General features: G+C 50.7%; 55 protein-coding genes and 1 pseudogene (2 of these 56 running past the window's edge). 29 read left to right on the top strand and 27 right to left on the bottom strand.

The window, feature by feature from the left end; all coding sequences use genetic code 11:
* Positions 1–128, bottom strand: the start of a protein-coding gene (locus ACLJRH_RS03630) for a transporter substrate-binding domain-containing protein (protein ID WP_001527895.1). It extends 634 nt beyond the left edge of the window; 128 of the gene's 762 nt are visible here — the first part of the coding sequence; it begins with the start codon at positions 126–128; its stop codon lies off the left edge, out of view.
* Between the two features lie 949 nt (positions 129–1,077).
* Between ACLJRH_RS03630 and ACLJRH_RS03635 the strand changes: the two genes are divergently transcribed.
* Complete coding sequence (locus ACLJRH_RS03635) at positions 1,078–1,422, top strand: DUF1294 domain-containing protein (protein WP_000281190.1); 345 nt, start codon at positions 1,078–1,080, stop codon at positions 1,420–1,422.
* A gap of 120 nt (positions 1,423–1,542) precedes the next feature.
* Here the strand turns inward: ACLJRH_RS03635 and sseJ are convergent, their stop codons facing one another.
* Positions 1,543–2,769, bottom strand: coding sequence for an SPI-2 type III secretion system effector SseJ (gene sseJ / locus ACLJRH_RS03640; RefSeq protein WP_001131418.1), 1,227 nt, complete (start codon positions 2,767–2,769; stop codon positions 1,543–1,545).
* A gap of 425 nt (positions 2,770–3,194) precedes the next feature.
* Between sseJ and ACLJRH_RS03645 the strand changes: the two genes are divergently transcribed.
* Positions 3,195–3,911 (top strand): hypothetical protein, encoded by a 717-nt coding sequence (locus ACLJRH_RS03645; RefSeq protein WP_001527697.1) that lies wholly within the window; start codon positions 3,195–3,197, stop codon positions 3,909–3,911.
* 128 nt (positions 3,912–4,039) lie between these two features.
* On the opposite strand, the gene ACLJRH_RS03650 is transcribed toward ACLJRH_RS03645, so the two are convergent.
* Entirely contained in the window at positions 4,040–4,441 is a 402-nt protein-coding gene (locus tag ACLJRH_RS03650; RefSeq protein WP_077909911.1) for an effector protein, read from the bottom strand.
* Between the two features lie 522 nt (positions 4,442–4,963).
* Between ACLJRH_RS03650 and ACLJRH_RS03655 the strand changes: the two genes are divergently transcribed.
* From ACLJRH_RS03655 to ACLJRH_RS03665, 3 genes are all read left to right on the top strand, one after another.
* Positions 4,964–5,239: a metal/formaldehyde-sensitive transcriptional repressor gene (locus ACLJRH_RS03655; protein ID WP_001120770.1), complete on the top strand. Its 276-nt coding sequence runs from the start codon at positions 4,964–4,966 to the stop codon at positions 5,237–5,239.
* A gap of 31 nt (positions 5,240–5,270) precedes the next feature.
* On the top strand, positions 5,271–6,389 hold the full coding sequence (locus ACLJRH_RS03660) for an S-(hydroxymethyl)glutathione dehydrogenase/class III alcohol dehydrogenase (protein WP_000842142.1): 1,119 nt from the start codon (positions 5,271–5,273) through the stop codon (positions 6,387–6,389).
* A 168-nt stretch (positions 6,390–6,557) separates the two neighbouring features.
* Positions 6,558–8,183, top strand: coding sequence for a methyl-accepting chemotaxis protein (locus ACLJRH_RS03665; protein ID WP_000528480.1), 1,626 nt, complete (start codon positions 6,558–6,560; stop codon positions 8,181–8,183).
* Between the two features lie 60 nt (positions 8,184–8,243).
* Here the strand turns inward: ACLJRH_RS03665 and ACLJRH_RS03670 are convergent, their stop codons facing one another.
* The gene (locus ACLJRH_RS03670; RefSeq protein ID WP_000414259.1) at positions 8,244–9,167 is read right to left on the bottom strand and encodes a LysR substrate-binding domain-containing protein; all 924 of its coding nucleotides are present in this window, start codon (positions 9,165–9,167) and stop codon (positions 8,244–8,246) included.
* Between the two features lie 292 nt (positions 9,168–9,459).
* Here ACLJRH_RS03670 and ACLJRH_RS03675 point away from each other — a divergent pair, with 292 nt between their 5' ends.
* The 5 genes from ACLJRH_RS03675 to ACLJRH_RS03695 all read left to right on the top strand — a co-directional run bounded on the left by ACLJRH_RS03675 (position 9,460) and on the right by ACLJRH_RS03695 (position 16,220).
* On the top strand, positions 9,460–10,803 hold the full coding sequence (locus ACLJRH_RS03675; protein ID WP_000024087.1) for a VOC family protein: 1,344 nt from the start codon (positions 9,460–9,462) through the stop codon (positions 10,801–10,803).
* Positions 10,804–10,851: 48 nt separating this feature from the next.
* On the top strand, positions 10,852–12,360 hold the full coding sequence (locus ACLJRH_RS03680; RefSeq protein ID WP_410958003.1) for a carboxylesterase/lipase family protein: 1,509 nt from the start codon (positions 10,852–10,854) through the stop codon (positions 12,358–12,360).
* A 219-nt stretch (positions 12,361–12,579) separates the two neighbouring features.
* Positions 12,580–14,235 carry a glucan biosynthesis protein D gene (locus ACLJRH_RS03685; protein ID WP_023136772.1) on the top strand — a complete coding sequence of 552 codons (1,656 nt, stop codon included), beginning with the start codon at positions 12,580–12,582 and terminating at the stop codon, positions 14,233–14,235.
* A 195-nt stretch (positions 14,236–14,430) separates the two neighbouring features.
* Positions 14,431–15,006, top strand: coding sequence for a YceI family protein (locus ACLJRH_RS03690; protein ID WP_023136773.1), 576 nt, complete (start codon positions 14,431–14,433; stop codon positions 15,004–15,006).
* A gap of 11 nt (positions 15,007–15,017) precedes the next feature.
* On the top strand, positions 15,018–16,220 hold the full coding sequence (locus tag ACLJRH_RS03695; RefSeq protein ID WP_023223286.1) for a lactate oxidase: 1,203 nt from the start codon (positions 15,018–15,020) through the stop codon (positions 16,218–16,220).
* Between the two features lie 46 nt (positions 16,221–16,266).
* On the opposite strand, the gene aac(6') is transcribed toward ACLJRH_RS03695, so the two are convergent.
* The 8 genes from aac(6') to ACLJRH_RS03735 all read right to left on the bottom strand — a co-directional run bounded on the left by aac(6') (position 16,267) and on the right by ACLJRH_RS03735 (position 22,264).
* Positions 16,267–16,704: a cryptic aminoglycoside N-acetyltransferase AAC(6')-Iy/Iaa gene (gene aac(6') / locus ACLJRH_RS03700; RefSeq protein WP_000354847.1), complete on the bottom strand. Its 438-nt coding sequence runs from the start codon at positions 16,702–16,704 to the stop codon at positions 16,267–16,269.
* The gene (locus ACLJRH_RS03705) at positions 16,704–17,495 is read right to left on the bottom strand and encodes a DeoR/GlpR family DNA-binding transcription regulator (protein WP_023136776.1); all 792 of its coding nucleotides are present in this window, start codon (positions 17,493–17,495) and stop codon (positions 16,704–16,706) included. The genes aac(6') and ACLJRH_RS03705 overlap by 1 nt, the downstream gene beginning before the upstream one ends.
* A gap of 15 nt (positions 17,496–17,510) precedes the next feature.
* The gene (locus ACLJRH_RS03710) at positions 17,511–18,143 is read right to left on the bottom strand and encodes a ribulose-phosphate 3 epimerase family protein (RefSeq protein ID WP_000600602.1); all 633 of its coding nucleotides are present in this window, start codon (positions 18,141–18,143) and stop codon (positions 17,511–17,513) included.
* An 11-nt stretch (positions 18,144–18,154) separates the two neighbouring features.
* A complete protein-coding gene (gene sgcA, locus ACLJRH_RS03715; RefSeq protein ID WP_000606454.1) occupies positions 18,155–18,592 on the bottom strand; it encodes an SgcA family PTS sugar transporter subunit IIA in 438 nt (145 codons plus the stop codon).
* A 131-nt stretch (positions 18,593–18,723) separates the two neighbouring features.
* Positions 18,724–19,530, bottom strand: a complete 807-nt coding sequence (sgcQ, locus tag ACLJRH_RS03720) for a BtpA family protein SgcQ (RefSeq protein ID WP_000118619.1) — start codon at positions 19,528–19,530, stop codon at positions 18,724–18,726.
* A 13-nt stretch (positions 19,531–19,543) separates the two neighbouring features.
* Positions 19,544–20,857 (bottom strand): PTS sugar transporter subunit IIC SgcC, encoded by a 1,314-nt coding sequence (sgcC, locus tag ACLJRH_RS03725; protein WP_023136778.1) that lies wholly within the window; start codon positions 20,855–20,857, stop codon positions 19,544–19,546.
* 10 nt (positions 20,858–20,867) lie between these two features.
* The gene (gene sgcB / locus ACLJRH_RS03730; protein WP_000976132.1) at positions 20,868–21,149 is read right to left on the bottom strand and encodes a PTS sugar transporter subunit IIB SgcB; all 282 of its coding nucleotides are present in this window, start codon (positions 21,147–21,149) and stop codon (positions 20,868–20,870) included.
* Positions 21,146–22,264 (bottom strand): M42 family metallopeptidase, encoded by a 1,119-nt coding sequence (locus ACLJRH_RS03735; protein ID WP_000144624.1) that lies wholly within the window; start codon positions 22,262–22,264, stop codon positions 21,146–21,148. The genes sgcB and ACLJRH_RS03735 overlap by 4 nt, the downstream gene beginning before the upstream one ends.
* Positions 22,265–22,480: 216 nt before the next feature.
* On the opposite strand from ACLJRH_RS03735, the gene rimL reads away from it, so the two are divergent.
* Positions 22,481–23,020 (top strand): 50S ribosomal protein L7/L12-serine acetyltransferase, encoded by a 540-nt coding sequence (gene rimL / locus ACLJRH_RS03740; RefSeq protein ID WP_023136779.1) that lies wholly within the window; start codon positions 22,481–22,483, stop codon positions 23,018–23,020.
* Here rimL and ydcK read toward each other — a convergent pair.
* Positions 23,017–23,997 carry a YdcK family protein gene (gene ydcK, locus ACLJRH_RS03745; protein WP_023136780.1) on the bottom strand — a complete coding sequence of 327 codons (981 nt, stop codon included), beginning with the start codon at positions 23,995–23,997 and terminating at the stop codon, positions 23,017–23,019. The genes rimL and ydcK overlap by 4 nt on opposite strands.
* 106 nt (positions 23,998–24,103) lie before the next feature.
* Here ydcK and tehA point away from each other — a divergent pair, with 106 nt between their 5' ends.
* From tehA to ACLJRH_RS03760, 3 genes are all read left to right on the top strand, one after another.
* Positions 24,104–25,117 carry a dicarboxylate transporter/tellurite-resistance protein TehA gene (gene tehA, locus ACLJRH_RS03750; protein WP_001243996.1) on the top strand — a complete coding sequence of 338 codons (1,014 nt, stop codon included), beginning with the start codon at positions 24,104–24,106 and terminating at the stop codon, positions 25,115–25,117.
* The gene (tehB, locus tag ACLJRH_RS03755; RefSeq protein ID WP_000218275.1) at positions 25,104–25,700 is read left to right on the top strand and encodes a tellurite resistance methyltransferase TehB; all 597 of its coding nucleotides are present in this window, start codon (positions 25,104–25,106) and stop codon (positions 25,698–25,700) included. Before tehA ends, tehB begins: the two co-directional genes overlap by 14 nt.
* Positions 25,701–25,855: 155 nt before the next feature.
* Positions 25,856–26,524: a DUF3313 domain-containing protein gene (locus tag ACLJRH_RS03760; RefSeq protein WP_001259021.1), complete on the top strand. Its 669-nt coding sequence runs from the start codon at positions 25,856–25,858 to the stop codon at positions 26,522–26,524.
* 53 nt (positions 26,525–26,577) lie between these two features.
* Here the strand turns inward: ACLJRH_RS03760 and ACLJRH_RS03765 are convergent, their stop codons facing one another.
* Positions 26,578–27,756, bottom strand: coding sequence for a benzoate/H(+) symporter BenE family transporter (locus ACLJRH_RS03765; protein ID WP_001238500.1), 1,179 nt, complete (start codon positions 27,754–27,756; stop codon positions 26,578–26,580).
* Between the two features lie 91 nt (positions 27,757–27,847).
* Here ACLJRH_RS03765 and ACLJRH_RS03770 point away from each other — a divergent pair, with 91 nt between their 5' ends.
* Both ACLJRH_RS03770 and ACLJRH_RS03775 read left to right on the top strand, forming a co-directional pair.
* Entirely contained in the window at positions 27,848–28,384 is a 537-nt protein-coding gene (locus ACLJRH_RS03770) for a helix-turn-helix domain-containing protein (protein ID WP_000369550.1), read from the top strand.
* Between the two features lie 78 nt (positions 28,385–28,462).
* Positions 28,463–30,427, top strand: coding sequence for a peptidase U32 family protein (locus tag ACLJRH_RS03775; protein WP_023136782.1), 1,965 nt, complete (start codon positions 28,463–28,465; stop codon positions 30,425–30,427).
* Here ACLJRH_RS03775 and ACLJRH_RS03780 read toward each other — a convergent pair whose 3' ends face one another.
* Positions 30,428–30,658: a YncJ family protein gene (locus ACLJRH_RS03780; protein ID WP_001537894.1), complete on the bottom strand. Its 231-nt coding sequence runs from the start codon at positions 30,656–30,658 to the stop codon at positions 30,428–30,430.
* Between the two features lie 273 nt (positions 30,659–30,931).
* Positions 30,932–31,882 (bottom strand): SPI-2 type III secretion system effector SifB, encoded by a 951-nt coding sequence (sifB, locus tag ACLJRH_RS03785; protein ID WP_001122934.1) that lies wholly within the window; start codon positions 31,880–31,882, stop codon positions 30,932–30,934.
* Positions 31,883–32,396: 514 nt separating this feature from the next.
* Between sifB and ACLJRH_RS03790 the strand changes: the two genes are divergently transcribed.
* The 5 genes and pseudogenes from ACLJRH_RS03790 to patD all read left to right on the top strand — a co-directional run bounded on the left by ACLJRH_RS03790 (position 32,397) and on the right by patD (position 37,209).
* Positions 32,397–32,795, top strand: a complete 399-nt coding sequence (locus tag ACLJRH_RS03790) for a hypothetical protein (RefSeq protein WP_000747901.1) — start codon at positions 32,397–32,399, stop codon at positions 32,793–32,795.
* Between the two features lie 32 nt (positions 32,796–32,827).
* Positions 32,828–33,059, top strand: a pseudogene (locus tag ACLJRH_RS03795) (hypothetical protein).
* 259 nt (positions 33,060–33,318) lie between these two features.
* Complete coding sequence (locus ACLJRH_RS03800; protein ID WP_000237722.1) at positions 33,319–34,089, top strand: M15 family metallopeptidase; 771 nt, start codon at positions 33,319–33,321, stop codon at positions 34,087–34,089.
* Between the two features lie 135 nt (positions 34,090–34,224).
* Positions 34,225–35,649, top strand: a complete 1,425-nt coding sequence (gene ycdR / locus ACLJRH_RS03805; protein WP_000760688.1) for a GntR family transcriptional regulator YdcR — start codon at positions 34,225–34,227, stop codon at positions 35,647–35,649.
* A gap of 114 nt (positions 35,650–35,763) precedes the next feature.
* Complete coding sequence (gene patD, locus ACLJRH_RS03810; RefSeq protein WP_000158091.1) at positions 35,764–37,209, top strand: aminobutyraldehyde dehydrogenase; 1,446 nt, start codon at positions 35,764–35,766, stop codon at positions 37,207–37,209.
* Between the two features lie 104 nt (positions 37,210–37,313).
* On the opposite strand, the gene yncL is transcribed toward patD, so the two are convergent.
* A complete protein-coding gene (yncL, locus tag ACLJRH_RS03815; protein ID WP_001103198.1) occupies positions 37,314–37,409 on the bottom strand; it encodes a stress response membrane protein YncL in 96 nt (31 codons plus the stop codon).
* 198 nt (positions 37,410–37,607) lie between these two features.
* Between yncL and ACLJRH_RS03820 the strand changes: the two genes are divergently transcribed.
* On the top strand, positions 37,608–37,781 hold the full coding sequence (locus ACLJRH_RS03820; protein WP_000171943.1) for a GhoT/OrtT family toxin: 174 nt from the start codon (positions 37,608–37,610) through the stop codon (positions 37,779–37,781).
* Positions 37,782–37,825: 44 nt separating this feature from the next.
* On the opposite strand, the gene srfC is transcribed toward ACLJRH_RS03820, so the two are convergent.
* From srfC to srfA, 3 genes are read right to left on the bottom strand one after another with little or no spacing between them, the layout of a single operon-like run.
* Positions 37,826–39,970: a virulence-associated effector SrfC gene (gene srfC / locus ACLJRH_RS03825; RefSeq protein WP_023136785.1), complete on the bottom strand. Its 2,145-nt coding sequence runs from the start codon at positions 39,968–39,970 to the stop codon at positions 37,826–37,828.
* Entirely contained in the window at positions 39,967–42,948 is a 2,982-nt protein-coding gene (locus tag ACLJRH_RS03830; protein ID WP_023223287.1) for a virulence factor SrfB, read from the bottom strand. The genes srfC and ACLJRH_RS03830 overlap by 4 nt, the downstream gene beginning before the upstream one ends.
* Before the next feature lie 4 nt (positions 42,949–42,952).
* Positions 42,953–44,272: a virulence-associated effector SrfA gene (gene srfA, locus ACLJRH_RS03835; protein WP_023223288.1), complete on the bottom strand. Its 1,320-nt coding sequence runs from the start codon at positions 44,270–44,272 to the stop codon at positions 42,953–42,955.
* Between the two features lie 223 nt (positions 44,273–44,495).
* Here srfA and ACLJRH_RS03840 point away from each other — a divergent pair, with 223 nt between their 5' ends.
* Entirely contained in the window at positions 44,496–44,729 is a 234-nt protein-coding gene (locus ACLJRH_RS03840) for a YdcY family protein (protein WP_000018720.1), read from the top strand.
* 4 nt (positions 44,730–44,733) lie between these two features.
* Here the strand turns inward: ACLJRH_RS03840 and ACLJRH_RS03845 are convergent, their stop codons facing one another.
* Positions 44,734–45,183 (bottom strand): DMT family transporter, encoded by a 450-nt coding sequence (locus ACLJRH_RS03845; RefSeq protein WP_001656066.1) that lies wholly within the window; start codon positions 45,181–45,183, stop codon positions 44,734–44,736.
* Positions 45,183–45,698, bottom strand: coding sequence for an L-methionine sulfoximine/L-methionine sulfone acetyltransferase (gene mddA, locus ACLJRH_RS03850; RefSeq protein WP_000155373.1), 516 nt, complete (start codon positions 45,696–45,698; stop codon positions 45,183–45,185). The genes ACLJRH_RS03845 and mddA overlap by 1 nt, the downstream gene beginning before the upstream one ends.
* A gap of 211 nt (positions 45,699–45,909) precedes the next feature.
* Here mddA and ACLJRH_RS03855 point away from each other — a divergent pair, with 211 nt between their 5' ends.
* Both ACLJRH_RS03855 and mcbR read left to right on the top strand, forming a co-directional pair.
* Entirely contained in the window at positions 45,910–46,947 is a 1,038-nt protein-coding gene (locus tag ACLJRH_RS03855; RefSeq protein WP_001517827.1) for an NADP-dependent oxidoreductase, read from the top strand.
* A 333-nt stretch (positions 46,948–47,280) separates the two neighbouring features.
* Positions 47,281–47,946, top strand: coding sequence for a colanic acid/biofilm transcriptional regulator McbR (gene mcbR / locus ACLJRH_RS03860; RefSeq protein ID WP_001119592.1), 666 nt, complete (start codon positions 47,281–47,283; stop codon positions 47,944–47,946).
* A gap of 55 nt (positions 47,947–48,001) precedes the next feature.
* On the opposite strand, the gene pqqU is transcribed toward mcbR, so the two are convergent.
* The gene (gene pqqU, locus ACLJRH_RS03865) at positions 48,002–50,122 is read right to left on the bottom strand and encodes a TonB-dependent receptor PqqU (RefSeq protein ID WP_023136786.1); all 2,121 of its coding nucleotides are present in this window, start codon (positions 50,120–50,122) and stop codon (positions 48,002–48,004) included.
* Positions 50,123–50,385: 263 nt separating this feature from the next.
* Between pqqU and ACLJRH_RS03870 the strand changes: the two genes are divergently transcribed.
* Together ACLJRH_RS03870 and ACLJRH_RS03875 are read left to right on the top strand one after the other, a co-directional pair.
* Positions 50,386–51,447 (top strand): YncE family protein, encoded by a 1,062-nt coding sequence (locus tag ACLJRH_RS03870; protein ID WP_080187406.1) that lies wholly within the window; start codon positions 50,386–50,388, stop codon positions 51,445–51,447.
* Between the two features lie 144 nt (positions 51,448–51,591).
* Positions 51,592–51,813, top strand: coding sequence for a YgdI/YgdR family lipoprotein (locus ACLJRH_RS03875; protein WP_000825228.1), 222 nt, complete (start codon positions 51,592–51,594; stop codon positions 51,811–51,813).
* Between the two features lie 76 nt (positions 51,814–51,889).
* Here ACLJRH_RS03875 and ansP read toward each other — a convergent pair whose 3' ends face one another.
* Entirely contained in the window at positions 51,890–53,383 is a 1,494-nt protein-coding gene (gene ansP / locus ACLJRH_RS03880; RefSeq protein WP_000857112.1) for an L-asparagine permease, read from the bottom strand.
* 512 nt (positions 53,384–53,895) lie between these two features.
* Here ansP and steA point away from each other — a divergent pair.
* Together steA and nhoA are read left to right on the top strand one after the other, a co-directional pair.
* Positions 53,896–54,528 carry a type III secretion system effector SteA gene (gene steA / locus ACLJRH_RS03885; RefSeq protein WP_023136788.1) on the top strand — a complete coding sequence of 211 codons (633 nt, stop codon included), beginning with the start codon at positions 53,896–53,898 and terminating at the stop codon, positions 54,526–54,528.
* Between the two features lie 282 nt (positions 54,529–54,810).
* Positions 54,811–55,656: an N-hydroxyarylamine O-acetyltransferase gene (gene nhoA, locus ACLJRH_RS03890; protein ID WP_023223289.1), complete on the top strand. Its 846-nt coding sequence runs from the start codon at positions 54,811–54,813 to the stop codon at positions 55,654–55,656.
* Positions 55,657–55,691: 35 nt separating this feature from the next.
* Here the strand turns inward: nhoA and ACLJRH_RS03895 are convergent, their stop codons facing one another.
* The 3 genes from ACLJRH_RS03895 to narW form a co-directional block, all read right to left on the bottom strand.
* The gene (locus ACLJRH_RS03895) at positions 55,692–56,585 is read right to left on the bottom strand and encodes a PhzF family isomerase (protein ID WP_023137401.1); all 894 of its coding nucleotides are present in this window, start codon (positions 56,583–56,585) and stop codon (positions 55,692–55,694) included.
* Positions 56,586–56,691: 106 nt separating this feature from the next.
* Positions 56,692–57,372, bottom strand: coding sequence for a respiratory nitrate reductase subunit gamma (narI, locus tag ACLJRH_RS03900; protein ID WP_000617106.1), 681 nt, complete (start codon positions 57,370–57,372; stop codon positions 56,692–56,694).
* Positions 57,369–57,461, bottom strand: the end of a protein-coding gene (gene narW, locus ACLJRH_RS03905; RefSeq protein WP_001197700.1) for a nitrate reductase molybdenum cofactor assembly chaperone. The gene runs 603 nt beyond the window's last position; 93 of the gene's 696 nt are visible here — the last part of the coding sequence; its start codon lies off the right edge, out of view; it ends in the stop codon at positions 57,369–57,371. The genes narI and narW overlap by 4 nt, the downstream gene beginning before the upstream one ends.

Genomic DNA, 57,461 nt, shown 5'->3' on the forward strand with positions numbered 1-57,461 from the left:
AACATAGGGGGAGAGGCCGGTGATACTGCGACATTGAGTGTTTTCCCTTCAACGATGCTATCAGCAAAAGCTGAAGACGACATTATTCCCAACACTATCATCGATAAGCCAATTTTTTTGAATAACATGCTATCTATTTCCTGTAGTAAGGTAATGTGTATTATAAATTAAGCATTAGGGCGTGAACCTGACATTTGCAGGCGTAAAGTACTTAACGTTATGTATTCCATCGCTGTTAACTAATTTAATCAGGAGGTTTGACAGGAATCATCAAAGGGAATGGATTGAATATACCATGAGATATCAACTGGATATGAGTGCAGCGACCCCATGAAAGGTGAAAATGTAAAAATACCATAGACATTAGTATACTGGACATAGTTTATGCTCCATTTACGCATACATATTTACATGATAAGCAGATAATTGCTTCAGTGACGGTGTATTTAATGTCTCTAAGTATCATCTTGCCACTCTATCCAGGGCCAATATAAAGACTTATCTTTGCTTGTCAAATACATTTTCTGAGCTAATTTGATTTGCGTGCTATCTATATTTGCAAGCATATAAATTATTTATCCTATGAACAAACGACAACAAATCAGGAGTTCTGACGATGTTGTTATGTTTATCAAAACGTTAACTTGTTTTAATCGACAATAATCTTAATTCAGAAATATCTTAATATATGCGGTTGTCGAGATAAAATTCTCAAATTAACATCGTACATCTTATGTAATAAATATAAATACGATAAATAAATCCAAAACTGAGACTGCCAACCGGATAACAAACAGCAATAAAGAGGGCTCTTCATTAAGTTATCCTGGCAATGGTTAAGGTGGTAACATTTTTGGTGGCTTTACCCATTTTAATCGTGTTCACAACACGTTAATTACCTTATGATTACCATGGTAATTAAAAATGAATCCTCGATGACTCGATGACTCGATGACTCGATGACTCGATGACTCGATGACTCGTTGGCTGAATGAAAAGAAAATTCTACATCACATAGGCGCATGTATCGCGTATAATGGGCTCCGATGTCCCTAATCATTGCTATGACATAATAATATGTATCTTAACCGCTTTTGTTATTTACTCCTGATCTCCGCTGCGGTCGGAAGCATTTTTACATCGCATCCCGTCGCGATGTGGTTCCTGCTCGCCAACGTGCTAACGCTGGCGATCTACGGTATAGACAAAACGGCGGCACGTAAAACCTGGCGCAGAGTGCCGGAATCCACTTTGTTGGTGTTTGGGGTTGTCGGTGGGTGGCCTGGTGCGATTGTTGGTCAACAACTCTTCCGTCATAAAACGCAAAAGCAGCCATTCAAAACATACTTTATCGTCAGTGTGATAGTGAGTATTGTAGTTACGGTGGCGATCTATCGACTCTATCCATTTTTGTCCTACTGAACATAGAGTATGGATCACTTATTGACCAACCGGCAGCAAAGACAACCTCATATTTTCATGCCACCGGCACTATGATATTGAGCGGTGTTTTGCTCAAGGCGTACCGCAGCCGATGGAACATTATTCAGTGGAATAATGATGAGCTATAAAACTTTCTAACATTGTGGCAAAACAATGATGGACTTCCTGGGTTGGATGGACAAAGTCATTGAAGACGTATTGCGGACATATATCCAGCTGAGGGTCTTTAGCCCCGGGAACATGTACATAGCCGTGGTGAGTATAAGGGTTTTCCGTATCATAACCAATATTACTGGCCACCTCCATTATCATCTTAAATGCATCGGCAGTCTCGAAATAGCATATTTTGTGCTGGGGATATTTTTCTTTTAATTCTTCAACATTAGTTTTTAGCAGGGCATTGTGAGCGGTGCTTTCATCCTTAAGTTTTCTTTTTTCATCAGAATGTTTGCCATAGGGCGTCAAAGACAAATCGGGAATCCCCATGACTAAAACATTATTAACTCCACCGGAAATTATTTTTTCAATATCATCAATTTGTTGCTCAACGACCATCATTACATTATCTTTGTGTAGTGTCATATAGTCATTAGCCCCCAATAAAAATATCGCCAGGTCCTGGTGAGAAGGGGTGTAAGATGCGACTTGTCTGTCCGTATTTGATACAAAGTCACCGAGGCAATTAAAGCAGGAATACCTTGCCGATGTACTTCCCCCTTCAGCAAAATTAAGCATCTCTTTACCTAAGAAGTGTGGAGATGATAAAAACTCAGTCCAGGTAAATCCATTAGTAAACCTTCCGCCAAAGTATTGACCATAGGAGGGTAAGATATGATGTGTTTTTTCAAACATACGCCCCATGGAGTCAGATAAACTGTCGCCAAAAAATACCAGTCTGGTAATATCACCTAAAGAAATATTTTTTGGCTTGGGATGTAATCTATTGATTTCTTTGGCAAGACCAAAAGCTTCCGGATGACATTCAACCTCAATAGATAAAATATTTTCACCATTATCATCTTTAATAATCAACTTATCGGCGTGTTCCTGTGATTCTATAATAAACTGTTCTTTACATCCCTGAGACGCTAAGGCTCGAAGTTTGATGTAGGCTCCGCGAACCTGTACCGGTGTTAGATTCAGTTCCTGATAGTGGTAAAGTTTAAAGATACATTCGAGCGCCTCTGCATGGTAAGTGGTGAAGAAATATGCTTTGATTTTCTCCCATAAACTTAATTCCGGAGGGCGTGCGCTTTCTTTTATCACATTAAATCTTTCAGCACTGATAGATGATGTGAAATAACCCTGTCCAACACTCAATGGCATAGTGTCCTCCTTACTAATTAATCACGCTTTAGCAAAACATTAATTAACAAATATTAGCAAGAAAAGTAATCAGGTAAATGGTGTATATAGAATTGCGCTTCTTTAACAGTTTGTCGCCGCCAAAAAAACACATGCAATATTTATTATTTTTCAACGAAGTAAATATATCATCAACAACGTGAGGTTAATGCCGGGTACATATTATCTGACTGCTATCATTATTGACTGTGCGTCTGGTTAAGGCAAACCTCTAAAAAAAGTAGCCACTCCTGATTTTAGTGTGCTGGCGTGGGTATGAGCTGGCTTGATACTCAGGAAAATTAGGTAAGCTTATCATCAAGCTATTATTTCCAAGGGGGTGGTGTTTTATATAACGTGTTGATTTCTATTTTCATGTTAAATATTTCTTAAGTGAGTTAACTATAATGAGTGATGATTCAATTATTAAAAACTCTTCAATGCTTTTGGCCTATTTAGGTGGTCTGGGATGGGGGAGCGCCTATTTTTATGGCTGGGGCGTCTCCGCGTACTATGGTTTCCCGTGGTGGTATGTAGGCGTCGGCCCTGACAACATTGCCCGAAGTCTATTCCATGCGATTAGCCTGATGGCTATATTCATAATAGCGTGGGGAGTGGGTATTCTATTATTTTTTTTAGTAAAGCAAAAAGCACGTATTCACGACCTTAGCTTCTTACGCCTTTTTTTGGCAGCGGTTTTGTTCTTTATTCCAATTGTTATCGAGTTTTCTCTCTTAACAGAATCGTTTTTGTGGGAGCTTTTTTTTATCATTTTACTGGTGGCTTTATGCCTATCGGTGGGGATGCGTTTTTATAGTAAATTGATGCCAGTGATTTGTTTTACGCAACTCAGTTGGGTGCGAAGACATTGTTTCACTATAGTTATGATTGGTTTTATTATATATTTTTTTATATTTTCTTTTTTTGTTGGGATCTATAAGCCACAATTAAAGAAAGAATACGAAATGATATTGTATGATGGAGGCTGGTACTACGTCCTGGCCAGGTATCATGATAGTTTTATTTTGTCGAAATCCTTTACTAAAAATAACAATAGATTTATTATTTTTAGACCAGAAGATGGACACTCTTATGAAATTACCCTGGTAAAAGTCAGACTTTAATAAAATACTGGCTGGCAAGAGCGTGAAATGACGCCAGAGCTTCCCATGGCAGAGATTAGAGAAAGAACTGAGCGCCCATATCTGTAGGCTGTGGAATAGCAATGCCGGGAAGGGCATGGCATGACACTTTATCTGACATTACCATCTGAGTGGCAGTTTAGCAGATGTTTCAGGCCAAACCCAAGTTGAATTGGACCGCTCAGAAGCCGATTACCTACATAACAAATCCTGGCCGCAAGCTTATGCTGTGGGCGGAATATACGACCGCTATTATCCAGATTGGCTGTTAACTTATTTATTTTCCCAAAGTAGCCTATAACAGGGCTCCCTGAGGCATTGGCTAGCATCTGTGCATTGGAAAAACAGCTTCCATTTGCACTATAGCAACTTATAAATTTTATTTCCTCATGAGAGTTGCTAATATGGCGGATTGATTTTGAAAGTGATGATGACTGACTTGCACCGGAACCGTACCGATTTTCATGTTGAACAACAAAAGGAGCACCATGTTTACAAATCGAAATAGGCATGGATTATTACCTGAGATTGATTTCAAATTAACAATAATGATGACGCTTTTGGGTATTAAAAATCTTTCAAATAACGCTCATTTGATTTTTTGTCCACATTGACTAAGCCTGGAAAGACACAGGGTTGAGATATTTTCGCTACCCGTCGGCGGTGTATCGCAGTTGTGATGTTACGTTCTTACAAGACTGACATCTGCATATCATAACCTTTATTCATTACCACCTGGTGAGTAAATAAAAACTATTAAGCAAATATTTACTTCTGAGTAATGGGACTGGATTTACCGGCATTACCTCTGTGCCCCAGTCGGGCAGAACATTGCAGCTTAGAAAGAAAGCTTTGGTGTTTATTGTCTGTGGCCTGAAAAAGTTCCCATGAGCTGAATATGCTGAATGTGAACTGATTCTTGATGGTCTATGCCGGAAATCTATAAGCTATTGATTTTTATATTGTGTGTCATTTTACAATTACATAAACATAAAATTCTGATAGTATACCCCCCTATAGTATATGGAGGTCGAATGCCGCATTCACCTGAAGATAAAAAACGTATCCTTACCCGCGTTCGTCGCATACGCGGGCAGGTTGAAGCGCTGGAGAGGGCGCTTGAGTCTGGCGAACCTTGTCTGGCTATTCTGCAACAAATTGCCGCCGTGCGCGGCGCTTCTAATGGCCTGATGAGTGAAATGGTTGAGATCCATCTGAAAGATGAGCTGGTCAGCGGGGAAACTACGCCAGATCAGCGCGCGGTTCGGATGGCGGAAATCGGCCATCTTCTTCGCGCTTATCTAAAATAACAATTTCCCTCACCGTAACAGGAAGAGATATATGAAATCACGTGCAGCAGTTGCTTTTGGTCCCGGTCAGCCGCTAAAAATTGTCGAGATTGACGTTGCGCCGCCGAAAAAAGGCGAAGTTCTGGTCAAAATCACCCATACCGGCGTTTGCCATACCGATGCTTTTACCCTTTCCGGCGATGATCCGGAAGGCGTATTCCCGGCAGTACTGGGTCACGAAGGCGGCGGCGTGGTAGTTGAGGTCGGCGAGGGGGTCACCAGCCTGAAACCCGGCGACCATGTTATTCCACTGTACACGGCGGAATGCGGCGAGTGTAAGTTCTGTAAGTCCGGTAAAACTAACCTTTGTCAGGCCGTACGCGCCACTCAGGGAAAAGGGCTGATGCCGGATGGCACTACCCGCTTTTCTTATAACGGCGAACCCGTTTATCACTATATGGGAACCAGCACGTTCAGCGAATATACCGTTTGCGCGGAAATTTCTCTGGCGAAAGTGAACCCGCAGGCGCCGCTGGATAAAGTGTGTCTGTTGGGCTGCGGCGTGACGACTGGTATTGGCGCCGTCCATAACACCGCTAAAGTGAAAGCGGGCGACACCGTTGCCGTTTTTGGTTTAGGCGGTATTGGGCTGGCGGTTATTCAGGGCGCGGTTCAGGCTAAAGCCGGGCGTATTTTAGCTGTCGACACGAATCCGGAAAAATTTACGCTGGCGGGCGAAATGGGGGCCACGGACTTTATTAATCCGAATGATTACGACAAACCGATCCAGGACGTTATTGTTGAGCTTACTGATGGCGGCGTAGATTTCAGTTTTGAATGTATCGGCAACGTTAACGTGATGCGAGCGGCGCTGGAATGTTGTCATAAAGGCTGGGGCGAAAGCATTATTATTGGCGTAGCGGGGGCAGGGCAGGAAATCAAAACCCGTCCCTTCCAGCTAGTGACTGGTCGCGTCTGGCGTGGCTCCGCTTTTGGCGGCGTGAAAGGGCGCACGCAGCTGCCAGGGATGGTCGAGGATGCGATGAACGGTAAAATCCGTTTAGATCCTTTTATTACTCACCGCCTGCCGCTGGAGCAGATTAACGATGCCTTTGAACTGATGCATCAGGGTAAATCCATCCGTACTGTTATCCACTTTAGCGATAACTGATTCATCCGCCAGCGGATTTTCCGCTGGCGCTTTTCTGAATTTTCTGGAATGAATGTTGTGAAAATGTGACGAAGGCGATGCTTTTCGCGATAAGCAAACGTCACGAAGTGCCGATGACTATCTAACGGGCGTGTTTTACGCATAAAACTTACAAGAGAGTCGACGGTCATGGGCAACACATTCTCGATGCAAGCCTCGCATAAACTGGGCTTCCTGCATCATATTCGGCTGGTTCCGCTGTTTTCCTCCATTCTCGGTGGCATCCTTCTTCTTTTTGCTTTGAGCGCCGGGCTGGCAGGCTATTTTCTGTTACAGGCCGATCGCGATCAGCGTGATGTCACGGACGAGATTCAGGTACGGATGGGATTATCCAACAGCGCTAACCACTTACGTACCGCACGTATCAATATGATCCACGCTGGCGCGGCGAGCCGGATTGCTGAAATGGATGAAATGAAAGCCAATATTGCCGCTGCGGAAACGCGGATCAAGCAGTCTCAGGACGGCTTTAACGCTTATATGTCCAGAGCGGTGAAAACACCCGCCGATGACGCGCTAGATAACGAGTTAAACGCCCGTTACACCGCCTATATCAACGGCCTGCAACCGATGCTGAAATTTGCCAAAAATGGCATGTTCGAAGCGATCATTAATCATGAAAACGAGCAGGCAAAACAACTGGATGCCGCATATAACCATGTCCTGTTGAAAGCGATTGAACTGCGCACCGAGCGGGCAAGACTACTTAGCGAACAGGCTTACCAACGTACCCGGCTCGGTATGATGTTTATGATTGGCGCATTTACGCTGGCGCTGGTATTGACGTTAATGACCTTCATGGTGCTGCGTCGCACGGTGATACAACCCTTGCAGCAGTCTGCGTCACGTATCGAACGCATTGCGGCGGGCGATCTAACCATGGCTGACGAGCCCACAGGACGCAGTGAAATTGGTCGTCTGAGTCATCATCTTCAGCAAATGCAGCATGCGTTGCAACAAACGGTAGGGGCGGTGCGTCAGGGGGCGGAGGAAATTTATCGAGGCACCAGCGAAATTACCGCCGGTAATACGGATTTATCTTCTCGTACTGAACAGCAGGCTGCCGCCATTGAACAAACCGCGGCCAGTATGGAACAGTTGACGGCAACCGTTAAGCAGAATGCGGATAATGCGCATCACGCCAGCAAACTGGCGGAAGATGCTTCCGGTAAAGCCAGTCGCGGAGGCCAGATGGTTTCCGGGGTCGTACAAACGATGGGGAATATTTCCACCAGCTCGAAAAAAATCTCGGAAATTACCGCCGTCATTAACAGTATCGCTTTCCAGACCAACATACTGGCGCTGAACGCGGCGGTCGAGGCGGCACGTGCCGGGGAACAAGGACGCGGTTTTGCGGTGGTCGCCAGTGAGGTTCGTACCCTCGCCAGTCGCAGCGCGCAGGCGGCAAAAGAGATTGAAGGCTTGATCGGCGCATCGGTCAGCCTGATTGAACAAGGATCTGAAGAGGTTATCGCTGCGGGGAGCACCATGAATGAGATTGTGGATGCCGTCAAACGCGTCACCGATATTATGCTCGATATCGCGGCAGCCTCTGATGAGCAAAGTCGCGGTATTGTTCAGGTCAGTCAGGCGATTTCTGAGATGGACAAGGTTACGCAACAAAACGCGTCGCTGGTCGAAGAGGCGTCCGCGGCGGCGGCTTCGCTTGAAGAACAGGCCGCCCGCTTGACGCAAGCCGTTGATGCGTTTCATTTACAGGATACTGGCGCGACGATGCGATCATCCTTCCTTTAATGAGCGTCGCGCCAGCGGGCTATTTTAGCCGCGGGCGCGTTTAATGCCCGACAGCCGCTATCACAGCGGCATCGATTTACGGATCGCCGCAATCAGCATTTGCGCCCCGGTTGAGAGCGGGATATCAACTCGCGTAAGAATACCTATCGGTTCGCCTGCGCTCTGGGTCGGCACGGGTAATGAGACCAGCGTTGCCTGGCGAAGATCTTCTTTAACCGCGCCAGAGGGGACGAACCAGACGTAATCGTAATCTACGGTAAGTTGTCGTGATAACGATGCGGATAGCGTTTCGATACATCCGGCAGGCATTTTACACCCCTGGCTTTGCAACAGGGCTTCCGCATTCTGGCGCGGTACCGTGCCTTTTGGCGAGACGACTACCGGCCATTCCATAACCCGACTGAGCGTGATCGTCTCCTGTAACAGGGGATGACCGGGGCGTACCACTAATTTAAGCGATTCTAAAAACAGCAGTTCGTAATTTAAACCGCCCATTAATTCCGGGTCTGACATGCGGCCAATACCCAGATCGATCTCGCCTGACTTGAGACCCGCAAGCAACATCGTATTGTTCATGGTCGCGACCTGTAACGAGGTCGATTTTTGCTGTTGATGGAACCGCCCAATAGCCGCCGGGAGTATACCCAGCGCAGCGGTGGGGAGCGCGCCAACACGCACCACATCGGCGCTGGCGTCCTCTTTGCGATTCAGCGCCTGCCCGGCGGTATTCAATGCATCTAATACTTTTACCGCATGAGTCAAAAATTGTTCGCCAGGAACCGTTAATTGCGCGCCCAGTCGCCCGCGTTCGAACAGACGGGTTCCGGTGAGTTGTTCCAGTTCGTTCAGCGTTTTAGAAAGCGCTGGCTGGCTCAGGTTAAGGGTTTCAGCCGCGCGCCCCAGCGTTCCCTGTTGCGCAACGGCGACAAATGTATGAAGGTGGCGCAACCGAATGCGCTGACTAAACAGACCATTTTTTTCCATAAGCGATGTTAAAAACAGAGCCGTGCGGGTGACAAGTAAAGTTGTTTGTTTTTGATAACCTGATAGCAAAATATTATTAACATTTTATCATTTCAAGTTACAACTGTTTTATTTTACTGATGATTCAACTGCCGTTAAGCGTGTTAAGCCGCGATCTGGTCGGGGATACGCCAGCTCATGTCAATCCGTTCTGCATAATGAATTCAGACCGGATCACACTTTATAAATTCTTCTCCCCGGAATGGATGAGGTTTTCTACACTCCAGGTAACATTCACTGGAGGCATGACATTATGGCGAACACCATCACGGCAGATGAGATTCGGGAACACTTTTCGCAGGCAATGTCGGCAATGTACCAGCAGGAAGTTCCGCAGTACGGTACGTTACTGGAACTTGTGGCTGACGTGAATCTGGCGGTGCTGGAAAATAATCCCAAACTGCATGAGCAGTTGGCTAATGCCGATGAACTGGCGCGATTGAACGTGGAACGACATGGCGCCATTCGTGTTGGCACCGCAGAAGAACTTTCTACCTTGCGTCGGATATTCGCCATCATGGGGATGTACCCAGTAAGTTATTACGATCTCTCTCAGGCGGGCGTGCCTGTGCACTCCACGGCATTTCGTCCCATTGACGAGGCTTCGCTCTCGCGTAATCCCTTTCGCATGTTCACTTCGCTATTACGCCTGGAGCTCATTGAAAACGCGGCATTACGCCAGCGGGCGGCGGAAATCTTATCGCAGCGGGATATTTTTACATCGCGCTGCCGACAATTGCTGGATGAGTACGACGAGCAGGGCGGTTTTAGCGCTGCTCAGGCCGAAGAGTTCGTCCGTGAAACGCTGGAGACTTTTCGCTGGCATCGTCAGGCTACCGTTGATGAAGAAACGTACCTCAGCCTGCATCGTGAGCATCGTTTAATTGCCGACGTGGTCTGTTTCCCGGGATGTCACATTAACCATCTGACGCCGCGTACTCTGGATATCGACCGGGTACAGGCCATGATGCCGGAGTGCGGCATTACGCCTAAAATTCTTATCGAAGGTCCGCCTCGCCGCGAAGTGCCTATTCTGTTGCGGCAAACCAGTTTCAAAGCCCTGGAAGAGCAGGTGCTCTTCGTTGATGAAAAGCAGGGTACGCACACGGCGCGCTTCGGCGAAATTGAGCAACGTGGCGTCGCGCTGACGCCAAAAGGTCGTCGATTATATGACGAACTGTTGCACAAGGCGGGAACGGGTAAGGATAACTTCACGCATCAACTCCATTTGCGGGAGGTCTTTAACGCCTTTCCGGATAGCGAATTTCTGCTTCGCCAGCAGGGGCTTGCCTGGTTCCGCTATCGCTTAACGCCATCCGGCGAGGCGCATCGTCAGGCGATCCATCCTGGCGACGATCCGCAGCCGCTTATTGAGCGCGGTTGGGTAATCGCGCAGCCGATTACCTATGAAGATTTTCTTCCGGTCAGCGCAGCCGGCATTTTTCAGTCGAATTTGGGAGATGAAACGCTGGCAAGAAGCCACGGCAATGCCAGCCGCGACGCCTTTGAACAGGCGCTGGGATGTGCAGTACGGGATGAATTTTCGTTATATCAGGAAGCGGAAGAACGCAGTAAACGCCGTTGCGGTCTGCTTTAAAAGCGGTAAGCTTCACAGGCTGTGAGGATACTGTAAAAGGAAGGCGTTATGTTGAATCCCTCCATCCCACTGGTGGAGACGCGTCACGGTAAAATCGTGGGCGTCGTACAGGAAGAAATCCATATCTGGCGCGGTATACCTTATGCCGCGCCGCCAACAGGGGAGCTACGCTGGCGTGCGCCGCAGCCTGTTACAGCCTGGCAGGATGTGCGCCAGGCGGATTGTTTCTCCTGCGCCAGTTGGCAGGATATTACCTGGTGTCGCGAACTCGGCGGCGGCGATCCGGGAAATTTTTCCGAAGACTGCCTCTATCTGAACGTCTGGGCTCCCGCCGTGCGTCATGAACCGTTGCCGGTCATGGTCTGGCTACACGGCGGCGGTTACACCATTGGCGCGGGGAGTTTGCCGCCCTATGACGGTCAAGCGCTGGCGAAGCGCGGCGCGATCGTGGTGACGGTCAATTATCGGCTTGGCCATCTGGGCTTTTTCGCGCATCCGGCGCTGGAAGGCGAAGGGGCGGAGTGTATTCATAATTTCGCTTTACTCGATCAAATCGCTGCGCTGCGTTGGGTGCAGGACAATATTGCCGCGTTTGGCGGCGATACGCAGAATGTGACGTTATTTGGCGAATCCGCCGGCGCCCGCAGCGTGCTGTCGTTGATGGCTTCGCCGTTGGCGAAGGGGCTTTTTCATAAAGCGATTATTCAGAGTGGTTATACGCTGCCGGATACGCCCCGCGAGGAGGCGCTAAAAAAAGGCGTTGTGCTGGCGGAACATCTTGGTTTAGCCAATGCCACTGCCGAACAGCTACGCGCTTTACCGGCAGAGACGTTTTGGCCGCTGGACGCGCCTTTTAAAATTGCGCCGACACCGATTTCCGGCGACGTCGTGCTGCCGCATCCGATGCTGGAGACCTTCTTTGCGGCGAAACAGCATCCGATACCGGTGATGATCGGCTCGAATAGAGATGAAGCCAGCGTATTGGCAGTTTTTGGCGTCGATATTGCCGGTCAAATTCAAAAAATGCGCCGTGAGCGGCGTGTTGGTCTGGGGTTAATCCGGCTGCTTTATCCTGGAGTGAAAGGCGACGAAGCGCTAGGGCGGCAGGTCTGTCGGGATATGGTATTTACCACGTTGGGTTATGTCGTCATGCAAGCGCAGCAGCGGATCGGCGAACCGTGCTGGCGTTACTGGTTTGATTATGTCGCCGAAGCGGAGCATCACACTTACGCGAATGGCGCCTGTCATGGCAATGAAATACCGTATGTATTCGATACGTTAACGCGGGCTGAGCCCACATGCCATTATGTGAATGAGAATGACCTGGCCTTTGCCTCGCAGGTGGCGGATTACTGGGTGAATTTCGCTCGTCATGCCAGCCGCACGCGCGACGTGCTGCACGGCCCGGTTCGCTGGCCCGCCAGCATTCGGGGGCGAGATCGTCTGTTGCGGATTGGGCTGAACAAACTTGCCGGTTTTAAAGTGGAAAACCGCTTTATGCGTGCGCGTCTGGCGCTGTTTAAACGAGTCATGAAACATCACGTTAGTCTGGAATAAACTTTTCATAACCTGAAGAATGCTGCGTGAGGTTTACATCCGATTAGGTCGGTTCTTATCGACATAAAATATTTACGCTTTTGCACAGTTTCCAGGCGACCAACAATTGGATTATTAATGAATTTTGTCTAGAGTGAGCGGCCAGAAACGGGCACATTCTTGCTGCTGAAAAAACCAGCGCGGGACCATTCACAAGACCAGAAGGACTCATTTTCAGGTATGAATCGTAGACGATTTATTAAAGGTTCAATGGCAATGGCCGCCGTGTGCGGTTCCAGCGGTATTGCTTCCCTCTTTTCTCAGGCGGCGTTTGCCGCGGAATCCGATATTGCGGATGGTAAAATTGTCCGTTTTGATTTTGCTGGTCTGCAATCAATGGCCCAGGCGTTAGCGAAAAAGCCCTGGGGCGGCGCGCCGGGACCCTTGCCGGATACGCTCGCCAATCTGACGCCGCAGGCCTATAACAGCATTCAGTATGACGCGGCGCATTCACTCTGGAACGGTGTTGCCAACCGGCAGCTCGATATTCAGTTTTTCCACGTAGGGATGGGCTTTCGTCGTCGCGTACGCATGTTTTCCGTTGATACGACGACGCATCTTGCTCGCGAGATCCATTTTCGTCCGGAACTGTTTAAATACAACGATGCCGGCGTCGACACGACGCAACTGGAAGGGCAGAGCGATCTCGGTTTCGCCGGTTTCCGTGTCTTTAAAGCACCGGAACTGGCGCGGCGCGATGTCGTCTCCTTCCTGGGCGCCAGTTACTTCCGGGCGGTAGATGATACTTATCAGTATGGCCTGTCGGCTCGCGGGCTGGCGATAGATACCTATACTGACGGTCAGGAAGAGTTCCCTGACTTCACCGCATTCTGGTTTGACACCGCGAAGCCGGGCGATACTACGTTTACCGTTTACGCTCTGCTGGACAGCGCCAGCGTGACGGGCGCGTATAAATTTGTGATTCATTGCGAAAAATCGCAGGTGATCATGGATGTAGAAAACCATCTCTACGCCCGTAAAGATATTAAGCAACTTGGCATTGCGCCGATGACCAGTATGTTTAGCTGTGGGAATAATGAACGCCGGGTATGCGACACCATTCATCCGCAAATTCACGATTCCGATCGGCTGGCGATGTGGCGGGGTAACGGCGAGTGGATTTGCCGCCCGCTGAATAATCCGCAGAAATTGCAGTTCAATGCATATATGGACGATAACCCGAAAGGGTTCGGCCTGCTGCAACTCGATCGCGATTTCTCGCATTATCAGGATGTGATGGGCTGGTACAACAAACGTCCGAGCCTGTGGGTGGAGCCGCGTAGTAAGTGGGGGAAAGGCGCGGTTAGCCTGATGGAGATCCCAACCACTGGCGAAACTCTGGATAATGTGGTCTGTTTCTGGCAGCCGGAAAAAGCGATCAAAGCCGGGGATGCGCTGGCGTTCCATTATCGTTTGTACTGGAGCGCGCAGCCGCCGGTACAATCGCCGCTTGCACGGGTCATGGCGACCCGTACAGGGATGGGCGGATTTCCCGAAGGTTGGGCACCGGGCGAACATTACCCGGATAAATGGGCGCGCCGTTTTGCTATTGATTTTGTCGGCGGCGATCTGAAAGCGGCCGCGCCAAAAGGCATTGAGCCGGTAATTACGCTCTCCAGTGGCGAGGCGAAGCAGATTGAGATCCTCTACGTAGAGCCTTTCGACGGTTATCGTATCCAGTTTGACTGGTATCCGACCTCGGATTCTACGGCACCGGTGGATATGCGTATGTTCCTGCGCTGCCAGGGGGAGGCTATCAGCGAAACATGGCTGTATCAGTATTTCCCGCCCGCGCCGGATAAGCGTCGTTATGTCGACGATCGTATCATGCGTTAGTCAGTTTGCCTTCTGTACCGCCACAAGGGCGGTACAGGTTGCGGAAATTGCCCTGGCATAAACCCATTCGTGAGCCGCTGTTTTTGTGACACGGCCTTTCCATCGTTCTATTTTTGCAACAGTCCTTCCTGTTTATCCCTCTCGATCCTGCGGACAGGGAACATTAAGATAGCTTCACCTTATTTAAGATATAAAGTGAATATAATGAAAAAGAGTTTTCTTGGTGCTCTCCTGTCTCTGGGTTTATTAAGTGCTGCTCATGCAGATGTATATAAATTTGATAATATGCATACTAATGCGGTATTTAATATCGATCATTTCCAGACCTCAACCAATCATGGCGGGTTTTATGCTATTAGCGGCGAACTGAAATATCAGCCGGAAAAGCAAGTCGCAGAGATGCGCGTGACGATTCCCGTGAGTGCCTTAAATACCGGGGTGGATGCGTTTGATAACCATATCCGCAGTAGCGATATTCTGGATGCGGAAAAATATCCAGAAATAGTATTTAAATCGACAAAATGGCATTTTGAAGATAATAAACCGGTTTCTATTGACGGTTTGCTAACAATGAAGGGAGTAACTAAGCCCGTCACCTTAACCACCACCAAGTTTGGCTGTTATATGAGCCCGATATTCAAGGCGCAGGTTTGCGGTGGTGATTTTGTCACGCAAATAGATCGCACCCAGTGGGGTGTAGATTATCTGGTCGATATGGGGATGACGAAAGTTGTCGATATAAAAATCCAGGCAGAAGCGGTTAAGCAATAAAGGGAATGATGATGAAAACTCATCACCTCATTCGGGTAGTGGCCTCGCTGGCGATGTTGGCAACGTCAGGCCTGGCTTATGCTGAAGAGTACAAAGCCAGCACGGACGAAAAAGCAATAAAAATGACGAACGTAGCCTCTCTGGAAGCGCGCGTTCAAGCCAGAATGGAGAAAGGGGCATTTGGTTATATTCGCGGTGGAGCCGAAGATGAGAATAACCTTCGCAGCAACACCGAAAGCTTTGACAAAAAATATATTATGCCGCGCGTATTACAGGGCATTGAGTTAAAAGAGATCGATTTATCAACGCAGCTACTGGGTATTCCGCTTAAAACGCCTATAATCCAGGCACCGATGGCAGCGCAGGGCCTGGCCCACGCCTCCGGAGAGTTGGCGACGGCGAAAGGCATGGCGCAGGTCGGTTCGATTTTCTCGTTGAGTACTTATGGCAACAAGACCATCGAAGAGGTGGCTAACGTTTCCGGGAAAAATCCGTTCTTCTTCCAGCTTTATATGAGTAAGAATAATCAATTTAACGAATTTATTCTTGCACAAGCGGTAAAGCATGGCGCTAAAGCGATTATTCTGACCGTAGATTCGCCTGTCGGTGGCTATCGGGAAGAAGATATTAAAAATAACTTCCAGTTCCCGTTGGGCTTTGCAAACCTGGAAATGTTCGCCAGAAAAAATGACGATGGTTCAAAAACCGGCAAAGGGGCAGGGATAAGTGAAATTTACGCGCAGGCTAAACAAGCCTTTACGCCGGAGGATATTGCCTATGTACATCGTATTTCCGGTCTGCCGGTTATCGTAAAAGGCATTCAGTCGCCGGAGGATGCTGAAATTGCTATCCAGGCCGGGGCCGCAGGAATATGGGTTTCTAATCATGGTGGTCGTCAATTAGACAGCGGGCCGTCCTCATTCGATATGCTTCCTGCGATTGCAAAAGTTGTCAACAAGCGAGTGCCTGTTATTTTTGACAGCGGAGTACGCAGTGGTTCGCACGTATTCAAAGCGTTAGCCAGCGGAGCGGATATTGTGGCGGTTGGCCGGCCTGTATTATACGGTCTTAATCTTGGCGGCGCTCAGGGTGTGGCATCAGTGATTGAACAGCTAAACAAAGAGCTGACAATTAACATGATGTTGGGTGGCGCCAGGAATATTGAACAAGTGAAAACGACACGCTTGTTAACTGAAAAAGAGCTGCCCCAGTAATATAAAGGTCGGGTACTATACCCGACCTTTTCCTGTATGATTTCCCTCAACAACGCTTCCGGTAGAAAATGACGCGCTCTGTTTCCTCAAATCCTAACGCCTGGTGAACTTTCTGGGAAATTGTATTTTCCGGCGAGGTATCAGAGGCCATTTCCCGACACCCTTTATTCGTCCCCCATCGTTGCACCGCTGCAATCAATTGTTTCGCTACGCCGCGTTGACGGAATGAGGGGAGAACAAAAATACCTTCAAGGAAAACCACGGGCGAACTGTCACAACCATTGACATAATCGTGGCGGATTGAGGCATCCGCAAAGCCAATCGCCACCCCGTCTGCCATCGCAATAAATGATGCCAGATGATCGGCTTGCAGAATTTCTTCGCCGTCCGCCAGATGGGCGTCGTCCGGGTGATCAGGCCAGAGCTGTTTTCGCAATCCGCGCCAGTGCTCCAGATGGGTTTTGTTCATTTGCCTGATGTCCATTAATGCGCTCCTGATGAGGGGGTTGACATGATGAGACGGCATCCCGCCTGCTGATAACGTCGCGCGATAGCAGACGGGAGCGCACTGTCGCTAAGAATGGTAGTAATACAGGACAGCGTCGCCACCGCATGGGGTTCTACAGTATCAAACTTTGAGTGATCGGCCATCAATATGACCTCGCGTGAGCGCTGAATAATGCGCGTTTTAACGCCCACTTCAAACATGGTAGCGTTGGTGATGCCCGTTTCAATCGACAGCGCATCGCAGGAGATAAAGGCGCGTTCAACGGCAAAGGCGTTAATCATCTCCAGCGCCAGACTCTCGCCCACCGAAAAGTAGCCGGGGCGGATCAGTCCGCCGATAATGTAGCTCTCTACGTGTGGGAAGCCACCCAGTTCATTAGCGATTTTGATGTCATTGCAAATGACTTTTACTTTGGCGTCAACCAGACATTTTGCCAGTTCCAGACAGGTGGAGCCGGAGTCGAGAAAAAAGCAGTCTCCATCCTTGATGAACGTGCGGGCGAGGGCGGCGATTTCGCGTTTCGCCTCACTTTGTAACGTTCGCTTAACGTCGAAAACATATTCTTTATCTTCCGTACTGTCGTCGAAGTCAATACAACCATGGCCGCGAACCATTCCGGGATAACGGCTGGCGATATAGTGAAAATCCCGGCGCACGGTTGCCTCTGCATAGCCAAAAAGCTCAATAGCTTGTTGTGTTGAGAGGTGCCTGTGTTGCCAAAGGTAATGCAACATCTGTTTGATACGGTCGGGGCGCTGTTGGCTCATCAGCATATGACTCCTTTATAGCGCGGTGAATTGTGACAACGTCACATCATAGTTCGCCGTCGTGAACAACGCCCGGCCAATCACCAGATGCTGTGCGCCTGCGGCGGCAAGCAGCCGTGCGGCGCGAAGTGTAATACCGCCGTCCGCCCAGCATTCCGCAGCAGGGAAATGCTCTCTGCTCTGACTCACTTTTTCACACATCGCGGCGATAAATTGCTGCCCGCGCCCGTCGGGTTCGCTGGTCATGATCATCAGCGCATCCAGTTGCAATGCCAGATAACGATAGGGCAATAGCGGCGTTGCCGGGTTAAGCGCCAGTCCTGCTTTCGCCCCGATAGCGCGAATATCCGCCAGAATCTCCGAGGGGTTTTGCACGCTTTCGGCATGAATGAAAATCCAGCCGGGGCGGATAGCTGCAAGCCAGGGTAGCCAGCGTTGCGGTGATGAGACCATCAGGTGAAATGAGAGCGGATGGCGAGTGTGTTGTGCGACTGCCTGAATGGTTTTCATACCGAAGGTAATATTGTTGATGAAACTGGTATCTTCGATATCCAGATGCAGCGAGCCGAGAGGCGCATCGTGTAAAGCGGTCAACGCCTCGGCATAGCGCAGCGGATCGGCGGAGGCCAGTGAAGGGTGCAGGATCATCGGAACCTCCATCAGCGCAATGCGGTTAATTGCGCGAAAAGCGCGGCGTCATTTGGCGCATCTTGCAGCATCGCGACGCTTTCCGGCGAGTCGAGCCACTGGCTGATGCGTTGAATGGTGCGAATATGTGCTTCGGCATCCGTGGCGCTGGCGCAAAGCAACAGCCAGATGGGATCGCAATCCGCATTGCCGAAAGCGACCGGCGTTGCTAACGTAGTGACGCTGATTTGATTATGGTTGGCGCCTTGCTCTGGTCTGGCATGGGGCAGCGCAATCCCCGGCGCGATAAGATAATATGGCCCCCATTTAAGGGTGTTCTCAATAATACCGTCCAGGTAGCAGGGGGCCGCCGCGCCGAAGGTAATCAGCGGACGAACGGCGATATCCAGCGCGTGTCGCCAGTCGCTGGCATGGCGTTGCGCCTGAACCCACTTAACATCATTAATCATCGATCGTTGACTCCTTGCCGGTTCGGGTTACTCTGAAACCGATCCCCGGCGTGTCTTTTGGCGAAGGCGACGGAGATCGGCAGAAGAGTTATCGCTCTCTGCAGGGGATAAGCGTTTTGCTTATCCCCATTTTATTGTCGGATATGGCGTACTTTCTCCATAAACTTCGCCACGCGCGCCTGGTCGACAAAGTTGGCGAAGACGCCGTCTTTTTTAAACGTGGTTGCCGTTACGCATCCGTCGGCAATGCAGAGCTGCTCCTCAACGTTTTCCAGACACACCCCGGTATTCGCCAGCACGACCGTGTCGGGAACGGTCTCTTTTACCCGCTTCAGTATGGCGCTATCCGTGCGGGCACCCGCCGTCAGGCCTGAGACGCACAGGGCATCGGGGTTATTGTTAAATACGGTCGATTTCGCAATTGAACAGACATCGCGGTTTCCCAGATACACCGCCGCTTCCGGAACGATGTTAAACAGCGTTTTCACGTGGCCTGCGCCGATGCGATGCTGATGGCGAATGGTTTCGCCGACATTCGTATCCCAGACGCCAAAATCGCTGGCGTAAGCGCCGGTGAAAATTTCGCGGATAAATTTTGCGTCGGTCGCCATCGCTAAATCAAACGAGGCCACAGGGTCCCACAACACGTTTACCCCAAACGGTACGCGGATTTCACTCATTAACTGACCGATGATTCTTGCCATCGCGGTGGTCGTTTCCGGTCTGACTTTCGTTAAATAAGGCAGACTAAATTCGTTGGAGAACATCACTGCATCCACGCCGCCATTTTGTAGCGCCATTAAATCGTCATGGGCGCGGTCAATTACCCAGTTCATGCCTTTCCTGGTATCGAACCCGGGATCGCCCGGCAACGCCCGTAAATGGCACATGGCGATAACGGCTTTTTCTGTTCCTATTACCTCTTTTAGCCAACTCATTCTGGGTTGCTCCTTATTCCGGTAGTTCACGTTTACGTAAGACAAGTATGATGCTGGCGACAATGCCGACCACAATAACCACGCCAATCATGCCCAGCGACATCAATTCAGATATTGACCAGCCAAACATATTTCCCACCGACAGCGCGGTAATTTGCGCGTTTTCAGCGGCGAAGCTAAAGCCGCCTTTGAGCGCCATATCGGTAAAGTACGGTGCGAACTGGGTGGCGATCAGCAGAACGGTAATCATGACAATGATGCCGCTGAGCAGAGTACGAATCAGATCGCCGCGATGAATAACCGTGGCCATGCAGATAAAAAACGGCGCAACCGGTAAATCAGCCAGCGGCAGGACTTTATTGCCCGGCAGTATGCTCGCCAGAATTAACATGATGGGAATTAACAGCAGCCCAACCGCGATGGTGGTCGGGTGGCCTAACGTCACTGCGGTATCCAGACCGATAAAGACTTCGCGCCCTTTAACGTGTTTCTGGAAGAACTTACGCGCGCCGTCGGAAATGGGCATTAACCCCTCAACGATAAGGCGAATCATGCGCGGAAACAGCACCATAATCGCCGCCACGGTAATCATTAAGGTTGCGCACCCTTTAAAGCCTTCGCCTGCGGCAAGTCCGAAGATCAGACCGAGAACAACGCCAATGATCACCGGGTCGCCGACCATCCCATACCGTTTTTGGATCTCCTGAGCGTCAATATTGCGTCCTTTCATAAACGGTATTTTTTCGTATATCGCATCCAGCAATACGAACAACGGCACGGAACTGGAGCCATACCCTTGCGGAATAGAAATCCCTTCCAGACCCACAATGTTCTGTACTCGTTTCGCCGTCCAGTCGGCCATTTTCAACGACAAGGCGGCGTGACAAATCGCGCCCAGTACGCCATAAATCAGACTGCCGGTCATCAACTGGACGACCGTTCCGGTAATGGCGTAGTGCCAGTAGTTATAAATATCAACGTTCATGGTTTTGGTCAGACGAGTCACCAACATACCGACGTTGAGCAGAAAGATAACGGGAATGATCATAGCGCCGATGGCCGTCGCATAGCCGACGCCGGACGCGGGCCCGGCGCCGACGTCAAACACATGCAGCGTCAGGCCAAAACGCTCAATCATCACTTTAATCGGCGGACTGAGACTGTCGATCGCCATGACGATCACCAACCCCATGCCGACAAAACCGATGCCGACCGTCACCCCGGCTTTCACCGCCTGCAGCCAGGGAATACGAAAGATTAAGCCGATGATAATCATAATGATGGGCACAAAGACGGTGCCGCCGAGAGACAGGATGTAATCAAACATAATGCCCCCTTTATTGTGTTAACAGCGCCTTGATTTCTTGTTTTAATGCGTCGTCGTTGATGCCTGTCAGCAGGGCGGCGCCGTTGAGCGTCGGGATGCCATAGTCACTGTGCGTACGCATGGACGTTACGATGAGATCCATACCGTTACAGTTCAACGGGATCTCATTCAGACAACATTGCGCCGTGGTTGCCGCAATGCCTTGCTCCGCAAGAAAGTCCTGCAATTTTTGTGCAATCATGGTTGATGTCGACATGCCGGTACCACATGCCACAAGGATCTTTTTCATCATGGTCGTGCCTCTTGTGTAGCGCCTGTTTCAGGCTCAATGGGAAACTGTTCTGGCGACATATTGGCCAGCGCAGTCAGTAAACGGATACAATCAGTCAGGTCGCGCAGGCTGGCGACTTCGGCTGGCGAGTGGGTATAGCGGCAAGGAATAGAAAGGCTGGCGCAGGGAATACCGTCCAGTTCAACCTGAATGTAGCCGGTTTCGGTGATGACGCCTGGCGCGACTTCTCGCTGTACGGGAATATTATTTTCGTGCGCGGTGGTCTCCAGCATCCGCAGCAAACGCGGCGGCGTAATCAGTCCCGCCAACGTACCGCGTCCGTGATAGTTCAGACAGGTGATGCCGACGCCGTGGTTGACCCGCACATCCGAGTAATCCTGCAGGTCAGGCGTGTCGCAGGATGGGGTGATATCAATACCAATCGCCAGGTCGGGGCGCACGCGTCGTAAAACGGGAATAATGCCGCGAATATTGAACTCTTCCTGCACCGACGCGACCAGGAATACCGCGATATCGAGCGGTGTGGAGGCGAGGGCCTCGGCGACGCCCAGTAGCGCCGTACACCCCAGCCTGTCATCCAGCGCCTTACTGCATACCAGGTCGTTGCCCAGACAGTGCGGCGGGTTGTAAAGGGTTACTGGCGTCCCCACCTGAATACCCATTCGTTCGGCATCCGCTTTATCTTTTGCGCCGATATCAATCCAGAGTTTATCGAGAGCGGGAGGCTGGGTGCGCTCGTCACCCTTCGCGAAGTGATATGCTTTAATACCGATACAGCCCATGATATCGCCTGAACGTCCGGCAAGCGTCACAATCGAACCGGGCATAGTAATTTGCGCCGGGCCGCCCACGCGTTCAAAACGTAAAAAACCGGAGGGTTCGATCTTGCGTACCATAAAACCCACTTCATCCATATGCGCAAAAATCATCAGGCGAAGCGCGTCGGATTTATCGCTGCCATAACGGGCGACGACATTGCCCAGGCGATCCCGCCAGACGTCTTTGGCCTGCTGTTCAAACGCGTGCTGCATAACGTTTGCAATACTGCTTTCATGTCCTGAAATCCCGTTTAGCCGCAGTAAAGAAAAAAGCGTTTCCTGCACAGAAAAGGTCATTGGCGTCTCCGTGGTGATAAAACAATCAGTCGTTGAGCGTTTTATAGGCGGAGAATGGTTGGATAAGTGTGAAATGTGTCACGCGGAAATACGCTAAATAGGGCCAATAAAAAATAATGTGATGGCGATACAATAAAAACGCTCATATCACCTGCGGGTTATCGGTAAACCAGGCTATTTATGTGATCACGACCAACAACGAAGAAGGGCAACGCGATGGTGGAAATTATTCCTGTTAGCACGACGCTGGAACTGCAAGCGGCAGATGAAAGTCATGTTCCGGCGCTGCACCAACTGGTACTCAAAAACAAAGCGTGGCTACAACAGTCGCTCGACTGGCCGCAATATGTCACGTCGCAGGAGGAAACGCGTAAGCATGTGCAGGGTAATATACTGTTGCACCAGCGTGGTTACGCCAAAATGTACCTGATTTTCTGCCAGAATGAGATGGCGGGCGTACTCTCATTTAATGCCATCGAACCGATAAACAAAGCCGCCTATATCGGTTACTGGTTGGATGAGTCCCTCCAGGGACAAGGGATAATGTCGCAATCATTACAGGCGCTGATGACACATTATGCCCGGCGCGGCGATATTCGGCGCTTCGTCATTAAATGCCGCGTTGATAATCAGGCCAGTAATGCGGTCGCACGGCGCAACCATTTTACGCTGGAAGGCTGTATGAAACAGGCAGAGTATCTTAACGGCGTCTATCACGACGTTAATATGTATGCCCGCATTATTGATGCGGATTAAAGGGAACCGACTAAGGGGGTACGCGTAATACGATCCTCGCCATTGATCACTTTTGGGCCGCGCAGGTGAATAGTATTGCCGTCAAACGCTATCACCGCCGCCCGTCCGCTAATCTCGACCTGGTGCTCAATCAGAATTTCGCCCTGTATACAGGCATGGCCTTCAATCAGCACGCGGTCGTCCAGTAAAATCGGGCCTCCGCGTACCTCTGCATGTCCGCCTACCAGCACATGATGTTTTAACACACAGTTGCCTTCGATTAACGCATGTTCCGCTACCTGCGAGCTGTAGCGAAGGGTAGGGATAGCATCTTCCTCTGTGCCGGCGATAACCCGCGCATGGCCATAGACTTTGGCGCAGTCACAGATCCAGACATTATTGTCTTTGTTGCCTTCGATGAGCGCGAAATCAAAGACCTCCGCCCGGTGCTCAATAAAAGCGTGTGTGATAGTGGCGTCGCCATAAAGCTGTACCTGATGGACAATCCGCGAATGGCTCAGGGTGGCGCGATCGTAAATTTGTAAAATCTGCGCATGTTCATGCGTTAGTCCCTGAACGGCGAGAATTTCTGACTGGTTTAACACGCGGGCATCGCCATAAATCGCACACTCTCCGCGCACGGAAGAGGACTGAATGGTGACGTTGTCACTTATCCGTGCGCCATCGCTGATATCAGCGCGATCAATCCAGACGTTATCGCCTATTCGCACGTTATTGTAGAGCGTGCACGGCTGCGTGATACGCGCATTACCCGTAATTTCCGTGCCCGCAAAGGCCATCGCGTTTTCATCATAAATCCAGCAATCCCCCTGTTGTGACAGCACATTATCGGCATCAACCCAGCCGCCGGAGGTTCCGGCTTTAACATCGTTAAAATCCGTTACGGCAATAACTTGTCGTAATAAGACGCTTTTCTTCTCACCGTCTACCTGATAAGTAAAAGCACGAGGTTCTTCACTCAGTCGATATTTGGTCATAGGGAAATTCCGTGTGAACGATTAAGATAACCGTAGCAAAGGTACTGGCGAAACAACCAGAAATTCCATAAAATGCATTTAAAATATACTTTATAAATTAAACAAAATGCGTAATCACAAGCAGAGCGATCGCGTGCTCAATCTGCCTGCGGGCTATTTTGGCATCGTCCTTGGCACTATCGGTATGGGATTCGCCTGGCGTTATGCCAGCCAGATATGGGCAATAAGCCACTGGCCCGGCGACATCATGGTGATCCTGGCGATGATTATTTGGGCACTCTTGACCCTGGCGTTCCTTAGCCGTCTTGTGCGCTTTCCCCATAGCGTGATGGCTGAAGTGCGACATCCGGTAATGAGCAGTTTTGTCAGCCTGTTTCCCGCCACCACGATGCTGGTCGCGATCGGCTTCGTTCCCTGGTATCGCCCGTTGGCCGTTGCGCTATTCAGCGTGGGGGTCGTCATACAACTGGCGTATGCCGCATGGCAGACGGCGGGACTTTGGCGCGGAGCGCATCCGGAAGAAGCGACAACCCCGGGGCTTTATCTGCCCACGGTAGCGAATAATTTTATCAGCGCCATGGCCTGTGGAGCGCTCGGCTACAATGATGCCGGACTGGTGTTTTTAGGCGCAGGCGTTTTTTCGTGGTTAAGTCTGGAACCGGTTATTTTGCAGCGACTGCGTAGCTGCGGCGAATTACCGGCGGTGCTGCGTACGTCGTTGGGTATCCAACTGGCGCCCGCGCTGGTCGCCTGTAGCGCCTGGCTGAGCGTCAATGGCGGGGAGGGCGACACGCTGGCGAAAATGCTATTCGGCTACGGTCTGTTACAGCTTTTATTTATGCTGCGATTAATGCCCTGGTATTTATCACAACCGTTTAATGCTTCTTTCTGGAGTTTTTCGTTCGGCGTTTCCGCGCTGGCGACCACGGGGTTACATCTTGGTCACGGTAGTGAATCAGGGCTTTTCCATATTCTGGCCGTCCCGCTGTTTATTTTCACTAACGCTATTATCGCCTTATTGCTGGTTCGTACATTTCTATTGCTGGTGCAGGGGACGTTGCTTATTCGCACTGAGCGCGCTGCACTGTTGAAAACGGAGGAAAAAAATGACCGTTCGTGACGAAAATTACTTTACTGAGAAATATGGATTAACCCGCACGCATTCGGATGTGCTGGCGGCGGCAAAGGTTGTCGCGCCGGGCCGAACGCTGGATTTGGGATGCGGCAATGGCCGCAATAGTCTGTATCTGGCCGCGAACGGTTATGACGTTACCGCATGGGATAAAAATCCGGCCAGTATGGCTAACCTTGAGCGTATTAAAGCGGCAGAAGGGCTGGATAATCTGCAAACCGACATTGTCGATCTGAATACATTGACCTTTGACGGCGAGTACGATTTTATTCTCTCGACGGTGGTTATGATGTTTCTTGAGGCGCAAACCATTCCCGGTTTAATTGCCAATATGCAACGCTGCACAAAACCCGGCGGGTATAATTTGATTGTTGCGGCAATGGATACGCCGGACTTTCCCTGTACGGTGGGATTCCCGTTCGCTTTTAAAGAAGGCGAATTACGCCGCTATTACGAAGGATGGGACATGCTGAAATACAACGAAGATGTCGGCGAGCTTCACCGCACGGACGAAAACGGCAACCGTATCAAACTGCGCTTTGCTACGATGCTGGCGAGAAAACCGGCCTGACCGATGCAAGTTCTGTAAGTCTCGCTGCGTTCGGCATTTTTTTGTCGGGCGCCGCGTTCAAATTGTGCTGTCGTTACCATTTTTAGTGCATCCAGAATGATTTCGTTTTGCTATTATTTCCTTTGCATCATTGCGAAGACTAAAGGGATCGTTTCATGCGTACTCATACTTTATTTAAAGTTGCAGTGCTTACTGGCTTGCTGGCGTTATCCGGCTGTGCGTCCAAAGTCACACAGCCGGATAAGTATTCTGGATTCTTAAAAAATTATTCGGACCTGCAGGAAACTACCTCCGCCACGGGAAAACCGGTGTTGCGCTGGGTAGATCCACATTTCAATGACTCTAACTATGACAATATTGTTTACAATCCGATAACGTACTATCCCGTCCCCAAGCCAACGACCCAGGTCGGGCAGCAAGTTCTTGATAAACTGCTGGCTTATACGAACAGTAAAGTAAAATCAGCAATTGAACAGCGCAAACCGCTGGTCACGACGCCAGGGCCGCGCAGTTTGATTTTCCGCGGGGCGATTACGGGCGTGGATACCAGCAAAGAAGGGCTACAATTCTATGAGGTAATCCCTGTAGCGCTGATTGTGGCAGGCACGCAAATGGCGACGGGCCACCGAACCATGGATACCCACCTTTATTTTGAGGGTGAGCTGATAGATGCCGCGACCAACAAGCCGGTCGTCAAGGTAGTGCGCCAGGGTGAAGGTCAAGACCTGAGTAATTCCAGTACGCCAATGGCGTTTGAGACGTTGAAACAGGTCGTGGATGATATGGCGACGGATACCTCTATGTTTGACGTTAACAAAAAATAGTTCTGCGGCGCCATCGCAAGATGGCGCAAACCCCGGCAGATTAGCGGTCGCCATCAGCCAGACAACGATGGGCGGCGCGTTCTCGTTAATACAGCGTAGCCTATCCCGCCAGCGATCAACCCCCAGAATGCCGATCCGATGCCCATCAGCGTTAGCCCGCTGGCGGTGACGAGAAATGCGATAACTGCCGCGTCACGCTCATTTTCGTGAGTAAGCGCCTGATACAGGCTACCGCTAATCGTACTTAACAGTGCCAGACCAGCCAGCATTTGCACCCAGCTAACCGGCAGGGCGACCATCAGCGCGGTTATCGAACCGCCAAACCACCCGGCAAGTAAATAAAAAACGCCTGCGGCGGCGGCCGCTAACCAGCGACGCGTTGGATCGGGGTGCGCGTCCGGGCTTTGACAAATGGCGGCTGTAATGGCGGCAATGCAGATAGAATAAACGCCAAATGGCGAAAGCAGCAGCGCCAGCAATCCGGTAAAAATCATTAACGGAGAGACAGGAAGCTGATAGCCAGACGCCTTCATTGTGGCGACGCCGGGGGCGTTTTGCGATGCCATCGTCACCAGAAAGAGCGGTACCGCGACGCTCAGGCTTTGCGCGAATGAAAAGTGGGGGGGAACGAAGGTGGGCCACACCGGCGCGAAATGAATACCGCTCATCGCCACCTTACCCTGGATGAGCGCCACCGTTATTCCCATCACCATGGCAGCAATAACGGCATAGCGGGGCGCGAATACTTTAAAGAGTAGCCACGCCAATAGCATACCGCCGCACATGACAAACTCTCCGTTGAGCGTCCCGAACGCCTGCAGGCCGAAGCGTAGCAGTATTCCCGCCAGCATTGCGGCGGCAAGAGAATGGGGGATTATCCGCATCAAACGCGCAAACAATCCCGTGACGCCGCACAGCACAATCAGGGCATTGGCGACAATGAATATGCCCACCGCGTCTGGCAACGATAATCCCTGAAGCCCTGTTACCAACAGAGCGGCGCCAGGCGTTGACCAGGCGGTTAAAACCGGCGCACGATACCACAAGGTTAACGTTAGTGTGCTTATGCCCATGGCTATACCGAGGGCGGTCATCCAGCCGGCGATCTCTGCGGGTGTTGCGCCAGCGGCGAGCGCCGCCTGCCAGATAATGGCGGCGGAACTTGCATAGCCGACCAGAACGGCGACCAGACCAGATAATACAGTAGGTAACGGCAGTGATAACAGACGCATGATCGCCTCTTGTGCGTTATAACGGTCAGTCAATGTAGCATTGTGCGTTATAGCGTACAAGTGATACGCTATGGCCTTACAGGGGGGAAAAATGGATAACCTGACACACTATCTGGCGACCACGTTAAGAACGCTACGCCATCAGCGAGGCTGGAGTTTATCGCGTCTGGCGGAGATCTCCGGCGTCTCAAAAGCCATGTTGGGGCAGATAGAGCGTAATGAATCCAGCCCGACAGTCGCAACGCTGTGGAAAATTGCGACGGGCCTGAACGTTCCATTCTCAATGTTTATTTCGCCTCCGCAGGCCGAATTTCCTCCGACCTTCGATCCCCAGCAGCAAGCGATGGTAATCACACCGCTGTTTCCGTGGGACCCTGAACTCTGTTTTGACTATTTTTCCCTATTGCTGGCGCCAGGCGCGGTCAGCGAATCAACGCCGCATAAAACCGGCGTTATCGAACATGTGGTGGTGATTCAGGGGCGGCTGGACATGTGTACTGGTGGGGTATGGCAAACCATAGACGCCGGTAAAGGTTTGCGTTTTGCCGGTGATATGGCGCATACCTATCGCAACAGTAGTGACCAGACGGTTCATTTTCACTCGCTGATCCATTACCCGCGTGATTAAGCGGGAAAACTATTTCGTTAGTTTGCGCTTCTGACTACAATAGCCGCCATTTCGCTGCTATTGGATAAGAAAGACTGTATGCGCCAGCAAACTCACTATCTCGAATTGTTAAGTCCGGCCCGTGACGCCGCAATTGCTCGCGAAGCGATTTTGCATGGCGCAGATGCCGTCTACATCGGTGGACCCGGTTTTGGCGCGCGTCATAACGCCAGTAACAGTCTGCGCGATATCGCCGATCTGGTCCCGTTTGCTCACCGTTACGGCGCCCGGATTTTTGTCACGCTGAATACTATCCTGCATGATGATGAGCTGGAGCCCGCGCAGCGGTTAATCACCGATTTGTACAACACCGGGGTGGATGCGCTGATTGTGCAGGATATGGGCATTCTGGAGCTGGATATCCCGCCGATTGAGCTTCACGCCAGTACACAGTGTGATATTCGTAGTGTGGAAAAAGCGAAGTTTCTTGCCGATGTCGGTTTTTCACAGATTGTACTGGCGCGCGAGCTTAATTTGAGTCAGATAGCGGCTATTCATCAGGCTACTGACGCCACGATTGAGTTCTTCATTCATGGCGCGCTGTGTGTCGCTTATTCTGGGCAGTGTTATATCTCTCATGCGCAAACCGGGCGCAGCGCCAATCGGGGCGACTGTTCGCAAGCCTGTCGTTTACCGTATACGTTAAAAGACGATCAGGGGCGGGTGGTCTCTTACGAAAAACATTTGCTATCGATGAAAGATAACGACCAAACGGCTAACCTCGGCGCGTTGATCGATGCAGGCGTACGTTCCTTCAAGATTGAAGGGCGCTACAAAGACATGAGCTATGTCAAAAACATCACCGCGCATTATCGTCAGATGCTGGACGCGATTATCGAGCAACGTGGCGATCTGGCGCGTGCGTCGGTTGGTCGGACCGAGCACTTTTTTGTTCCCTCCACGGAGAAAACCTTCCACCGCGGCAGCACCGACTATTTTGTTAACGCGCGGAAAGGCGATATTGGCGCATTTGATTCACCAAAATTTATTGGCTTGCCGGTAGGCGAGGTGCTGAATGTGGCGAAGGATTATCTCGATGTAGAAGCTACGGAGCCGTTGGCGAATGGCGATGGTCTGAACGTGTTGATTAAGCGTGAAGTGGTGGGTTTTCGCGCCAATACGGTGGAGAAAACCGGTCATAACCGCTACCGCGTTTGGCCAAATGATATGCCTGCCGACCTGCATAAAGTCCGTCCGCATCATCCGTTGAATCGTAATCTGGATCATAACTGGCAGCAAGCGCTGACAAAAACCTCCAGTGAGCGCCGTGTGGCGGTTGATATCATGCTGGGCGGCTGGCAGGAACAGCTTATTCTGACGCTGACCAGTGAAGACGGTGTCTGCATCACGCATACGCTTGACGGGGTATTTGAGGAAGCCAATAACTCTGAAAAAGCGTTGAATAACCTAACAGCCGGACTGGCGAAGCTGGGACAGACGCCTTACTACGCGCGTGATATGCAGGTGACATTACCGGCGGCGTTGTTCGTGCCAAATAGCCTGCTCAATCAGTTCCGTCGGGAGGCGATTGATATGCTTGACGCGGCGCGGCTGGCCCACTATCAACGAGGTCGTCGGAAACCCGTGGCGCAGCCTGCGCCCGTCTATCCGCAAACGCATCTCAGCTTTCTCGCTAATGTCTACAACCACAAAGCGCGGGAATTTTATCACCGTTACGGCGTACAATTGATTGATGCGGCCTATGAGGCGCATCAGGAGAAGGGCGAGGTACCGGTCATGATCACCAAACACTGCCTGCGTTTTGCGTTCAACCTTTGTCCTAAGCAGGCGAAAGGAAATATTAAGAGCTGGAAAGCCACGCCGATGCAGTTGGTGCATGGCGATGAGGTACTGACGCTAAAATTCGACTGCCGCCCTTGCGAAATGCATGTCATTGGCAAAATTAAAAACCATATCTTAAAAATGCCCCAGCCCGGCAGCGTTGTCGCTTCAGTGAGCCCTGAAGCGCTGATGAAAACGCTGCCGAAGCGCAGGGGCGTTTAATTAACGAAAATAGCTCTCTGGTTTGCGCGATTTCTGCCAGTTGTGGTGCTCGCGCAAGCCTTCCGCTGATTCTTCCGCTGCCGCCCGTAATTCATCGCTGTCGGCTTCGTGTCTAAGCTGGTGCCCTCCCGTCGCAAACCATACGAATGCGTGGTCTTGCTGTTTCGCCAGTAACTGGCCTGAAAACAGCGCACAGGTCAGTAAAACTACTGATAACGTTTTTGTAAACATCATACCACCTTCCAGTTACGTCGTGAGGCTATGATGCCAATAATTTCTTTGAGTTATTATTCAACACTTCAAATTAGCGAAAACAGTTTGTCAATAAGTGCGATAAGTTGTATGAGAAAATATACTTAATACTCAGTATCTCAATTATAAAAATAATGAGCCAATTCGCTCCATAGTAAATCCATTATTCCATGGAAGTATATATTTAAAGTTATTGTATTAGATGGTTTTGGTATTGCCAGGGGATTGTAAACCATACTATTTATGGTGTGGTCAACGCTGGTGATGAGCCTCATTTTTTGTTGTTTCAACGAGTGAAGATAAATCTTCAGAAAAAAGGCTGTTATGAACTTGTAGCGCTACATATTCAGCAAGATCGTTTAAACATAGCAGGCCATGAGAGGAACTTTCTTCCAGCATATTCATTAGTATCTCATTCTTAAACAAACATGAATAAACAATTTGAGTAACTGAGCTTTGTGCATAATTTGGTTCAAATGTTGCATTCTTTAAGTTAGTATCCTCAATAACCTTTGCGGCTATTTTGTTTTTGATAGCGTCGTCAATAGGTGGTAGATCTGCCTGGGTGATGCCCAGACTAATCCTGGAGGAAATGGCGGCTTTTCTTTCCTGTTCCTTCCAGTCACATAAATTACCCTTTTCTGCCATGGCGATAAGCGTCTCTTTTATATTTTTTAGGTCAACGGAAAATGTTATACCACCGGATAGCGAGAGTAGTAACCGCTCAGGGAACAAGCAACATAGCTCTTCACAAACATAAGTGCTAGTTTTTATATTAATATCAGAATATCTTTTCAGGTGGGCAGACTGAGTATCAACACAGAGTACTGTTCTATTCATTATATCATAATAGTAGTGATCCTGACGTATCACAATGCATAACGGAATATCTTCGCCATCTTTAATGCAGAGATTTGTATATTGATACTCACCATCTTTATAGTGCTGAAAATGGAATTTTTCTTTGCATGACGGTGATGATAATTCATATAACTTGCAAAATAAATCAAATAAACGTTGTGCGTCAGGCGGAGAGGCAACATCACATAATTCCTTTATATATTGATCGGCAGCGGATCTTCGCGTGCTACAGAAAAAATCTTTAATCTTTTCCCATAGTAACGTAAAGAAGGAACGTTGAGAGATGGCACTTTGAGAAAACATCTCACTCTTTAAAAACCCTCTCCCGATAGTAATTGGCATAATTTAGACCACAAGTGATTATAAATACTTCATTACTGGAATAGGTGGTATTCAAAATATTATCCCATGTTGCCCATCGGTTTGCCTATCGGTGAAACACCTGATTTTTGCTTTGTCCTGAACGTTCAAATTGACCCGTAGTTTTAGTCATGCCCACGCCTCCTGGACATGAAGTATGTCAGGTAAAACGAATGAAACTAAAACGGTTTTCTTAATTTTCACATCATCATGTACCATAAGTAATGATTAATTACACACTATATTATTTTTAGATAAAGTAAATTGTTGCTCAACCGTGTAGAAATTTTCTTATAAGAAGTTAAACTGAAAGTATTATTAGGCTAACAACAATGAGATATTTAGCGGTAGGGCAGAAGGCCAATACTGATAGCACTTATGATATAAATGCCTTACTCTTTAGTTTCTGTCTTAATTATATTTGTTGTAACGATTAGCTGACGGATTTATTTCCAGTTGGGCGATAAAATTATAAAAACCTGCGAGGAGGCTCAAAATGAAGAAATCAGATGGTGAAATTCACGAAAAGACAGCATCCTGGGGCATTTTGCAGTCAGAATGGCTAAGAAAATGTGGACGGCTATTATTGCTGTTACTTTACCGTTTCGTTATCGGATGGGCTTTTTTTCAGTTACTCGCCATGATCGTAGCAGGGATATTTTTGTTAGGCGTCTTATTATTTCATCCCATAATATTTGTACAGACTATCGCAATCACTGAGAAGTTAAATCATGCTTCGCTTGATTTATGGCATATCCTTAAGTTATGCCTATGGCATTACGGTATCATCGCAGGGTTTATTTTTATGGCGGAGTGTACGTTAAGTAAAAGTATACGGCAGGTTCAGCGCTTGTCCAAAAAGTTTGGGGCTCAGGATTTTTCTTCACGCCCCTGATCCGCCGCTGCAACCTGCGTTCTTACTGAATAATGGCTATGAGCAGCAGACCGAATTATCTCGGTTCGAGGGGGATTCTATGTGTTTGAACAACTGCGGTGAATCGTAATTTCAGATGCATTATCGCCGACAATCGACGCGTTCCTCACTAATTGCCTTCCTGACTATATAGTGGTCTTATCTTTGGCGAAACAATGTTATTTAGTTATGGAAGGCGACAACAACTGTACTACTGATTATCAAATAACCTTTCTGGTCAGGTAGACTCGCCTTTGTGAAAACACATCGTTATCTGTGCTCCTGGGACTCATTCCCTTGCCGCCTTTAAGCAACTCGAATTATTTTGGGTATAGAACAGGCGGCGTAATGGTCATATAAGCAAAATATAACCTCTCCGTTTGTGATAAGGCACAGATTACAGGGGGGAATGATGTTTATTTTAACCATCTGTTTAAGCGCTGTCCGCTAATCTTTACCTGCTCAAATACATAATCACCCCTGTGACTCTCGCGAGGTGTAACATATGGTAAAATGCGTATCTTCTTTCCTCCTGTTCAGCCTGTTGTCCGTTCAGGCAATGTCAGCTGAAAACCATATTGATCTCCACCAGCCAAAAGACTTTGTCGATATTACTACGGTCGCCCCCGACGTACAGGTAGACATGCGATACTTCACTTCCCATAACTTTGTTGGTCGCCCCATTAAAGGCTATAACGCGCCTGTTTGCCTGTTAACACGACCAGCCGCGAACGCAGTGAAGCAGGTCGCCGATCGTTTACGCCCCTTCGGACTTACCTTAAAAATATATGATTGCTACCGTCCGCAAAGCGCAGTGAATGACTTTATCGCGTGGGCCAAAGATCCTTCTCAAAACCAAATGAAAAACGAATTTTATCCGCAAGTAGAGAAAAAGCGTCTGTTTGAGGAAGGTTATCTTGCCGCCAGATCCGGCCACAGTCGGGGAAGTACGCTTGATCTAACAATTGTTCCACTCGACAGTAAAATACCGATATACCATCCCGGACGACCACTGGTGAATTGTACTGCGTCCGCGGCGCAACGCTCGCCAGATAATAGTTTGGATTTTGGTACCGGCTTTGACTGTTTTAGTCCGTTATCCCATCCCGATAATGCCATGCTTACCGCTCAGCAACGCGCAAATAGGTTGTTATTACAAACATTGATGCGTGATGCGGGCTTTACGCCACTGGATACTGAATGGTGGCACTTCTCCCTTACTCATGAACCATACCCGAACACCTGGTTTGACTTTCCCGTTAAGCAGAGACCCTGAAACGGCGTTTTGTTGCGAAATCTAATCATTACGCCTGTTGGAAAGCACCATAACAGTTAGCAAATCGTTGTTAATTTTAACAACTGATATACACTGCGGTTGCCACCTGCAAGCAGCGCTCAATGAGAACGAATAATGAAAAAATATCAACGTCTGGCGGAGCAAATTAGAGAACAAATCGCCTCTGGCGTTTGGCAGCCCGGCGATCGATTACCCTCGCTGAGGGAGCAGGTCGCCAGTAGCGGCATGAGTTTTATGACTGTCGGTCATGCGTACCAGTTGCTGGAAAGTCAGGGACGGATTATCGCCCGTCCGCAATCCGGTTATTATGTCGCGCCGCATCCGGTTTGTCGGTCAGTCGCGACGGCAGCGCACGTTATTCGGGATGAAGCCGTAGATATCAATACCTATATTTTTGAGATGCTGCAGGCCAGCCGTGATACCTCAGTGGTGCCTTTTGCTTCAGCGTTTCCCGATCCGCGTCTGTTTCCCTTGCCGCAATTGAACCGATCTCTGGCGCAGGTCAGTAAAACCGCGACGGCAATGAGCGTCATCGAAAATTTGCCGCCAGGTAATGCAGAATTGCGCTATGCAATAGCACGCCGTTACGCGCAGCAGGGGATTACCGTTTCTCCTGACGAGATCGTCATTACCGCTGGCGCGCTGGAAGCGTTGAATCTTAGTTTACAAGCAGTGACGGCGCCGGGAGACTGGGTGGTGGTGGAGAACCCCTGTTTCTACGGTGCGCTACAGGCCCTGGAGCGATTGCGCCTGAAAGCGTTGTCGATACCCACCGATGTTAAAGAAGGTATCGATCTTATGGCGCTGGAACAGGCGTTACAGGAATATCCGGTGAAAGCGTGCTGGTTAATGACCAACAGCCAGAATCCGTTAGGGTTCACGCTGAGTGCTGAGAAAAAAGCGCGGCTGGTTGCGTTACTCACGCACCATAACGTGATGCTAATTGAAGACGATGTTTATAGCGAACTCTACTTTGGCCGCGAGAAACCTCTGCCCGCCAAAGCATGGGATCGCGACGATACCGTGTTGCATTGTTCGTCTTTTTCCAAATGTCTGGTTCCCGGTTTTCGCATTGGCTGGGTTGCGGGAGGAAGCCATGCCAGACAAATTCAGCGTTTGCAGTTAATGAGCACATTATCCACCAGTTCCCCCATGCAATTGGCGTTAGTGGATTATCTCTCGACACGTCGATATGACGCGCATCTGCGTCGATTGCGAAGGCAGCTTGCCGAACGTAAACAGCAAGCCTGGCAAACCCTTTTGCGCCATCTCCCGGCGGAAGTAAAAATTCACCATAACGATAGCGGTTATTTTCTTTGGCTGGAGCTACCTGAGCAGCTTGATGCCGGTGAACTTAGCGCCAAAGCGCTTGAACACCTTATCAGTATCGCGCCGGGGAAAATGTTTTCAACGTCCGGCGCCTGGACGCGTTTCTTTCGTTTTAACACCGCATGGCATTGGGGAGAACGGGAAGAACAGGCCGTAAAACAGCTTGGCAGCCTGATTCGCGAGATGCTGAGCGCTAAAAGCCTTGTGTGAGGTGGAATGCGTGTCAGCTCACAACCTGACTAAATTTCCCGAGTGTGCCGGGTGAGCATCTGGCGCGCCGTCTATTTTTAGGAAAGCGGCGGCCCGTTCGCCGGAAATCGATTAATGACGATATGGGAAAATGCTATGCAATATCAATTACTGATTAATGGCGTGCTGGTGGACGGCGAGGGAGAAAGGCAGTCTGTTTATAACCCGGCGACAGGCGAGGTCATACTTGAGATTGCGGAAGCGTCGCCCGCGCAGGTTGACGCCGCAGTGCTGGCCGCCGATAGCGCGTTTGCCGAATGGGGGCAGACCACACCCAAAGCACGGGCGGAATGTCTGTTAAAACTGGCGGACAGCATCGAGCAAAACGCCCTTGAGTTCGCCCGGCTTGAATCGCAAAACTGCGGTAAGCCTTTGCACTGCGTAATTAATGATGAAATTCCGGCAATCGTGGATGTCTTTCGCTTTTTTGCCGGCGCGGCCCGTTGTTTGAGTGGGCTGGCGGCGGGCGAATATCTGGAAGGACATACGTCGATGATCCGCCGGGATCCGATTGGCGTGGTTGCCTCTATCGCGCCGTGGAATTATCCGCTCATGATGGCGGCCTGGAAGCTGGCGCCAGCGCTGGCGGCAGGTAACTGCGTGGTGATTAAGCCTTCTGAAATCACGCCGCTGACGGCGCTTAAACTTGCCGCGCTGGCGAAGGATATCTTTCCGCCGGGGGTGCTCAATGTCCTGTTCGGACGAGGGCAAACTGTTGGCGATGTATTGACCGGCCATGAAAAAGTACGCATGGTCTCTTTAACCGGTTCTATCGCGACCGGGGAGCATATTCTGCGCCATACTGCGCCAGCGATAAAACGTACGCATATGGAACTCGGTGGTAAAGCCCCGGTAATTGTTTTTGATGACGCCGATCTGGATGCGGTGGCGCAGGGCGTCCGGACTTTTGGTTTCTATAATGCCGGACAGGATTGTACTGCGGCGTGCCGTATATACGCGCAGCGCGGTATCTATGATGCGCTGGTCGAAAAGCTAGGGAACGCGGTGAGCAGCCTGAAAATAGGCGCGCCGGAGGATGAGTCGACAGAGCTGGGGCCGTTAAGTTCGCTGGCGCACCTGAAGCGCGTCACAGCGGCTGTAGAGGAGGCGAAGGCCCTCAGCCATATCCGTGTGATTACTGGCGGAAGTCAAACGGAAGGTAAAGGTTACTATTTCGCTCCGACGTTGCTGGCAGACGCAAAACAGGAAGATGCCATCGTGCAACGCGAGGTCTTCGGCCCGGTGGTCAGTATAACCGTCTTTGATGATGAAGATCAGGTTCTGAGGTGGGCCAACGATTCTCGCTATGGTCTGGCATCCTCCGTCTGGACTCAGGACGTCGGGCGGGCGCACCGGCTTAGCGCCAGATTGCAGTATGGCTGTACCTGGATTAATACCCATTTCATGTTGGTTAGCGAGATGCCGCATGGAGGGCAAAAACAGTCGGGATACGGCAAAGATATGTCATTGTATGGTCTGGAAGACTACACTCTTGTCCGCCACATCATGGTTAAGCATTAAGGATCATTTACTGTTCAGAAAAATCATGAAAAAATAGGCGGGTGTTGGCGGAAAGGGGGACCTCCCCGCCAACATGCGCAGCAAGTACTCAAAGGTTGAACACCTCAAGCAAACCAGCCGAATCTCAACGAGATCAGACCCAAAAGTCCTGCAGCAGCAAAGACATTAATCAGCACGACGGTTTTACTGGAAACATTCATTTTCGCCACCTTTCATCATAACCCCTATGGGTATAGTACGGGTTGGCGAGATCCGCAATAATACGTAAACAGGATATTCTGTGAGCGGAGCCGTGCATTGAGAACGTTTTGCTGTTAAGGCTGATAAACCTTGATGTGTGTCGAATAAAAAGAGCATATTGCGCGCGTTTTTTCCTCTGGTTGGCGCGGATGCCTGATATGACCCTCTTTCAAAAGATATTAATTTTTTACGCCGTCATGGCGGTGATATCATCCCTGATCACCTGGTTTTTGACTCATGACAAAAAACGAATTCGTTTCCTGAGCGCCTTTTTGGTTGGCGCGACATGGCCGATAAGTTTCCCCGTCGCATTGCTGTTTTCGCTTTTCTGACCTCAAGCCCGATACAGGTTACCGGGCATGGTTTTTCCGCCAGGTCAGGCTATCAGGGCAATTAATTGCTCTCTGTCTACGTCGGTAACGTCCTGCGGATGCCGATATCCTGCGTTCTCATTGGCCAGGGTATACAGCGCAACAAGCCAGTCATAGACATAGCGGCTGGCGGCGTGAACGGGCTGTTCGTCAAGCTTTGTTAGACGCAACATTGTCGAACGCGGCGTTGCGGCGAAAATGGCTGCGCCTTTCTGAACGCGGCTGGCCGGGCGTTGGGCCTCCTCGATATTTGCGTAGCCGAGCCAGGCGATGAAGTTACCAATGATGGCATGGAGTTGCGCACCGCTCACCTCTTCACGCTGCATGGTTTTCTGTAACTGCTGAGGTAAACCGAGGCGATAGCTGGCGGTAATTAAAATCTCCGCCACGGCGTTGAGCATCTGCGGTTCCAGCCCCAGACGCTGCGCATTATCCCGGCAGTGGGCCCACTGGCGCAGATGATTGATCCACATTTTGTGCGCCTGGTAGCCTGTTTCATGACCTTCTGACGCTGAAGCGCGCGTTGGTTCGTCGGCAAAGAGATCGATCGCGTCATTAAATAAACCGCTGACCTGTTCTTCTCGCGACTGTCGGGTGCGCAGCAACGCTTCGAAGTTCTGTACCGGCGGTAACAGCCCGGCCAGCAGGTCGCCATGTCTGGCGGCCTGGGCCTGAAGACGCCGGATCACGGTTTCAACCGGTAGCTGCGCGTCATCAAACATCGGTAACAGATCGCGCACGCGGCCTCGCAGTTGTTCGCGTAACGCCTGTAAGCGCGCCTGTCGCTGTGGTGCCGATGTCGCCTGCGATAACCACTCCACCAAACGCTGCATACTGTGTTTATCCAGCGCCTGCAACGTTCCCCAATGCACTCCAGGTTTACCCATCAACTGCTGGACGGCTTCATCCAGATTTTGCTGGGTGGCAAAACGGGCATCCTGTGGAGTAATAGCCCAGACGACGCCGGGTAACGCTGATTCATGCTGCGGCTGCGTGGCGTTAACCCACTCCAGTAAGTGACGGGCGGCGGCGGATGTTTGCGAGCGAGATGCCAGAGCATTGCAAATTACCAGAACATCGGGCTGTACCTGTTGACGGTAATGGGCCAGCATCCAGCCTAATTTCGCCCGCCATAACGGATGAGGATGACTGTCTGGCGCGACCGGAATATCCAGTAAATCAACATTATCCAGTACGCTGTTTTCAACGGTTAGCACCAGTTCGCGGGTAAGCAGCGCCAGAGAATCAAGCGAAAGGCTGACCGCATTGAGCAGTCGGCCTTCCTTAACCGGATGCACCACCACATCGCTTTGCGTATCGCTGGCGGTTAGCGCCATTTGCGTCAGGAAGTTTTCCGCCGGTAAGCCAAAATGATCGACCAGCAGGCTGAGCGGCGCCGCCAGTTCCCCGGCATGGCTGGTTTGTTGCAACATATGCGCCAGCGCCAGCCATTGCTGGGTGATCTCCGGTTGCTCTCCCCACAGTAATGCCCAGGCGTGCGCCCGTGTCGTGAGATCCAGCGCAGGCAAGAGCGAGGCAAAGTGTTGCCATGTCGCATCATCAATATGTTGTCTGGCGGACGGAAGACAAGAGCGCCAGAAACTCGCGATGGTCGCTACCTCTTCAGCGGTAACGCCGGGGACGGGCTGCGGTTGGCGAAGCGATTGCCATTTCTCCAGGCGTGATGTGATAATGGATTTTTCGACCTGGCGACAAACGGGGGACGAGCTGGTCCAGGCAATAAAGATCTGCACCAGTTCGGCTTCACTGATCAAGCGCAGGCGCAACGGCCAGCCGCTCTCGTTTGAAAAAATGTCGCGCGTAAAGCGAATAGCCATATTCGCTGGCGCATGACCCGGATTGATGTGGCTGAAATAATCATAGTCACGGTCCGGCGTGATAATTTCCAGCTTGCCATTCTCGTTACCGCATAGCGTCGTTAGCAGATGCGCTTTTGCGGATTGCGCATACCCGTACAGACCGACGCAGCCATGTGATGCGCAGGCGGCGTTAAGCGCTGACTCATCCGCCGCGGCAAGCGTAAGTTGCGCCAGCAGAGCGTCGGCTTCGTCATCCAGCCGCGTTGCGTAACGGCGCGTGTTGTTAACCCACTCGATAACAGCCTGGGTGGCGTTTAACGGTTTTGTCATTTCAGGTATACACTCCCGCTATCTATCCAGTAGTGGCTGCCGCTGTGGCGACGGTCAGCCAGCGTATTCAATTTTAATGTCAGCGCATCGGCGGCGACCGGCGTCCCGTCCTGGAGCCAGGCATCACTTAATATGAACGATTCCGGGGCGCTATCTTTGCTACTGCCGCGTAATTTCAGTCGCACATTCAGTACGCCGTCGCCTGCGATGGTTTTCGCCAGTTCAGCGGAATTAATGCTCAGGCAATAGAGTGGGGTTGCCGGCCAGCGACTGTTCGCCAGTTGACGAAAGCCCAACGTCACGTTGCCGCGTAGCGGAAAATGCAGGCGAGCGTCCAGCGTTGCGCCGGGTTTATCCAAATCGATCTCGTGATACCAGATGTTTTCATCGCGAAGCGTATTAACGGTATTATCCAGTACGCCGAGATAACGCACAGTCGAATACGCGCCGATATCAGCCGCTTTAAAATTGAATCGCGGCAGACGTAAGTCCAGCGCCAGGCTGCATAACATCGCGCCCACCGCAGCAGTGGATTTTGGATTGCCGATACGCCCTTGCTGACTGAAGGGATACCATTCATGTACCTGATACTTATCCATCCACACAATGCGATTAACCGGCACCGGTTGTAAGTGCCGGATGAGCGCCTGTACGCCGGGTAAACAGGTCGGTCTCCCCGTCACCAGCAAGATATCGCAGTGATAGTGGGAGATCGCTTCGCAGACCGCATGAAGCGGCGTTGTCAGCGTAAACTGGCCGGCCAGCAGAGCCTCCTGAAGCTGGCTAAACTGAATTTGCAACGGCACATTGAATATATCAAATGTCGGCGAACCAGACGGTAAGGCATGATCGATCGCCTGCTGGATATAGTTCATCACGTTGCTCGTTGGGCGGCGGATTAGCAGATCGCCAAATGTCGCATGTAAACCGGCAAACGGATCGTTAATGTCGCTTTGCTCCCAGGCGGAAAGTACCGCGTGGCCCAGCGGCATAAATAATTGCAGCGCCGTTTGCTGGCGCAAAATGGCCTGAGTATCAATTCGTCCCGAATCGCCAAATAAGGTCGCCAGCAGGGCGGCGGCATCCGTAACGCCTGCTCGTTGCAACGCCGTTTGCAGGGAAGGGAGTACGCAGCGTTGGATAATATCCAATAGCAGATCGTCCCCGGCGACTTTAAAACCTTCGCGAAACAGGAGATGAGGCGTAATTTTTACATTGGCCCCTACGCCGTCATCTAACTGATAGTGAACGATCGCCATATCCGTCGTGCCGCCGCCGATATCAATCGATGCCACGCGCAATGCGCGCCCGGGGACGACGCCGGGTTCAGGCTGGCGATCCGGTCTGGCGAGTGCATTAAAAAAGGATTCGGTACGCCCGGCGTAATGCGAAATGGCTTCGTTATAAAGCCATACCAGTTGGCCGCAACTTGCTTCGTCCCATTCCATCTGTATTTCTGGTACCGGCACCACGCTTTTTTCACGCTGCTTAGGCGTGGTGAAATCCTCATCCTGCGGATGCCAGCCCATGGCTTTCCAGACCAGCGCCAGCGCTTCAAACATTCGCTGGCGGAAAATTTCTCGCTCCTGTTTCGGCATAGCGGAAGGCAGCGTTAAAATCAGGGTGCGTAGCTGGCGCGGCGAGGCGGGAAAGCCGAGTCGCAGCCGGGTGGCGACGCTGTTAATTTGCCCCAGCGCCTGAGCCAGAATTTCGCACAACATATGCGTCATCAAGGTGCTACGGCTGTATTGCGGCGAAAAAACCGGTAGCCTTTCTTCATGCGGCAGGCGGAATAACGGCTGTCCGTCGTCGTTCATCAGATTCATCAGCGGAAACGCGGTGGCAAGCGGTTCGCGCTGCGTTTTACCGTGGATCTGGCTAAAACGCCAGTCCTGCAAGGCGGGGGTTTCATCCCACAGGTAGCGGCGCGGGCTGGAGATACCGCTGCTGCCTTCGGTGCCCACACGCTGCATAGCAAGGGCGCGAGCCTCGTCGCCCACACGCACAATGGAAGGCCAGACAAAGGCGTCGTCTCGTCCGCTTTCGACAGAAAAGTGTTGCTTGCCAAAGCGCGCTTCTGAGAATTCTACCCGGCTGGTAAATAAAGGATCGTTCAGATACTGCGGCTCGCTTAAAGAACGCACCTGAAGCTCTGCCGTCTGGCGTAACCCGTCATTCGCATCGCCATGATCCTCGATCAAGACGCCGCAGGTATGCGTATTGCCGACATCCAGAATCAGATCGACCGGGATTGCGGGCGTGCTTAACGTATGTGTCACAAACTTTACTTCCGGCACCGTAAGCTGTTCGCCTAACAGCGTCAGTAAATTCAACCAGTGCGCCTGATACTCAAAGCTACGCAGCGCTTGTTGTATGGCCTGTTCCGAACGGTTTTCCACCTGTGAGGCATACTGAAGAAACGACTCGCGCAGCCAGCCGTCAATCCATGTCTGGTCAAGAAAATCGGCAACTTCTTCATCGCGCCAGGCGAGCGCAAAACGTGTGCCATTGAGCAGATCGTTTTCGCAAGGCGCCAACGCCGCAGGCATATTTTTTGCCAGCTGACTGTCGAAGGCGAGGGTGATGCGGTGTGTGTTTCCGACGCTATCTGGCTCGCTGAGTTTACGTACCTGAATGCGCGCCCAGTTATCCGGCCCGTCAATAAAGGTACGCGGCGGATTAAAACGCAGGAACGGCAGGGGGAGCCAGATTCCGTCGAGTACATCCAGAGAATAGTGCAGCGTCTGAGTGCTTTCCGGTTTCACGACTTCGGGTTGGCCGCCAGCACGTCCTGGCAACGTGTAGCGCCCGCTGGTCAGATCAAAATCGAGGCGCAGTAGCGGACCGTTTGCCGTTTTGCGCACAAAACGTCCGTAGTGGGCCGACTCTTGCGGCGTTAAGCCAAAATCAAGAAACTGGACGCCGCTGTTTGCAATGAGCGTGACGCTCTGTTTGTAATCACACAGATTGACCAACATAAAATCAGGCACCTATCTTTTTAAACGTCAACGGAATTGCCGCGTGGTCGCCATAACGGGCGGTACAGGTTGCGACGTCATTGACGCCTGCTTTACAGGTAATTTCCGGCATCGGATAACGTGAACCGTCGGTGCAGCGCGCATTGCCGCGACTTTTAATCATCAGCTCGCCCGTTTGATGCAGACCAGAGAAAATTTCCGCCCGACAAACCACGTTATCGCCATGTACTACGCGCGCGATACCTTTGTTATTTTGGATCTGATAACGCAGAGAGGGCGGCTTGCCGGTAATCGGATCTTTGACATCCACGCTGACCCGCCAGCTACCGTTTAAAAAGCGCGTGGTTCCAAGCTTCATCTGCGTACTGTCCATCACCAGCGCGTCCTTGGGGATAGCGGCAATAATAACAGGCGCTTCCGGCAGCGGCGCCACTTTGGGGGCGGGCGTCACCTCAGCGCGATGCAGCGGCAAATGCGCGGTGAGTTCAGGCAATGGGGTAACGTCAGTTTTCGCGGTAGCGACAGGCGCGGCGCGAACAGGAGAGGCCCCGTCAACGGATGAAGATGGCCAGAAAAAAGGCGTGGCGACGGCGGCGATAACCACGGCAGCGACAGGTAAGCTCCACAGCGGTAGACGGCGAGCTCTTTTCGCCTCAGCAACCGGGATGGGTGTGGCCGGCTTCGGCTCGCTAACGATAACGGGCGGCGCAACAGGTTCCTCCGGCATTTTCGGCGGCTCAATGACAGACGTTAACAAGGGTTCATCCGCCTGACTAAACGCCGCCTCTACCAGCGGCTTTTCTTCGGGCTCCGGCTCGACCAGAGGGATGTCGGGGATTGCCTCGGTTATCCGCAGGCAGTCCAGCACATCATCGCGTGTATTTTCGTTGAGATTAACGAATCCCCAGAAGGTGATAACCGGTTTGCCGTTAACCAGGAAAACATGATTTTCGCCGGGAAATTGCGTCGCTTTCTCAAGTAGCGATCCAAATAGCTGAAGCGCTGTTTTACCGGATTGCAGACTTTTGCGACTGAGTGCAGCCGCGCTTTCAAAAGTGCTGGCTAAATAACGTAAAGCCCGAGAACGTGTCTCTTCGTCAGCCGCTTTCCACGCTATCGCCTGACCTTCAATCGGCGAATACCAGTCAACCCGATCGCCATTATCGTTAAGTTGCGGAATCGCCAGACAGTCAACCATCGCCTGCTGTTTACGCAGACGAAGCGTTTCGCGAATTTGCAATGCTGATTCAAATACGGCCTGACCGCCGCCGCCCACGGCCTGATAATCATCCAGATTGCCGCTGCGCAAGAGAGATTTTGCCACGTTGTTATCCCTTAGACTTCTTCACGCGTCTACTTTACGGGGTCTATACGCAAGCAAACGGCGGAAGAAAGGCAAAAAGGCGCGAATTCTCGGTCTATTAAGCCCCGTGTTTTCACTTGACGTAAGTTAAATCAGGAGGGCGGCGGCGAATTACCGCATCGGGCGACAATAACGCGTATAATAGGCGAATCATGCTGTTACAGAATAAAGAGTAGGAGAGCTTATGTCGCACCTGGAGGAAGTGAGCGCCCGCGTGGATGCCGCCATTGCGGAGAGCGTAATTGCCCATATGAATGAATTGCTGATTGCCTTGAGCGATGACGCTGAATTACGTCGCGAAGATCGTTATGTGCAGCAGCAGCGTTTACGCACGGCTATCGCGCATCACGGCAGGCAATATCAAGAAGATCGGGACGCGCGCCGCGAGCAGCTCACCAAAGGCGGCACGATCCTGTAACCCATTAAAACTGGCGCTTCGCAATCAGCCATGCGCCAATGACCAGCAACAGCGCGCCAAACGCCGGCCCGACCATTGCGCGTAACGTGACGCCGTGGCTACGCGCGATATCCAGCGCCAGTCCGCCGATTAACTGGCTGGCGACCAGTACCGCGATAGTCGTCGCGGCGCCAACGTTCTGATACCCGCTAATGCTGGCAAATACAAAAAATGACCCCAGCAGACCGGGGATCAATGCCCACCAGCGAACGCTGGCGACCAGCTCGCCGAAACCCGCAGCGCCTTGCTTAAACCACAATATCGTCACAAATAAAACGATCCCTACCAGCGAGTTCAACAGCAAAGCGATCAGAATCGTCGATGATGTCTGCGTAATACGCACCATAATACTGTTTTGTACCACCAGCCCGACGCCGGCGGCGATCAAAAAGATAAGCGTCAGCGACTGGTTCATCAGCAGGCGTCCGGCGCGGCGTGTTCATCAAGCTGGAGCTGCATAAACGTAAGATCTAACCAACGGCCAAATTTTACGCCGACCTGCGGCATTTGCGCGGTGACGGTAAATCCCAGCGAATGATGCAGGCGTATTGAGGCGGCATTCTGTGACTCAATACCGGCCACCATCACATGCTTGCCGCAGCGTCGGGCTTCGTCGATCAGTCTGCTGAGCAGTTTTCGCCCCAGTCCTTTCCCCTGGTGCGCCGGATGAACATAAACCGAGTGCTCGACGGTATAGCGAAAACCGTCAAAACTGCGCCAGTCGCCAAATGATGCATAGCCAGTCACTACGCCATTTTCTTCGCTTACCAGCACCGGATAGCCCAGCAATTGACGGGCCTCATACCAGGCAAGGCGGTTATCCGTATCGACCGTCCGATCGTTCCAGATGGCCGCAGTATGTAATACCGCATGGTTATAGATTTCGGTAATCGCGGCGCAGTCTGCTTTATCGGCAAAGCGAATCGTCATAGGGAACCCCAGGGAATGTTTACGATAGTGTTAGAAATACTATTGAAGGCGGCATAAATCAACGAATTAGCGCAAGAATTCATGTTTAGCGAGGAGGGGAAGAAAGTCGTTCATAAAAGCGCACAGCCTGATATCTGAGAGTGTTTAACTCCCTCAGAAAGCTAATGTTCGACTATTATTGATGGATTATGCCAGGCATGAGGAGAATAGAATGAAGCAACAGACCAACCGAAATCGTCGTTGGGTTTTGGCCTCGCGTCCCCACGGCGCGCCGCAGATGGATAACTTCCGCCTCGAAGAAGATGACGTCGCGACGCCCGGTGAAGGGCAGGTGCTATTGCGTACCGTTTTTTTATCACTCGACCCTTATATGCGTGGCCGCATGAGCGATGAACCCTCTTATGCGCCGCCTGTTGAACCTGGCTGCGTTATGGTTGGCGGTACGGTTAGTCGCGTTGTCGCGTCAAACCATCCTGATTACCGACCAGACGAATGGGTGTTGAGTTACAATGGTTGGCAGGATTATGACATTTCAGATGGCGAAGGGTTGGTAAAGCTGGGTGATAATCCGCAACATCCTTCCTGGTCGCTGGGGATTTTAGGAATGCCGGGGTTTACCGCCTATATGGGGTTACTGGATATCGGCCAGCCGAAAGAGGGCGAAACGCTGGTTGTCGCCGCCGCCACCGGCCCCGTAGGCGCAACGGTTGGGCAAATTGGCAAGCTGAAGGGCTGCCGGGTCGTGGGTATTGCTGGCGGCGCGGAAAAATGCCGTCATGCGACAGACGTTTTGGGATTTGATCTGTGCCTTGATCATCACGCTGATAATTTCCCACAACAGCTTGCGCAGGCCTGCCCGCAGGGTATCGATATCTATTATGAGAATGTCGGTGGTAAAGTCTTTGACGCCGTCTTACCGCTACTGAATACGTCGGCGCGGATTCCGCTCTGCGGTCTGGTCAGCGGCTACAATGCGACAGCGTTGCCGGACGGTCCAGACAGACTGCCTCTGCTGATGGCAACATTACTTAAAAAGCGTATTCGCCTGCAAGGTTTTATCATCAACCAGGACTATGGTCACCGGATACATGAGTTTCAGCAAGAAATGGGGCGTTGGATCAAAGAAGGGAAAATACATTACCGGGAGCAGATTACTGATGGGCTGGAAAATGCGCCAGAAGCGTTTATGGGGCTGCTGGCGGGGAAGAACTTTGGCAAAGTCGTGATACGTTTAGCGGACGATGCGTAAAGAAAAAATGGCGGCATTATGTCGCCATAAAAATGTGCAAATTTTAAAATTCCGGCTTTACTTATATTCATCATTCAGATCGCGGTGGGGCAGCTTATCTCCCTCAGCGGCCTGAACCGGTCAAAAATCTCGATACATGAAGGAATGACGGAGATAAAACGGTTGCCATAAAGAAACCTGTATTGTTGTAAAAGATGAGAATATCACGCAAGTAAATTATCACTTTTATTTATTTGGCCGTTCAGGCCTGGATTATCTTTTTTACAATTAAGTTCCGAAACTTCTTCGGGACTCGATTGCGATGTTGTTCTGCCAAGAGGTGAAGGAAGGAAAATGCCGGGTACGGAAAAAACACAACATATAAGCCTGACCACACAGGTTGAAAATCGGTTAAAGCATCAATTGTCTATTGGCGCATTAAAACCAGGCGCAAGGCTTATCACTAAAAATATCGCTCAAGAGTTAGGCGTCAGTATTACGCCGGTGCGTGAGGCTCTGTTAAGGCTGGTCTCTTCCAGTGCTTTGGCGGTGGCGCCAGCACAGGCGTTTATGGTGCCGGAGATCTCGCTGGAAAGTTTGCTGGAAATTAATACGATTCGTACTGCCCTGGAGGAGATGGCGGTGGTCGCCGCTGCGGGTAAGATTACTCCGGATCGCGAGCAGACGCTGAATGCGCTATTAGATGAATTTCAACAGGCGCTGGAAAGTGGCGTTATGGAGAAAATTCTTTTGGCCAACCGCGCATTCCGCTTTGAGATCTACCACTACGCGGATATGCCAACGCTGTATGCCATGATCGAGCAATTATGGGTACGCCTGGGGCCAAGCCTGCATTTTTTATATGATAATTTTAAACTTGATGATTATCAAAACGGCGTTAATCTGTACAGAAAATTGCTTAATGCGTTAGTGACTGGTGATAAAGAAGCCAGTCGCCATTGCCTACAGAACGTTTTGCAACAAAACGTAGCGACGATTAAAAATCAGTACTTCATGTAACTATGACTTATCAATAGCGGGGATTCCCCGCTATTGCCGGATATTTGCCGGATATTTATTCAAATTGCCATGCCAGATTAATCCCCACGCCATAGTTACGCCCTGGCGCTGGCTCATAATATCGGCCATTAGATTCATTAACGATCACTGAACCGATATATTCTTTATCAAATAGATTATCTACCCGCCCAAAAATATCGACGGTAAGCTGACTGTAATTAAATTTATACCCTGTATTTAGTCCAACAACGGTATACGAAGGCGCTTTGGCGGTATTTTCATCATTGGCCATGATATCGCCCATATAGCGAACGTCTGTTCCGGCGTACCACCCCTCATCCGGGATAAAACCTAATGAGGCGAATCCCATATTACGTGCGATGCCGGGCATCCGGTTTCCATCACAGTTTTGCCCCTGACAAACGTTACTGCGATAGGTCGCATCCAGCCAGGTCCATGATGCTTTCACCCGCCAGTCGCCGGCGAAGCGCTGGTCCAACGAGAGTTCTGCGCCCTGGCGGCGTGTTTTGCCAGCGTTTTTGTAGGTAGTGCGTCCTCCCATACTGCTGGCGACGACAATTTCATCATCGGTATCGGTTTGAAATAACGCGGCGGTCAACAAGCCATTGCCAATCCGCGTTTTACTGCCGACTTCCACCGTATCATTGGTCGACGGTTTGAGGTCAAAGTTGAACCCACTTTGGCCGTCAGCGCGATAAGAAAGCTCATTGATTGTGGGAGTTTCAAATCCGCGACCGGCAGCAAGATAGAGATTCCAGGCGTCAGTTAACGCATATTTTAGCGATCCGGCGGGTAGCCAGTGGTGATAGCTGGCGTCGCCGCTGTCATCGCCATTGCCGGGCGCGATATAGTGATCGTTAGAATCGAACCACACGGAACTGTAGCGCACGCCAGCATCCAGCGAGAGTTTTTGCGTAAGCTGCCACTGGGTTTGCAGATAAGGATCGACATTCCACATCAGGTTACGCTCATCCCGGCGTAAATCGCCTTTATGCCCAAACTCAGGGGTGCCGTTGTTGAGGCGGAAGTTATTGTAACCCTTGCGGTTTTCGCTCATGTTTTCATAATTTAATCCGCCAGTGAAGGTGACCGGCACACCTAATTCTCCCCGGTGAGTCCAGCGGGAATCAATGCCCTGATAGTGGCGTTGCAGTGTAATTACGCCGCCAGCCTGGGCTGGTTTTAGCTGTGCCACCAGGGGAATAGACTGGTATTGCGTGGTTTCCCGCTCTCCGGCGTAGGCCATCACGCTGATATCATCCTGCGCGCTGAGCTGACGTTCATAACGCAATCCTGCCTGAGTTTGTTTGATGGTTTTACGCGTATTGTACTGTTCAGCGCGCGGCGCCTGTTGCGGATCGGCTTTCCATTCAGATTCGGTAAGTCCGCCGGGATCGTCCGCCTTAATGTCCACACTATTAAAAATCAGCGAGAGTTTACTGGCCTCGTCAAGGCGCACGCCCAGTTTGGCATTAGCCAGATTTTTTCGCGCGCCGCTGTGATCGCGGTAGCCGTGGGTGGTGAAACGGGTAGTCGATACCGTGTAATCCACGTCGCCTGGCTGTGTGCCGTCACCCATCGCGCCCGTGGCTTTTAGCCCATAGCGCCAGCTTCCATAACTGCCGTAGTAGCTGCTGGCCTCAAGGGTAGGCGGCTGTCTGCCGGTTTCGGTGGTGACATTTATCACGCCGCCGGAAGCATTGCCGTATAGCGCTGAGAAAGGGCCGCGTAACACTTCAACGTCTTGTATGCTGTTAATATCAATATTCGAAATCTGGCCTTGCCCATCCGGCATGGTGGCGGGAATGCCATCAACATACAGACGAATGCCGCGCACGCCAAAGGCGGAACGCGAGCCAAATCCGCGGATAGAGATTTGCAGATCCTGCGCGTAGTTCTGCCGGTTCTGCACCTGCAATCCCGGGACGCTGGTTAAAGACTCAGATAAATTGACGCGCGGCGTCGCCAGACGCATGTCTTCTCCCTCAATGACGCTAACGGCGGCAGGTGTATCCAGTTCGGATACGGTTTGCGGCGTTGCGGTGACTATCATGGTTTGTTCATTGGGCGCGCTGGCGGCCTGAAGGACCGGGGAGAAGGTCAGAGGCAATAAGAGGGCGGGATAAAGTCGCTGTCTAACGGAAATAATTTTCATGAAAATGCCGGATAAATGTAAGCGTATCAACGGAAAACGTGACATTAAGGGTAGTCAATATGTAAAGTTTTGAAATTTTAATCGCACATTAAGTTAAGAAAATGTGCGGTATTTAAGAGCCATGACATTCGCAGGCGAGGAAAAGCTCCACTTTCTGATAAATAATGATTATTATTCTCAACTTATAATAAGTGCGGAACGAAGATCCCGCGCAGCGAAGTAGTGTGAAGCAGCTATACACGTTTTTATCAAAGGGAGTCGTCATGCACTTACGTCATCTTTTTTCGCCGCGCCTGCGTGGTTCTTTATTGTTAGGTTCGCTCCTCGTCGCATCCTCATTTAGCACGCTGGCGGCGGAAGACATGCTGCGTAAAGCGGTAGGCAAAGGCGCTTATGAGATGGCCTGGAGTCAGCAAGAAAACGCGCTCTGGCTGGCTACATCGCAAAGCCGTAAACTGGATAAAGGCGGCGTAGTTTATCGTCTCGACCCGGTGACGCTGGAAATCACGCAAGCGATTCATAACGATCTCAAGCCGTTCGGCGCCACCATCAATGCCGCGACCCAAACGCTGTGGTTTGGCAATACCATTAACAGCGCTGTTACCGCGATTGATGCCAAAACGGGTGATGTAAAAGGTCGTCTGGTACTTGATGCGCGCAAACGTACTGAAGAGGTTCGTCCGTTACAGTCCCGTGAGCTGGTTGCCGATGCGGCGACCAACACGATCTACATTAGCGGTGTTGGTAAAGAGAGTGCTATTTGGGTAGTGGATGGCGAAACCATCAAGCTGAAAACGACGATCGAAAATACCGGCAAAATGAGTACGGGTCTGGCGCTCGACAGTAAAGCGCAACGCCTGTACACCACCAATGCGGATGGCGAATTTATCACCATCGATGCCGCCAGCAATGAAATTCTCAGTCGTAAGAAGTTGCTGGATGACGGTAAAGAACACTTCTTTATTAATCTGAGTCTCGATACCGCAGGTCATCGCGCGTTTATCACCGACTCGAAGGCGACTGAGGTTCTGGTTGTCGATACCCGTAATGGCAATATTCTTGCCAAAATCGGGGCGCCTGCCTCTTTGGCCGTCCTGTATAATCCGACACGTAACGAGGCGTATGTGACGCACCGTCAGGCAGGGCAGGTCAGCGTGATCGATGCGAAGACCTATAACGTTGTTAAAACGTTCGATACGCCAACGTACCCGAATAGCCTGGCGCTATCGGCAGACGGTAAAACGCTCTACGTCAGCGTGAAGCAGAAATCGACACGTGAACAGGAAGCGACGCAGCCGGATGATGTTATTCGCATTGCTCTGTAAATAGGGTATGGAGGGGGAAACCCCTCCAGTCATCTCTTTAAACGCACCGATACGCCTCGTTACACCCCGCCGATAGCCTGATGATTCTGTGAGAATTACACTGCCTTTTTGCTGTAGTTAACTCATTATATTCACGAGGAAAATATGAAAAGGTTATTTATATGCTCTGGTTTGGGCATGATGTTTTTTATGCTTGCGGGTTGCACAACCAACTATGTGATGACGACGAAGAATGGGCAAACGATCGTAACTCAGGGTAAGCCGCAGTTAGATAAAGAGACGGGGATGACCAGTTATACCGATCAGGAAGGCAACCAGCGGGAAATTAACAGCAATGATGTGGCGCAGTTGATTAAGGCTGACTAAGCATTGGGCGCGATGCGGTGTTGGCGGTAACGCGCATTAAACCCGGCAGGCCTGGGGCTGCCGGGTAAGGGTAATGTTATGTCGCTGCTTCTTCTTTCAATACGACACTCTCTGTCGAATCCGCCGTCACTGGCGCAGTGCGATGGATCTCCGCCACACGACGTCGCACGCCAAACCAGCCGGCGACCAGCAGAATGGCGATCAGCGGCAACGAGGCGATAGTGTAAGTTCCATTCGGGTAGTCAAACGCCATGAGTACCAGCACGCTTAGTAAAAACAGCAGTGTTAGCCAGGAGGTAAAAGGCGCGCCGGGCAGTTTAAAACTGACGTCTGCGGCTTTGCCTTCTTTTATCGCCTGGCGTAAACGCATCTGGCACACCATGATAAACGCCCACGACGCGATAATGCCGAGCGAGGCAAAATTAAGAACGATCTCAAACACGCGGGAGGGGACCAGGTAATTCAGGAACACGCCGACCACGTAAACCACCAGAGTCGCCAGAATACCCGCATAGGGCACATGCTGACGGCTCATTTTCGCCATGAATTTCGGCGCGGAACCCCCCATCGACATTGAACGTAAAATTCTCCCCGTACAGTAAAGCCCGGAGTTCAGGCTGGAAAGCGCGGCGGTTAACACCACGATATTCATAATACTGCCGATATAAGGCACGCCAAGTTTAGAAAAGAAGGTGACAAACGGACTTTGCCCCGCCTGATAGGCGTTCCACGGCAGCAGCAAAACCAGCAATACGACCGATCCTACATAGAAAAGACCAATACGCCAGATCACGCTATTGATGGCTTTTGGCACCATCGTCTGTGGATCTTTGCACTCCCCAGCGGCGGTACCGACCAGTTCAATCGACGCAAAAGCGAACACCACGCCCTGAATCAGTACCAGCGCGGGCAACAGGCCGTGCGGGAAAAAGCCGCCATTATCTGTAATCAGGTGAAAACCGGTGGCATTACCCTCAAGCGGTTGACCGGTACCGAGAAAAATCGTGCCTACCACCAGGAAGATAACAATGGCGAGTACTTTTATCAGCGCGAACCAGAACTCCATTTCGGCAAACCATTTTACGCCGATCATGTTCATGGTACCGACAATGGTTAACGCGCCGAGCGCGAACACCCATTGCGGAACGTCGCCAAATGCGCCCCAGTAGTGCATATATAACGCCACTGCGGTGATATCGACGATCCCGGTCATCGCCCAGTTAATAAAGTACATCCAGCCTGCGACGTAGGCCGCTTTTTCACCCAAAAATTCACGGGCGTAGGAGACGAAGCTCCCGCTGGAAGGGCGATGCAATACCAGTTCGCCCAGCGCGCGTAAAATGAAAAAAGAAAAAATGCCGCATATTAGATAGACCAGCGCCAGTGCCGGTCCGGCCATTTGCAATCGGGCGCCTGCACCTAAAAATAAACCGGTGCCAATCGCGCCGCCGATAGCAATCATCTGAACCTGACGATTCCCCATCGCTTTGTGATACCCCTCTTCATGGGCGTTCAGCCAGCGTCGTTTCGCCGCATGTTGTTCTGCGGCGTGCGTAGTCTGTGTTTTCATTACGTTACCTGTTATAGCCTGTCCTGACAGAAAAATTCCTTATGCCGCGACGGGCGCTCACCAATCGATTGCCTGCAATGGCGAATGCCGCTTTTCCCTGATTCTGTGACAGGGATAAAACCGCCGGCGGAGCATCCTACCTGCAATTGTTAAATGACGCAAAACATACGGAAAGAACAAAATGAGAATGTCGAGTTTATTTGTGTGGTCAGATGTGGTGCGGTGTGGTCACGATTCAGCCAGATAAGACGCCAGCACAAATCCGCAGTGCTTGCGTTGCGCAATAATTAACCAGCGCTAATCACTTGTGGGATTTATGGTCATAGATATAACCTCGAACGGTAAACTACCTGACGATATTGCAGCAGCATAAGATAAGGCCGTTGCGCCTGTTATTCTCATTTTCTCCTGAAAATATATGCCTTTGAGCAATTTTGTTGATTGACATATCGTCATAATGAGAGAGGAGTAGGACATATAAAGCTATTGAGCAAAATTTGAAGGAGCAGGATATGCCATATACATCAGTTTCTACCTATGCCAGAGCTTTATCAGGAAATAAGCTACCTCATGTTGCTGCAGGAGATTATGAAAATAAATTATCAACAAAAATCATGAAAGGCATCTTGTGGGTGCTTACCGCAGGACTGGCCTACGGATTTACAAGAGTAATTGAACATTGTTGCAATGTTACGCCTAAAGTTGCGGAGTTCTGTGCCAATGCAGGGAATATCCATAATCACCTTGCTGATGCTGTGTGTGATGGGCTGTATACTATAGATGTCGACCTTTCTGATGGTCGGAGGTTAACATTCGAACAACTCTCGCTGATGGCTGGACGTGAGCCAATCGTCAGGATATCGGATGGCGAACATACCGTTGAGGTTAAGGGGTCCTTTGAAGATATCTGTATGAGACTGGAAGAGGGCTTTTTAGAAGCGCCAGCGTACTATAATTATGATATTGATGAAAAATATAAAACCGTCAGAGAGCGAATAGCAGCATATAATGCCTTACCTCAGGCATTAGGCGCCATTCCGAGTTTAAAATATTATACCGATCGGGCCAGCGACATGCCGGAGGCGAAAGCGCAACGGGCGGCCGACATAAAAGATCGTTACCATAACTATTTGGACAATTATTAAAAAGCGTTTATGTTTAGCCAGTTTTGTTAGAAATCAGACTCGCTGAGCTGGCGTTAAAAATTTTAACACGCCGCTATTTTGGCGGCGTGTCGCAAAGAGATTCTCAGAACCGATTTCCGTTTGTAGGCCAAAATCCCACGTACCTCCGGCGCTGTAGCCGGCCTGTCTTATTTTTTTCAAAAGTATCCAACGCTATTCCACGGATAGGGTATCCTGTTGCGCAGCGATATCCGCCTCAGCCTGTGTGCCGAACGCAAGCATTAATGTTAATGGAAGCCTCAGATGACCTCTTTTTTACATGCTTATTTTACGCGATTACATTGTCAGCCGTTGGGGGTTCCTACGGTTGAAGCGCTCAGAACGCTTCACTTAGCGCACAACTGCGCGATTCCTTTTGAAAATCTGGATGTGCTACTGCCTCGTGAAATACAGCTCGATGAGACGGCATTAGAGGAGAAACTGCTTTATGCCCGACGCGGTGGATACTGTTTTGAACTGAATGGCCTGTTTGAACGTGCGTTACGCGACATCGGTTTTAACGTCCGAAGCTTATTGGGGCGGGTCATTCTGTCTCATCCCGCCAGTTTACCGCCGCGCACGCACCGTTTGCTGCTGGTTGATATTGAGGACGAGCAGTGGATCGCGGACGTGGGGTTTGGCGGCCAAACGCTAACCGCGCCGCTTCGTCTGCAGGCTGAAATTGCTCAGCAAACGCCGCATGGCGAATACCGCCTGATGCAGGAGGGGAGCACATGGATTTTACAATTCCGCCACCATGAGCACTGGCAGTCGATGTACTGTTTTGATCTGGGGGTGCAGCAGCAGAGCGATCATGTGATGGGCAATTTCTGGTCGGCTCACTGGCCGCAATCCCATTTTCGTCATCATTTGTTGATGTGCCGCCATTTGCCTGATGGCGGCAAGCTGACATTAACGAATTTCCACTTCACGCGTTACCACCAGGGACATGCCGTTGAACAGGTCAATGTACCGGATGTACCGTCGTTGTATCAGTTACTTCAGCAGCAGTTTGGTCTCGGCGTAAATGATGTAAAGCACGGTTTTACCGAGGCGGAGCTGGCCGCGGTAATGGCTGCATTTGATACCCATCCGGAGGCGGGAAAATAGTTTTTTGCCGCGAGGATTTGCGGGCCTGACAAAGATTAAAAAGTAATGGCCCATTCGGCATGAAACAGAATGACCGCCTGGCCGGAGATGGTGACGTTTTCCGGCTGGTTATCGCGAATGGTGACGGTAACATCAACAGTACCCTCTTTGCCTAAAGCGCGCCCCTGATGGCCTTGAATCTGCAGCATTTTACCGTCATGCGCCATCAGGCCATGATGGACGAGCCATGCCCCCATCGGGCCATTGGCGTTTCCCGTTACCGGATCTTCCACAATCCCTATCGCCGGAGAAAACATTCGCCCATCGGTTTCGTTTTTTCCCGGACGAATCTGGAAAGGAAAAAAGCCGTTACAGCCAATTTTCTGGCTGATTGCCGTCAGGGCTGCCAGATTAGGAGAAAGGGCATCAATATCAACGTCTGGTTTGAGCAGGATCATCACTTTTGCATGTCCTGTTGAAGCCACCTGAATTGGCGCTCCCGGCACGATATCATCTTCAGTCAGGTTTAGTGCGGTGATGATGGCAGCCCGAATCTCTCCGACTAGCGGTGGTTCAAAAGAGGGCTGACCTTGTTCCAGCGTGATGCGATAGTCGTTGTGTTCGGCATGAATTTCAACGCGATGACGGCCCGCTAACGAGGTTTGCCAGACGGTGGTGTTTCCCAACCCCAGTACCGTTGCCCGAACATAATGCGCGGCCACGGTGGCATGACCACAGATGGGGACTTCCACTGTCGGTGTAAAGTAGCGTATGCGCACATCACTCTCTTCGCTTTTTAGCAAAAAGGCGGTTTCCGAGTGACGAAGTTCACGGGCAATCAGCTGCATCTGTGCGTCGCTTAGCGTATCCGCATGTAAGACAACGCCAGCAGAATTGCCGCGAAAGGGTTCGCTGGTGAAGGCGTCAACATGGTAAATCTGCGGTTTCATTGATGTTCTCCTTTGGCTGAAGAATCATCATAGCCTGCGCGTTGCCGAATGACGACGCCCAGGCGTTTTTCTTTGCCCGGTAAGCGTACGCCCCGGGCAAAGAGAATTAGCGGCGGGTACGAACAATCTGGTAGCGACGGGTGAAATACTCAAACGGCGCGCTCCAGACATGAACCAGACGGGTGAACGGGAAGAGCAGGAAAATAGTCATTCCCAGCACCAGATGAACGCGGAAAACAAACGCCACACCGCTCAGCATTTCCGAAGACCCGCCGCGGAAGGTGACAATACTTTGCGCCCAGCCCACCAACTTCATCATTTCGCTGCCATCCGGATATTGCGCCGAAAACGGAATGGTGCTCAGGCCAAGCAGGCACTGAATCAGCAAAATGCTCATGATGATAATATCAGGTGTAGTGGATGTCGCCCGTACACGCTGATTGGTCAGACGACGCCACAGTAATCCCGCGCCGCCGATCAAGGTTAATACGCCGCACACACCGCCGAGGATCATCGCCATCTGCTGTTTTACCGCAATCGGCAGGAACCAGGCATACATCCAGTGTGGCGTCAGCATCCCGAACAGATGGCCAAAAAAGATCCCCAGAATGCCAATATGGAACAGATTCGACCATATCACCATCCCGCGCTTATCCAGCATCTGGCTGGACGACGCGCGCCAGGTATATTGTCCGTAGTCATAGCGCAGCCAACTGCCAAGGAAGAATACCGTGGCGCAAATATAGGGGTAGATGTCGTAAAAAAAGACGTTCAGGTACTGTATCATTTCGGGCCTCCCGCGCTGACGTCGACGTACTGCGGCGCCGCGTCCTGGCTAAAGCGTCGTTGATAATGGTGTAACGGTGAACTGTCACA

The organism is Salmonella sp. SAL04162, assembly GCF_046551535.1.
Taxonomy (GTDB): Bacteria; Pseudomonadota; Gammaproteobacteria; order Enterobacterales; family Enterobacteriaceae; genus Salmonella; species Salmonella enterica.

Bases quoted from the DNA above. Each gene is read 5' to 3' on its own strand.
- ACLJRH_RS03635 (WP_000281190.1), top strand. From the start codon at position 1,078: ATGTATCTTAACCGCTTTTGTTATTTACTCCTGATCTCCGCTGCGGTC.
- sseJ (WP_001131418.1), bottom strand. From the start codon at position 2,769: ATGCCATTGAGTGTTGGACAGGGTTATTTCACATCATCTATCAGTGCT.
- ACLJRH_RS03645 (WP_001527697.1), top strand. From the start codon at position 3,195: ATGAGTGATGATTCAATTATTAAAAACTCTTCAATGCTTTTGGCCTAT.
- ACLJRH_RS03650 (WP_077909911.1), bottom strand. From the start codon at position 4,441: ATGCCTATTTCGATTTGTAAACATGGTGCTCCTTTTGTTGTTCAACAT.
- ACLJRH_RS03655 (WP_001120770.1), top strand. From the start codon at position 4,964: ATGCCGCATTCACCTGAAGATAAAAAACGTATCCTTACCCGCGTTCGT.
- ACLJRH_RS03660 (WP_000842142.1), top strand. From the start codon at position 5,271: ATGAAATCACGTGCAGCAGTTGCTTTTGGTCCCGGTCAGCCGCTAAAA.
- ACLJRH_RS03665 (WP_000528480.1), top strand. From the start codon at position 6,558: ATGGGCAACACATTCTCGATGCAAGCCTCGCATAAACTGGGCTTCCTG.
- ACLJRH_RS03670 (WP_000414259.1), bottom strand. From the start codon at position 9,167: ATGGAAAAAAATGGTCTGTTTAGTCAGCGCATTCGGTTGCGCCACCTT.
- ACLJRH_RS03675 (WP_000024087.1), top strand. From the start codon at position 9,460: ATGGCGAACACCATCACGGCAGATGAGATTCGGGAACACTTTTCGCAG.
- ACLJRH_RS03680 (WP_410958003.1), top strand. From the start codon at position 10,852: ATGTTGAATCCCTCCATCCCACTGGTGGAGACGCGTCACGGTAAAATC.
- ACLJRH_RS03685 (WP_023136772.1), top strand. From the start codon at position 12,580: ATGAATCGTAGACGATTTATTAAAGGTTCAATGGCAATGGCCGCCGTG.
- ACLJRH_RS03695 (WP_023223286.1), top strand. From the start codon at position 15,018: ATGAAAACTCATCACCTCATTCGGGTAGTGGCCTCGCTGGCGATGTTG.
- ACLJRH_RS03705 (WP_023136776.1), bottom strand. From the start codon at position 17,495: ATGAGCCAACAGCGCCCCGACCGTATCAAACAGATGTTGCATTACCTT.
- ACLJRH_RS03710 (WP_000600602.1), bottom strand. From the start codon at position 18,143: ATGATCCTGCACCCTTCACTGGCCTCCGCCGATCCGCTGCGCTATGCC.
- sgcA (WP_000606454.1), bottom strand. From the start codon at position 18,592: ATGATTAATGATGTTAAGTGGGTTCAGGCGCAACGCCATGCCAGCGAC.
- sgcQ (WP_000118619.1), bottom strand. From the start codon at position 19,530: ATGAGTTGGCTAAAAGAGGTAATAGGAACAGAAAAAGCCGTTATCGCC.
- sgcC (WP_023136778.1), bottom strand. From the start codon at position 20,857: ATGTTTGATTACATCCTGTCTCTCGGCGGCACCGTCTTTGTGCCCATC.
- sgcB (WP_000976132.1), bottom strand. From the start codon at position 21,149: ATGATGAAAAAGATCCTTGTGGCATGTGGTACCGGCATGTCGACATCA.
- ACLJRH_RS03735 (WP_000144624.1), bottom strand. From the start codon at position 22,264: ATGACCTTTTCTGTGCAGGAAACGCTTTTTTCTTTACTGCGGCTAAAC.
- rimL (WP_023136779.1), top strand. From the start codon at position 22,481: ATGGTGGAAATTATTCCTGTTAGCACGACGCTGGAACTGCAAGCGGCA.
- ydcK (WP_023136780.1), bottom strand. From the start codon at position 23,997: ATGACCAAATATCGACTGAGTGAAGAACCTCGTGCTTTTACTTATCAG.
- tehA (WP_001243996.1), top strand. From the start codon at position 24,104: ATGCGTAATCACAAGCAGAGCGATCGCGTGCTCAATCTGCCTGCGGGC.
- tehB (WP_000218275.1), top strand. From the start codon at position 25,104: ATGACCGTTCGTGACGAAAATTACTTTACTGAGAAATATGGATTAACC.
- ACLJRH_RS03760 (WP_001259021.1), top strand. From the start codon at position 25,856: ATGCGTACTCATACTTTATTTAAAGTTGCAGTGCTTACTGGCTTGCTG.
- ACLJRH_RS03765 (WP_001238500.1), bottom strand. From the start codon at position 27,756: ATGCGTCTGTTATCACTGCCGTTACCTACTGTATTATCTGGTCTGGTC.
- ACLJRH_RS03770 (WP_000369550.1), top strand. From the start codon at position 27,848: ATGGATAACCTGACACACTATCTGGCGACCACGTTAAGAACGCTACGC.
- ACLJRH_RS03775 (WP_023136782.1), top strand. From the start codon at position 28,463: ATGCGCCAGCAAACTCACTATCTCGAATTGTTAAGTCCGGCCCGTGAC.
- ACLJRH_RS03780 (WP_001537894.1), bottom strand. From the start codon at position 30,658: ATGTTTACAAAAACGTTATCAGTAGTTTTACTGACCTGTGCGCTGTTT.
- sifB (WP_001122934.1), bottom strand. From the start codon at position 31,882: ATGCCAATTACTATCGGGAGAGGGTTTTTAAAGAGTGAGATGTTTTCT.
- ACLJRH_RS03790 (WP_000747901.1), top strand. From the start codon at position 32,397: ATGAAGAAATCAGATGGTGAAATTCACGAAAAGACAGCATCCTGGGGC.
- ACLJRH_RS03800 (WP_000237722.1), top strand. From the start codon at position 33,319: ATGGTAAAATGCGTATCTTCTTTCCTCCTGTTCAGCCTGTTGTCCGTT.
- ycdR (WP_000760688.1), top strand. From the start codon at position 34,225: ATGAAAAAATATCAACGTCTGGCGGAGCAAATTAGAGAACAAATCGCC.
- patD (WP_000158091.1), top strand. From the start codon at position 35,764: ATGACGATATGGGAAAATGCTATGCAATATCAATTACTGATTAATGGC.
- yncL (WP_001103198.1), bottom strand. From the start codon at position 37,409: ATGAATGTTTCCAGTAAAACCGTCGTGCTGATTAATGTCTTTGCTGCT.
- ACLJRH_RS03820 (WP_000171943.1), top strand. From the start codon at position 37,608: ATGACCCTCTTTCAAAAGATATTAATTTTTTACGCCGTCATGGCGGTG.
- srfC (WP_023136785.1), bottom strand. From the start codon at position 39,970: ATGACAAAACCGTTAAACGCCACCCAGGCTGTTATCGAGTGGGTTAAC.
- ACLJRH_RS03830 (WP_023223287.1), bottom strand. From the start codon at position 42,948: ATGTTGGTCAATCTGTGTGATTACAAACAGAGCGTCACGCTCATTGCA.
- ACLJRH_RS03840 (WP_000018720.1), top strand. From the start codon at position 44,496: ATGTCGCACCTGGAGGAAGTGAGCGCCCGCGTGGATGCCGCCATTGCG.
- ACLJRH_RS03845 (WP_001656066.1), bottom strand. From the start codon at position 45,183: ATGAACCAGTCGCTGACGCTTATCTTTTTGATCGCCGCCGGCGTCGGG.
- mddA (WP_000155373.1), bottom strand. From the start codon at position 45,698: ATGACGATTCGCTTTGCCGATAAAGCAGACTGCGCCGCGATTACCGAA.
- ACLJRH_RS03855 (WP_001517827.1), top strand. From the start codon at position 45,910: ATGAAGCAACAGACCAACCGAAATCGTCGTTGGGTTTTGGCCTCGCGT.
- mcbR (WP_001119592.1), top strand. From the start codon at position 47,281: ATGCCGGGTACGGAAAAAACACAACATATAAGCCTGACCACACAGGTT.
- pqqU (WP_023136786.1), bottom strand. From the start codon at position 50,122: ATGAAAATTATTTCCGTTAGACAGCGACTTTATCCCGCCCTCTTATTG.
- ACLJRH_RS03870 (WP_080187406.1), top strand. From the start codon at position 50,386: ATGCACTTACGTCATCTTTTTTCGCCGCGCCTGCGTGGTTCTTTATTG.
- ACLJRH_RS03875 (WP_000825228.1), top strand. From the start codon at position 51,592: ATGAAAAGGTTATTTATATGCTCTGGTTTGGGCATGATGTTTTTTATG.
- ansP (WP_000857112.1), bottom strand. From the start codon at position 53,383: ATGAAAACACAGACTACGCACGCCGCAGAACAACATGCGGCGAAACGA.
- steA (WP_023136788.1), top strand. From the start codon at position 53,896: ATGCCATATACATCAGTTTCTACCTATGCCAGAGCTTTATCAGGAAAT.
- nhoA (WP_023223289.1), top strand. From the start codon at position 54,811: ATGACCTCTTTTTTACATGCTTATTTTACGCGATTACATTGTCAGCCG.
- ACLJRH_RS03895 (WP_023137401.1), bottom strand. From the start codon at position 56,585: ATGAAACCGCAGATTTACCATGTTGACGCCTTCACCAGCGAACCCTTT.
- narI (WP_000617106.1), bottom strand. From the start codon at position 57,372: ATGATACAGTACCTGAACGTCTTTTTTTACGACATCTACCCCTATATT.